At 61.5% G+C, this 57553-nt stretch carries 53 protein-coding genes and 2 pseudogenes (1 of these 55 cut by a window edge); 19 read left to right on the forward strand and 36 right to left on the reverse strand.

Annotated elements, in window-relative coordinates:
* On the reverse strand, positions 1-636 hold a 636-nt coding region (locus tag QCE79_RS31025), incomplete at its 3' end, for an SDR family oxidoreductase (RefSeq protein WP_309850708.1).
* 663 nt (positions 637-1299) lie between these two features.
* A complete protein-coding gene (locus QCE79_RS31030) occupies positions 1300-2184 on the reverse strand; it encodes a LysR family transcriptional regulator (protein WP_309850711.1) in 885 nt (294 codons plus the stop codon).
* Positions 2185-2289: 105 nt separating this feature from the next.
* Here QCE79_RS31030 and QCE79_RS31035 point away from each other — a divergent pair, with 105 nt between their 5' ends.
* Both QCE79_RS31035 and QCE79_RS31040 read left to right on the forward strand, forming a co-directional pair.
* Positions 2290-3180, forward strand: a complete 891-nt coding sequence (locus QCE79_RS31035; RefSeq protein WP_309850714.1) for an NmrA family NAD(P)-binding protein — start codon at positions 2290-2292, stop codon at positions 3178-3180.
* A complete protein-coding gene (locus QCE79_RS31040; RefSeq protein ID WP_309850716.1) occupies positions 3177-4319 on the forward strand; it encodes an alkene reductase in 1143 nt (380 codons plus the stop codon). The genes QCE79_RS31035 and QCE79_RS31040 overlap by 4 nt, the downstream gene beginning before the upstream one ends.
* Positions 4320-4370: 51 nt before the next feature.
* Here QCE79_RS31040 and QCE79_RS31045 read toward each other — a convergent pair whose 3' ends face one another.
* Both QCE79_RS31045 and QCE79_RS31050 read right to left on the reverse strand, forming a co-directional pair.
* Positions 4371-5279 carry an MBL fold metallo-hydrolase gene (locus QCE79_RS31045; protein WP_309850719.1) on the reverse strand — a complete coding sequence of 303 codons (909 nt, stop codon included), beginning with the start codon at positions 5277-5279 and terminating at the stop codon, positions 4371-4373.
* On the reverse strand, positions 5272-5589 hold the full coding sequence (locus QCE79_RS31050; protein WP_309850721.1) for a hypothetical protein: 318 nt from the start codon (positions 5587-5589) through the stop codon (positions 5272-5274). The genes QCE79_RS31045 and QCE79_RS31050 overlap by 8 nt, the downstream gene beginning before the upstream one ends.
* Before the next feature lie 90 nt (positions 5590-5679).
* Here QCE79_RS31050 and QCE79_RS31055 point away from each other — a divergent pair, with 90 nt between their 5' ends.
* The gene (locus QCE79_RS31055; RefSeq protein ID WP_309850724.1) at positions 5680-6618 is read left to right on the forward strand and encodes a LysR family transcriptional regulator; all 939 of its coding nucleotides are present in this window, start codon (positions 5680-5682) and stop codon (positions 6616-6618) included.
* Positions 6619-6714: 96 nt separating this feature from the next.
* On the opposite strand, the gene QCE79_RS31060 is transcribed toward QCE79_RS31055, so the two are convergent.
* Positions 6715-7269, reverse strand: a complete 555-nt coding sequence (locus QCE79_RS31060; RefSeq protein ID WP_309850727.1) for a LysR substrate-binding domain-containing protein — start codon at positions 7267-7269, stop codon at positions 6715-6717.
* Between the two features lie 277 nt (positions 7270-7546).
* Between QCE79_RS31060 and QCE79_RS31065 the strand changes: the two genes are divergently transcribed.
* The 3 genes from QCE79_RS31065 (at position 7547) to gcvA (ending at position 10357) form a co-directional block, all read left to right on the forward strand.
* Positions 7547-8293 (forward strand): SDR family oxidoreductase, encoded by a 747-nt coding sequence (locus tag QCE79_RS31065; RefSeq protein ID WP_309851247.1) that lies wholly within the window; start codon positions 7547-7549, stop codon positions 8291-8293.
* Positions 8294-8349: 56 nt separating this feature from the next.
* A complete protein-coding gene (locus tag QCE79_RS31070) occupies positions 8350-9360 on the forward strand; it encodes a D-cysteine desulfhydrase family protein (protein ID WP_309850729.1) in 1011 nt (336 codons plus the stop codon).
* A 79-nt stretch (positions 9361-9439) separates the two neighbouring features.
* The gene (gene gcvA / locus QCE79_RS31075) at positions 9440-10357 is read left to right on the forward strand and encodes a transcriptional regulator GcvA (protein ID WP_309850733.1); all 918 of its coding nucleotides are present in this window, start codon (positions 9440-9442) and stop codon (positions 10355-10357) included.
* A gap of 669 nt (positions 10358-11026) precedes the next feature.
* Here gcvA and andAa (QCE79_RS31080) read toward each other — a convergent pair.
* From andAa (QCE79_RS31080) to QCE79_RS31115, 8 genes are all read right to left on the reverse strand, one after another.
* Positions 11027-12244: an anthranilate 1,2-dioxygenase system ferredoxin--NAD(+) reductase gene (gene andAa / locus QCE79_RS31080; RefSeq protein WP_309850736.1), complete on the reverse strand. Its 1218-nt coding sequence runs from the start codon at positions 12242-12244 to the stop codon at positions 11027-11029.
* Entirely contained in the window at positions 12234-12557 is a 324-nt protein-coding gene (gene andAb / locus QCE79_RS31085; RefSeq protein ID WP_309850738.1) for an anthranilate 1,2-dioxygenase ferredoxin subunit AndAb, read from the reverse strand. Before andAb (QCE79_RS31085) ends, andAa (QCE79_RS31080) begins: the two co-directional genes overlap by 11 nt.
* 10 nt (positions 12558-12567) lie before the next feature.
* Positions 12568-13041: an anthranilate 1,2-dioxygenase small subunit AndAd gene (gene andAd / locus QCE79_RS31090; protein ID WP_309850740.1), complete on the reverse strand. Its 474-nt coding sequence runs from the start codon at positions 13039-13041 to the stop codon at positions 12568-12570.
* Between the two features lie 15 nt (positions 13042-13056).
* Positions 13057-14325: an anthranilate 1,2-dioxygenase large subunit AndAc gene (gene andAc, locus QCE79_RS31095; protein WP_309850742.1), complete on the reverse strand. Its 1269-nt coding sequence runs from the start codon at positions 14323-14325 to the stop codon at positions 13057-13059.
* 96 nt (positions 14326-14421) lie between these two features.
* Positions 14422-15534 (reverse strand): M14 family metallopeptidase, encoded by a 1113-nt coding sequence (locus QCE79_RS31100; protein WP_309850745.1) that lies wholly within the window; start codon positions 15532-15534, stop codon positions 14422-14424.
* A 15-nt stretch (positions 15535-15549) separates the two neighbouring features.
* Entirely contained in the window at positions 15550-16842 is a 1293-nt protein-coding gene (locus QCE79_RS31105; RefSeq protein ID WP_309850748.1) for an MFS transporter, read from the reverse strand.
* A 175-nt stretch (positions 16843-17017) separates the two neighbouring features.
* Complete coding sequence (locus QCE79_RS31110; protein WP_309850751.1) at positions 17018-18328, reverse strand: FAD-binding oxidoreductase; 1311 nt, start codon at positions 18326-18328, stop codon at positions 17018-17020.
* Complete coding sequence (locus tag QCE79_RS31115; RefSeq protein ID WP_250467730.1) at positions 18328-18810, reverse strand: DUF3830 family protein; 483 nt, start codon at positions 18808-18810, stop codon at positions 18328-18330. Before QCE79_RS31115 ends, QCE79_RS31110 begins: the two co-directional genes overlap by 1 nt.
* A gap of 212 nt (positions 18811-19022) precedes the next feature.
* Between QCE79_RS31115 and QCE79_RS31120 the strand changes: the two genes are divergently transcribed.
* The 5 genes from QCE79_RS31120 to QCE79_RS31140 all read left to right on the forward strand — a co-directional run bounded on the left by QCE79_RS31120 (position 19023) and on the right by QCE79_RS31140 (position 24878).
* A complete protein-coding gene (locus tag QCE79_RS31120) occupies positions 19023-19649 on the forward strand; it encodes a redoxin domain-containing protein (RefSeq protein WP_309850754.1) in 627 nt (208 codons plus the stop codon).
* Positions 19650-19672: 23 nt separating this feature from the next.
* Positions 19673-21646, forward strand: coding sequence for an alpha/beta hydrolase domain-containing protein (locus QCE79_RS31125; RefSeq protein WP_309850756.1), 1974 nt, complete (start codon positions 19673-19675; stop codon positions 21644-21646).
* A gap of 5 nt (positions 21647-21651) precedes the next feature.
* Complete coding sequence (locus tag QCE79_RS31130) at positions 21652-22386, forward strand: SDR family NAD(P)-dependent oxidoreductase (RefSeq protein WP_309850757.1); 735 nt, start codon at positions 21652-21654, stop codon at positions 22384-22386.
* A gap of 11 nt (positions 22387-22397) precedes the next feature.
* The gene (locus QCE79_RS31135; RefSeq protein WP_404989450.1) at positions 22398-23633 is read left to right on the forward strand and encodes a dienelactone hydrolase family protein; all 1236 of its coding nucleotides are present in this window, start codon (positions 22398-22400) and stop codon (positions 23631-23633) included.
* A gap of 81 nt (positions 23634-23714) precedes the next feature.
* A complete protein-coding gene (locus QCE79_RS31140) occupies positions 23715-24878 on the forward strand; it encodes an aminotransferase class I/II-fold pyridoxal phosphate-dependent enzyme (protein ID WP_309850763.1) in 1164 nt (387 codons plus the stop codon).
* Positions 24879-24952: 74 nt separating this feature from the next.
* On the opposite strand, the gene QCE79_RS31145 is transcribed toward QCE79_RS31140, so the two are convergent.
* Positions 24953-26056 carry a porin gene (locus tag QCE79_RS31145; protein ID WP_309850766.1) on the reverse strand — a complete coding sequence of 368 codons (1104 nt, stop codon included), beginning with the start codon at positions 26054-26056 and terminating at the stop codon, positions 24953-24955.
* A 284-nt stretch (positions 26057-26340) separates the two neighbouring features.
* Here QCE79_RS31145 and QCE79_RS31150 point away from each other — a divergent pair, with 284 nt between their 5' ends.
* From QCE79_RS31150 to QCE79_RS31160, 3 genes are all read left to right on the forward strand, one after another.
* A complete protein-coding gene (locus QCE79_RS31150; protein WP_309850767.1) occupies positions 26341-27045 on the forward strand; it encodes a GntR family transcriptional regulator in 705 nt (234 codons plus the stop codon).
* Between the two features lie 860 nt (positions 27046-27905).
* Positions 27906-28175 carry a type II toxin-antitoxin system ParD family antitoxin gene (locus QCE79_RS31155; RefSeq protein WP_309850769.1) on the forward strand — a complete coding sequence of 90 codons (270 nt, stop codon included), beginning with the start codon at positions 27906-27908 and terminating at the stop codon, positions 28173-28175.
* Complete coding sequence (locus QCE79_RS31160; protein WP_309850771.1) at positions 28172-28483, forward strand: type II toxin-antitoxin system RelE/ParE family toxin; 312 nt, start codon at positions 28172-28174, stop codon at positions 28481-28483. The genes QCE79_RS31155 and QCE79_RS31160 overlap by 4 nt, the downstream gene beginning before the upstream one ends.
* A 358-nt stretch (positions 28484-28841) precedes the next feature.
* Here the strand turns inward: QCE79_RS31160 and catA are convergent, their stop codons facing one another.
* The 7 genes from catA to andAc (QCE79_RS31195) are packed head-to-tail and all read right to left on the reverse strand — an operon-like array spanning position 28842 to position 34562.
* Positions 28842-29777, reverse strand: a complete 936-nt coding sequence (catA, locus tag QCE79_RS31165; protein WP_309850775.1) for a catechol 1,2-dioxygenase — start codon at positions 29775-29777, stop codon at positions 28842-28844.
* Between the two features lie 47 nt (positions 29778-29824).
* Entirely contained in the window at positions 29825-30115 is a 291-nt protein-coding gene (gene catC / locus QCE79_RS31170) for a muconolactone Delta-isomerase (RefSeq protein WP_309850777.1), read from the reverse strand.
* Positions 30116-30133: 18 nt separating this feature from the next.
* Complete coding sequence (locus QCE79_RS31175) at positions 30134-31270, reverse strand: muconate/chloromuconate family cycloisomerase (protein WP_309850780.1); 1137 nt, start codon at positions 31268-31270, stop codon at positions 30134-30136.
* On the reverse strand, positions 31267-32484 hold the full coding sequence (andAa, locus tag QCE79_RS31180; RefSeq protein ID WP_309850783.1) for an anthranilate 1,2-dioxygenase system ferredoxin--NAD(+) reductase: 1218 nt from the start codon (positions 32482-32484) through the stop codon (positions 31267-31269). Before andAa (QCE79_RS31180) ends, QCE79_RS31175 begins: the two co-directional genes overlap by 4 nt.
* Entirely contained in the window at positions 32474-32797 is a 324-nt protein-coding gene (gene andAb / locus QCE79_RS31185; RefSeq protein WP_309850786.1) for an anthranilate 1,2-dioxygenase ferredoxin subunit AndAb, read from the reverse strand. Before andAb (QCE79_RS31185) ends, andAa (QCE79_RS31180) begins: the two co-directional genes overlap by 11 nt.
* A gap of 9 nt (positions 32798-32806) precedes the next feature.
* Complete coding sequence (andAd, locus tag QCE79_RS31190) at positions 32807-33280, reverse strand: anthranilate 1,2-dioxygenase small subunit AndAd (protein ID WP_309850789.1); 474 nt, start codon at positions 33278-33280, stop codon at positions 32807-32809.
* Positions 33281-33296: 16 nt separating this feature from the next.
* Positions 33297-34562, reverse strand: coding sequence for an anthranilate 1,2-dioxygenase large subunit AndAc (gene andAc, locus QCE79_RS31195; RefSeq protein WP_309851250.1), 1266 nt, complete (start codon positions 34560-34562; stop codon positions 33297-33299).
* Positions 34563-34768: 206 nt separating this feature from the next.
* Between andAc (QCE79_RS31195) and andR the strand changes: the two genes are divergently transcribed.
* On the forward strand, positions 34769-35719 hold the full coding sequence (gene andR, locus QCE79_RS31200) for an anthranilate 1,2-dioxygenase regulatory protein AndR (RefSeq protein WP_309850791.1): 951 nt from the start codon (positions 34769-34771) through the stop codon (positions 35717-35719).
* 19 nt (positions 35720-35738) lie between these two features.
* Here the strand turns inward: andR and QCE79_RS31205 are convergent, their stop codons facing one another.
* The 6 genes from QCE79_RS31205 to QCE79_RS31230 all read right to left on the reverse strand — a co-directional run bounded on the left by QCE79_RS31205 (position 35739) and on the right by QCE79_RS31230 (position 44684).
* Positions 35739-36788, reverse strand: a complete 1050-nt coding sequence (locus tag QCE79_RS31205; RefSeq protein WP_309850795.1) for an ABC transporter substrate-binding protein — start codon at positions 36786-36788, stop codon at positions 35739-35741.
* A 102-nt stretch (positions 36789-36890) separates the two neighbouring features.
* Positions 36891-37970 carry an AraC family transcriptional regulator gene (locus tag QCE79_RS31210; protein WP_309850798.1) on the reverse strand — a complete coding sequence of 360 codons (1080 nt, stop codon included), beginning with the start codon at positions 37968-37970 and terminating at the stop codon, positions 36891-36893.
* A 61-nt stretch (positions 37971-38031) separates the two neighbouring features.
* Complete coding sequence (locus QCE79_RS31215) at positions 38032-39726, reverse strand: hydantoinase B/oxoprolinase family protein (protein WP_309850801.1); 1695 nt, start codon at positions 39724-39726, stop codon at positions 38032-38034.
* Between the two features lie 5 nt (positions 39727-39731).
* Positions 39732-41861 (reverse strand): hydantoinase/oxoprolinase family protein, encoded by a 2130-nt coding sequence (locus tag QCE79_RS31220; RefSeq protein WP_309850805.1) that lies wholly within the window; start codon positions 41859-41861, stop codon positions 39732-39734.
* A gap of 150 nt (positions 41862-42011) precedes the next feature.
* Positions 42012-43433: an aldehyde dehydrogenase family protein gene (locus QCE79_RS31225; RefSeq protein ID WP_309850807.1), complete on the reverse strand. Its 1422-nt coding sequence runs from the start codon at positions 43431-43433 to the stop codon at positions 42012-42014.
* A gap of 138 nt (positions 43434-43571) precedes the next feature.
* The gene (locus QCE79_RS31230) at positions 43572-44684 is read right to left on the reverse strand and encodes an AraC family transcriptional regulator (protein ID WP_309850811.1); all 1113 of its coding nucleotides are present in this window, start codon (positions 44682-44684) and stop codon (positions 43572-43574) included.
* A gap of 275 nt (positions 44685-44959) precedes the next feature.
* Here QCE79_RS31230 and QCE79_RS31235 point away from each other — a divergent pair, with 275 nt between their 5' ends.
* Together QCE79_RS31235 and QCE79_RS31240 are read left to right on the forward strand one after the other, a co-directional pair.
* Positions 44960-46294 (forward strand): UbiD family decarboxylase, encoded by a 1335-nt coding sequence (locus QCE79_RS31235; RefSeq protein ID WP_309850813.1) that lies wholly within the window; start codon positions 44960-44962, stop codon positions 46292-46294.
* Positions 46291-46878: a UbiX family flavin prenyltransferase gene (locus QCE79_RS31240; RefSeq protein WP_309850816.1), complete on the forward strand. Its 588-nt coding sequence runs from the start codon at positions 46291-46293 to the stop codon at positions 46876-46878. The genes QCE79_RS31235 and QCE79_RS31240 overlap by 4 nt, the downstream gene beginning before the upstream one ends.
* Before the next feature lie 60 nt (positions 46879-46938).
* Here the strand turns inward: QCE79_RS31240 and QCE79_RS31245 are convergent, their stop codons facing one another.
* From QCE79_RS31245 to QCE79_RS31270, 6 genes are all read right to left on the reverse strand, one after another.
* Complete coding sequence (locus QCE79_RS31245) at positions 46939-47856, reverse strand: ABC transporter permease subunit (protein ID WP_309850819.1); 918 nt, start codon at positions 47854-47856, stop codon at positions 46939-46941.
* Positions 47853-48635, reverse strand: a complete 783-nt coding sequence (locus QCE79_RS31250) for an ABC transporter ATP-binding protein (protein WP_404989452.1) — start codon at positions 48633-48635, stop codon at positions 47853-47855. The genes QCE79_RS31245 and QCE79_RS31250 overlap by 4 nt, the downstream gene beginning before the upstream one ends.
* 50 nt (positions 48636-48685) lie before the next feature.
* Positions 48686-49696 carry an ABC transporter substrate-binding protein gene (locus QCE79_RS31255; protein WP_309850825.1) on the reverse strand — a complete coding sequence of 337 codons (1011 nt, stop codon included), beginning with the start codon at positions 49694-49696 and terminating at the stop codon, positions 48686-48688.
* A gap of 136 nt (positions 49697-49832) precedes the next feature.
* Positions 49833-51206, reverse strand: coding sequence for an NAD(P)/FAD-dependent oxidoreductase (locus tag QCE79_RS31260; protein ID WP_309850828.1), 1374 nt, complete (start codon positions 51204-51206; stop codon positions 49833-49835).
* A 16-nt stretch (positions 51207-51222) separates the two neighbouring features.
* Positions 51223-52887: a thiamine pyrophosphate-dependent enzyme gene (locus QCE79_RS31265; protein ID WP_309850831.1), complete on the reverse strand. Its 1665-nt coding sequence runs from the start codon at positions 52885-52887 to the stop codon at positions 51223-51225.
* A 57-nt stretch (positions 52888-52944) separates the two neighbouring features.
* On the reverse strand, positions 52945-54102 hold the full coding sequence (locus QCE79_RS31270) for a porin (RefSeq protein WP_309850833.1): 1158 nt from the start codon (positions 54100-54102) through the stop codon (positions 52945-52947).
* A gap of 355 nt (positions 54103-54457) precedes the next feature.
* Between QCE79_RS31270 and QCE79_RS31275 the strand changes: the two genes are divergently transcribed.
* On the forward strand, positions 54458-55213 hold the full coding sequence (locus QCE79_RS31275) for an aspartate/glutamate racemase family protein (protein WP_309850835.1): 756 nt from the start codon (positions 54458-54460) through the stop codon (positions 55211-55213).
* 163 nt (positions 55214-55376) lie between these two features.
* Positions 55377-55685, forward strand: a pseudogene (locus tag QCE79_RS31280) (AraC family transcriptional regulator); the annotation flags it as partial.
* 546 nt (positions 55686-56231) lie between these two features.
* Here QCE79_RS31280 and QCE79_RS31285 read toward each other — a convergent pair.
* The 3 genes and pseudogenes from QCE79_RS31285 to QCE79_RS31295 form a co-directional block, all read right to left on the reverse strand.
* A complete protein-coding gene (locus tag QCE79_RS31285; protein WP_309850837.1) occupies positions 56232-56480 on the reverse strand; it encodes an aromatic-ring-hydroxylating dioxygenase subunit beta in 249 nt (82 codons plus the stop codon).
* Between the two features lie 145 nt (positions 56481-56625).
* Positions 56626-56991 carry a 2Fe-2S iron-sulfur cluster-binding protein gene (locus tag QCE79_RS31290; protein ID WP_309851253.1) on the reverse strand — a complete coding sequence of 122 codons (366 nt, stop codon included), beginning with the start codon at positions 56989-56991 and terminating at the stop codon, positions 56626-56628.
* Positions 56907-57553 (reverse strand): annotated as a pseudogene (locus QCE79_RS31295) (IS3 family transposase); it runs 473 nt beyond the window's last position. The gene QCE79_RS31290 and the pseudogene QCE79_RS31295 overlap by 85 nt, the downstream one beginning before the upstream one ends.

Below are 57553 nucleotides of genomic sequence, written 5' to 3' on the forward strand. Positions count from 1 at the left end.
CAGCTTCGGCTCTTCGTCAAGGTAATTCTTCGCATGCTCTACGAACAACGTGTCGATGCCCGCCGGTTTGATAAGCGTCACCGAAACGGGCACCTTTTCGTTCTTCAGTTCGATGCGCAGCGAGTTTGTGAAGCCCTTCACCGCGTGCTTCGACGCGACATAAGGACCTTGCAGCGGTACCGCGACGTCCGACAGTTCGCTGCCCAGATTGATGAGCGCACCGCCGCGTTCACGCAAATGCTTTAGGGCCACGCGCGAGCCGTTCACGACGCCCCAGTAGTTTGTCTCGAAGAGCTTGCGCTGGTCTTCGAGCGATACATCGGCGATGCGGCCATAGACCGAGACGCCCGCGTTGTTGATCCAGGTGTCGAAGCCGCCGAATCGCTCGATGGCGCCATCGGCGGCGGCTTTAAGCTGGCTTTCGTCGGCGACGTCCGCGGGCGTGTACGCAACGGCAGGCGCACCGTCGCGTGTAAGTTCGTCGGCAAGCACGGCGAGCGCTGTCTCGTCGCGGGCGATCAACATAAGGCGCACGCCTGCCTTCGCGGCGCGCCGCGCCGTGGCTAGACCAATCCCGCTCGTCGCGCCGGTGAGGACGATCGTTTGTTGATCGAGATGCTTCAGTTGGATTTTCATGGCCGGTCCGGAAGTTGGAAGAAACAAGTGCTCGCAGCATCCCTTGTTCCTTGGCTGCGCGGCTGACGGTTTGCGCGTCAGCTTGCGGACTGCGTTGACATGGCCTCTCGACCGTGACCGGCCAGGACGGGTCGTGCTGGCCTTTCGACGCTTCCGTACCGGCGATTCCGCGTCGCGACCCGGAGCGGCGGGCCTTCGCAGACGACGTGAAAACACGGATATTTGGATAACTACCCATCTCCTAACGGATCGATTTTCCGCCGCAACTCGACGAACGCGACAGCGATCACCCTCTTCCGCGTAATCGATCCTGTTCGGCGTTTCGTCGATGTTCGGCGGCCGCGTTGTCGGCCGTCGACGAACGGTGATCGGCCACTACTAAAACGTACTAAGTAAAGAGTATCAGGCCGCGATCAACGCTTCAGCATCGATGATAAAAAGCTCGCTTGTCGGCCTTTGCGGACGTTCCGCGTTAAGCAGCCCTGCGGCGGCTGCTCGCCGCATCGCTGTCATTCACGACGCGGCGCCGGGAAACGTCGGCTCCTCGCCTGGCAAATGAGTCTTGACGACCCAATGCCGTCGTTCGTTTAGCCGCACGATCAACGTCTGCTATGTGACAGATAGCAGACGATTAAACGATCACGCGGCACGCGACTGGCCGGGTTAGGTTGTGGGTCCTAGATGGGATACCAGACTGTCGATAAAGACTCTGACTTTCGCGGAAAGGCTCCGGTGACTGGGGTATAGAGCGTGTGCATCAACGGACATCTTGCTCGAATCAGAAAAAAGCCGGATCAATCGGCCGTCCGTAACGGCGTCGGATGCATGGAAATCTGGCAGCAACCCGATCCCAGCGCCTCCGATCAACACGGTCTTCATAACGAACGGTTCCGTAATCACCATGGCCGATTTTACCTCGATTGCCGACGCCCCCAAAGCGTCCCGAAAGCGCCAGACTTCCGGATGGTCCGCGTGCGCAATGAGCTTATGCTGCAACAGTTGCTCAGGTCGGTCGATCGCGGAGTGATCGCTCAGATAAGCAGGACTGGCACACGGCCATAGCGCGATGCTGGCAAGCCGGCGCGAGATCAGACTTGAATCTTCGAGCGGTCCAATTCTGATTGCTAAATCTATCTTTTCCATCTGAAGGTCCGTCAGCCTGTTCTCTACCGTCAGGACGACGCGCACCTCGGGATATTTTTCCAGGAATCCAGGCAGCATCGCAGCCAGTGGTCCACCGGCAAACGTGAACGGGGCGTTGATCTGAAGGTCACCGCTGGGTTTTCCAATCAGTCCGCCGATTGCGTTTTCCGCCTCGCCCACATCATCAAGGATTCGCTTCGCATGGCGCTTAAGGAGGAGCCCGGCATCCGTCAGGCGCAGATGCCGCGTTGATCGCTCGACCAGAACTGTACCGACTGCATCCTCAAGCCGAAGCAACGCGCGGCTGACCGACGACTTTGGCATGTTCAGCGCTCGGGCAGTCGCGGAGATGCTACCGAGGTCGGCAATGTACGAAAAAACAGTGAGATTCGCAAAATTGAGCATAGATGTCGTTCCCAGTCTGGAACGTGCTGTCCAGTCGTGAGTGACTAATCAAACTATCTGGAACGACATACGATACCAGCGTATACAACTCATGGAGTGAATCTCATGGCACAGACGGTACTGGTAGTCGGCGCAACCGGCATGCTCGGCGGGCGCATAGCCCATCATCTGCTTCAGGATCACGTAAGCAGCGTGCGCGTCCTCGTGCGACGTAGCACCGATGGAAATAAGCGCAGTGCAGTTGACGCGCTGTCGCGTGCGGGCGCAGAAGTCGTTGAAGGGGACCTGGCGATCCCCGCGTCGCTCGAACGCGCGACACAAGGCGTTGACGTTGTGGTCTCCGCAGTACAGGGTGGTCCGGCCACCATCGTTGATGGCCAGCTGGCACTGGCCGAGGCCGCGAAGCGCAATGGCGTGCGCCGCATCCTGCCTTCGGACTTCGGGCTTGATCTCTTTAAAGCTACGCCGGGCGAACATGCCGCATTCAACTGGCGCGCAAGCGTGGACGAGAAGATCAGTTCGCTTGGTCTGGAGCATATCCACATGCTTCAGGGCGGGTTCATGGACCTTTTCGGTCCTGTTTCCCCGCTTGTCAACTATGAGAAGCATACGGTCCACTTTTGGGGCGATGGCAAACGACCCATTGAAGTTACGAGTGTCGAGGACACGGCCAGGATGACGGCACGGGTTGCACTGGACCGGACCGTGCCGAGCGGAAAATTTGCTTTCTCCGGCGATCGAATTTCTTTTCAGGAAGTTGCTGACGAGGCGGAGCGACAAACGGGGCATGCATTCACGCGTCATTCGCTTGGCACGGAGAGTGAGCTTCGGGCGGCAATGGCCAAGGCCGACCCCGGTGAGGCCATCATGCTGGCCTACCAGCTATACATGCTGAACGGACAGACATCGCTGGAAGACCTTAAGAACGATCACTACCCCGACCTGCGGATGCTGTCCTTCGCGGAGTTCCTTCGTCAACGTCTCGGCGGGCGATGACCGTCAGCAAAAGCGTTCACGATCTTCCTACGAACACACTATCCAATGCAACGATGAAAATACTAGAGCCATTCGCGCTCGGCCCGGTAGCCATGAGAAATCGCGTCGTCATGGCGCCGATGACGCGCAGCAGGGCAGATTCTCATGGCCTCGCGGGCCCCTTGATGCGGGAGTACTACAAGCAACGTGCGTCGATGGGTCTGATCATCTCCGAGGGATTGAATACTTCCCCACAAGCGATCGGAGTTCCATCGACCCCCGGCATCTACACTGACGCGCAAATCGCTTCCTGGCGCAAGATCACTGACGCCGTCCACGATTCGGGTGGAGCAATCTTCGCACAACTTTGGCACACGGGTCGGGTTGGGCATTCATCGTGGAGAAATGGCTCGCTCCCTGTCGGTCCGTCTGCGATCCGGATCGAAGGACAAAAGCCATTCACGGCAGGTGGCATTGCTGACTTTGAGACCCCGCACGAACTGTCGGTTCAGGAAATCGTTGCCGTGGTCGCAGACTATCGGCGAGCTGCGGAGAATGCGCGCAGCGCCGGCTTTGACGGCGTCGAACTGCATGCTGCGTTCGGTTATCTGCCTAACCAATTTCTTGATGACAATTCTAACAAACGGGCGGACCTGTATGGCGGTAGCATTGCCAATCGGTGCAGATTTACACTTGAGGTGATGGATGCCCTGCTCGATGTGTGTGGCGTGGATCGGGTTGGTATCAAGCTGTCCCCCGCCATTGCCTACAACGGAATGGCAGACAGCGACCCGCGTGCCTTATACAGTCATCTGATTACCGAGCTAAGCACCTGGCGCCTTGCCTATTTGCACCTAATGCGACCGATGTTCCCGCTGGACCACGTTCCTCACTGGCCGAAGGACGTACTCGGGACATACGCACAACTTTTCGACGGTCCAATCGTTGCCAATGCAGGCTACACGCCCGATGAAGCTGAGGAAGCCTTGCTGAGGGGCGACGCGGATTTGATCTCATTCGGCACGCTGGCACTTGCCAATCCCGATCTCCCCGCAAGGATTGCGTCGCTCGGTCCTTTCAACGAGGCGGATCGGAACACGCTCTATGCTGGTGGCTCAGAGCGGGGATATACCGATTATCCTGCGTTACCGAATCGGTGATCGAGGATCAATCTGTTCGGCTAAAAACACGGTTCCGCCCCATCGCAGTCACTATGCGTTGGGGCGGATATCCGATCTACCGTCAACTGAGTCTCGTCGAGCTCTGGTCAGTGCTTCGGTCCCTGACGCGAAAAAGTTGTAGCCGTGGCCGTCGCGCTTCAGATAACCACTCCCTCCAAGGTGCATCCCCAACACTTTCAGATCGTCTTCAGCCACTGTTTTGAAGAGGGCCGAACGGGTTGCTGCTGCTTGATCAGGGTCTACGTCGAAGGCAATGGGCCATTCCGGTTGCGCTAGCTGGAGTGTCGCGCAGTGGATTATGTCTCCCCAAATCAGTAGCTTTTCATGCTGGTCTTCGAGCATTACCCCGATGTGGCCTGGCGTGTGCCCCGGCAGCGAAACGGCCATCATTCCGTTGGTGATTGGCCCTGCGACATCGAGATAACGCACGCGACTGCCGTAGGCCTCCAGCACCTTGGCGGCTGCGTCGAAAAATACGCCGAAAGCCGGTGGCGAGGCTTCGCGCGAGCGGGCGTCGAGCCAGTATTTCACTTCTTCTTCAGTCACTACCAGCTCCGCATTGGCGAAGCGCGGTTTGCCGTTTTCGAGCACCAGACCACCAATATGGTCAGGGTGCATGTGCGTCAAAACGATTGTGTCGACCCGCGACGCCGTCACGCCGGCCGCTTCAAGTTTGTCAGGAACGTTGCCGAGCGCGGGACCGAAGAGCCGGCCGCAGCCGGAGTCGATCAGGATTCTCCGACCCTCCCGCTCAACGAGAAACGCGTACACAGGCTCGATCGAAGGGCCGGTACTAGGTTGGCCCGCAATCTCCAGCAGTTGTCGTCCACGCTCGCAATCCGCTTGCGGCATGACGTCGAAACCGATTGGAAACATGCCGTCAAGTAGAGGCGTGATTGCGAAGCTGCCCACTGTCAAAGGTTCGAACTGCTCATTCATGTTCGTTGTCCTTCAACAGATTCTTATCAAAGAGCTTTTCAAGCGGAAGCCACGGGCCCATCGTGACGATGCGAGCCTGAAGTAGTTCGTGCCCGATGAGAGGCAACTTTGCAAGTTCGGACCGCACAGCTTCCGTGTCCGCTGCCTCCAACACGAGCGACACAACGAGGGGGTCTTTCTGAAAATACATCTCGCGCAATGCGCCTCTGCGGTAAGCATCCCAAACAGCTATCTCTTCGCAAAGAAGATGCGGTCCCAGAGCCGAGATCTGTTGGTCCGGGCCCAGTTCGAGTAGAGCGAGGTATTTCATTTCCTTCATCCGGTTAATGACGATGCGGGCAGTATCCCCGTGGACGTAGTGCTGCGGTACACTCCTCCGAGTCAGGTCACTGGTGACAAAATGTCCGCACAAAACGAGATTCCCGGCCTTATGAGCCTTTTTTCCTTCGTGCGTGTCGTCGAAGCAGGCTCCTTTGCCGAAGCAGCGCGTCGGGCTGGAACCACCAGCTCCGCCATGTCTAAGTCAATTGCCCGATTTGAGCAGCGGCATGGCGTTCGGTTGCTTCACCGCACCACCCACTCGCTCTCACTCACGCACGAAGGCGAACGGCTGCTGGAAGGTGCCCGCCGTCTGCTCCTGGATGCGGAGCGTCTGGGCGCTTCACTGACGGAGGGCGGTGAACCGATTGCGCGAGGGCGAGTAAGGATTAGCCTGCCAGGCTCCTTTGCGCATGCCTGCGTGCTCCCCTACCTATCGGAATTCCGGGCATTGAACCCCGAGATTGAACTCGATCTGAGCCTGGAAGACTCATTAATCGACCTTGGCGCTGAGGGCGTTGACATAGCGGTTCGGGCGGGCGAACTTGACCGCCAGCCGGGGCACGTGGCCACCAGGCTTCTTTCCTATCCCTACGTGCTTTGTGCAGCGTCTGAGTATCTGGACGCGCACCCTGCTCCCAGCGAGCCATCGGATCTGGCGACGCATCGACATATTGTTTTCCGCAACAAAGGGAACGGGCAATTACTAAACTGGCAATTTCGCTCGCCCGCTGCGGATCAGCGTCAGGTCCGGATTCAACCAAACACTCACATGATCGTTGATGACGGTGCCGCCGCATGGACGCTGGTACGGCAAGGATTCGGCCTAACATGGGCGCCGGCCTGGCTTGGGTTGGATGATCTCCGATCTGGCCGTGTCGTCGAAGTCATGAGCGACTGGCGGATACCTGATTTCCACCTGTTCGCAGTGCGGCTACAAAGAAAAAACACGCCCGCGAGAACCCGCGTAGTGCTGGATTTCCTCAGGATGCTGGTTCCCCGCTGGCAGCACGTTCAATAAAAATATAGAAGCCGCGCGAATGACCGGCTATTTTCGGCTTTTCCGACGTCAAAAGTAGCACGGCGAATACGGCAAGCAGCTGGAACCGCTCATTGCTTACGTCGAAGGAGGAAAACGTAAGTGAGCTTTGAGATATCGCAGAAACCCTCGCAATTTTGGCGAAGGCGCGCGCGCTCCTGGAGATAGCGCATGCAGGTGCTGCGGTGGGCCACTCCAATCAGGCAGCACCTTGCACAGCCTTCCCGTCGCGACTTCCGGCGCCATAATCCATTGCAAGCAAAATTCCATTGCCAGCGAGAGCAGCGTCCAGAAGCAAAACCGGATCGCTCGCCACGATGGCGGGCGTAAGGCGAAGCTCCTTGCCTTGCGTCCCTTACTGCTCAACGTCCATATTAACCCGCTTTCGGTGCGTGCCTGATGGAGCACGAGCGTTGGGCGAAGACACAAATCGTCCGGACTTTCAGGCGCACCATGCGTGCCGATGTACGCGGGGCTGGCATACGTCGTTGTCGAGAAGCTGCCGAGTTTTTGGGCCATCAAACTGGAATCGGGCAATGCGCCGAAGCGCAGAGCAACATCCATGTTTTCGCTGTACAGGTCGAGCGGAACGTGTGTCGCCGGTATCTCGATGCGAATATCAGCGTACTGCAAGCAGAATCCGGCTATTGACGGCGCAATCCACGTTGCGCCAGAGAAAACGGCAGTGTCACACGTAGCCAGCCCGCCGGCGCGCCACGGATCATCTGAACGGCGTTCTCCGCATCATCGACCTGCCTGAGGATCCCGCTGCAACGGTCGAAATACCAGACTAGATTTCCTACTTTGGGTGGCTAGTTCTTCTCATTTGTCGCGGGTTGGTCGCTCGACCAGAATGGTTTCCATCGAGGACGCCAACGGTTCTCGCCAACCCACCTCAAGGAGAATTGCCATGAAGCTGCAAAACAAGGTTGCACTCGTTACCGGCGGTACATCCGGTATCGGTCTGGAAGCTGCGAAGCTTTTCCGTGCGGAAGGAGCCAAGGTTGCCGTCATCGGCTCCAATCCCGGTCGACTGGAAGCAGCTGCAGAAGAACTGGGAGGCGATGCGTTGGTGCTTTCGGCTGACCTGCGCAGTCCCGCGGACATCGACCGTGCCATCGGTGACGTCGCTGCAACTTTCGGCCGAATCGACATCGTTTTCGCCAACGCTGGCGCTGGCACGGCGGCCCCGCTCGAAGCCGTCACGCCGGAAATGATCCACGAGCAGTTCGCCCTGAATTTCACCGGGCTGTTCCTTACCATCCAGAAGGCTGCTCCTCTCATCCCGAATGGCGGTAGCATCGTGGCCACTACATCGTTCCTGAACGCGGTGGGAACGCCGGGGCTGTCCATCTTATCGGCAACCAAGGCAGCCACGCGCTCGCTGGTCCGCTCTCTTGGCGCGGAGCTCGCGCCGCGAGGCATTCGCGTCAACGCCGTCAGCCCGGGGCCGATTGCCACGCCGTTCCACACCAAGCTCGGACTGTCGGAAGGGCAACTGTCGGATACGGCTGCCGCAATCCAGGCTGCCGTGCCGCTCAAGCGATTCGGTGAAGCCGCCGAAATTGCGAAGGCCGCGTTGTTCCTCGCCAGTGCCGATTCGTCGTTCACGACCGGCACGGAGCTCGTCGTCGATGGTGGTCTGTCGCAAATCTGATGCGGTGCTGGGGGTGTACTTGCGGCACCCCCACCTGGACACACGGAGAAATCGGCATGCAACTCGTGAATACGGGCCTCACGGCCTACCCTCGCTTTGACCTGCTGGATGGCGTAACGCCCATCCAGCGACTCACCCGGCTGGAACGTGAAGTCGGCGACGTGGGCATCTTCGTCAAGCGTGACGACCTTATGGGCCTTGGCGGGGGCGGCAACAAGCTCAGAAAGCTGGAGTTCCTGATAGGGGAAGCGCTGGCGCAGCGTGCCGATACGGTCATCACGGTCGGCGCGCGTCAGTCGAATCACGCGCGGCTCACTGCCGCGGCCGCTTCCCGCGCCGGCATGCATTGCGAGCTGGTCTTGACGCGCTCGGTTCCGCGGACCGACGCGGCGTATACGGAGAACGGCAATGTTTTGCTGGACGAGCTGCTAGGGGCGACCATTCACGACCTGTCCAGTTCGGAAGACCCCATGACGCTTGCGACGCGACGGGCAGCCGAACTGTCGAAGAATGGTCGGCGAGTCTACGTCGCCCCGTTGGGCGGCTCGAGCCCTGTCGGCTGCCTGGGTTACGCGGCATGCGCGCTCGAAATTGAGACGCAGGCCGCCGGGATGAACCTGCAGTTCGACGAGGTTGTCGTGCCTCACGGAAGTGGCGGAACGCACGCCGGCCTGGTTGCAGGTTTCATCGCTTCAGGAAAAGACCCAGGCTACGTTCGCACGCATGCCGTTCTCGCCAATGAAGGAAAAGCTCGCGCGGTTTCGTTCGAAAAGACGACAGCAACCCTGCGACTGCTGGGACGCGAACCGGTCCATGTAGCCGATGACCTCAACGTCGACGATTCACACCTCGGCGATGGGTATGGTATGCCTACCGACAGCATGCGCGACGCGCTACGCACGCTCGCTCGCGCAGAGGGGCTTCTCCTCGACCCGGTCTATAGCGGCAAGGCATTCGCAGGGATGTTGCACGACATACAGAATGGTCGTTATCGCGCTGGGCAAAATGTCTTGTTCGTGATGACCGGCGGTCTGCCAGGGTTGTTTGCGTATCGCAGCGCGTTCTGACACTGCTAAAAGGGCTCGTGCTGCGACCGAAGAAACGAGCAGGCCGATAGCGTTGCCTTCACTCAAGCGACTTATTCCAATGCGAGCACCCAACAATCTAAACGCACTCCGGGCATTCGAAGCGGTCTCCCGTCACCTGAGCTATTCCGCCGCCGCCGAGGAGCTCAACGTCACGCCGGCTGCTGTCGGACATCTGGTACGTGGTCTGGAGGACGCCCTCGACGTCGAGCTGTTTCATAGAACTACGTCGGGGGCCACGCGCCTTTTCCTGACTGATGCGGCGAGGTCGGTATTGCCCGCTCTGCAGTCGGGTTTCGATCTGCTGTCCGAGACTGTTGAGCAACTCAAGGCAAGCAAATCCCGTACGGCGTTCACGGTCACGGTTCCCGCCGCGTTCGCCGACAAGTGGCTGTTGCGACGTGTGGACCGCTTCCAGCAGCGGCACCCGTATTACGACCTGCGCATCGATACGAGCAACCGGCTCGTCGACTTCGCTGCTGACCGGGTCGATGTTGGCATTCGCTACGGTGCCGGCACATGGTCCGGGCTTACCTCCACGTTTCTGCTGAGAGACGAGTTTTTCCCAGTGTGCAGTCCATCCCTGTTACGCGGCAAACAAAGATTGAAGACGCCGGCGGACCTTCAGCACCATCTGCTGATTCATGACGTCTCGATGCAATCATCTGGAGCGTTTCCAACGTGGCGCTCGTGGCTTCATAAAGCAGGTTGCCGGAATGTCGTCGACTGCAATCGCGGCATTCAGATAAATGACTCGGCAGCTGCGTATCAGACGGCCATTTCAGGAAATGGCGTTGCGCTGGGACGAACGACACTCGTCGAGCATGACCTGAAAGAGGAGAAGTTGGTGAAGCCGTTCGATGTTGTGCAGACGTGCGAACTCGCCTACTACCTTGTGCATAAAAAAGGCAGTGAAAGCGCCGCCCCTATTGTCGCCTTTAAGGAGTGGCTAATATCCGAGGCCGGAAGTCGCACATAGCGTCTCAGACATCGAAGAAGGGATGGGCAAACGTCGACGTCATCATCTGGATGTCGCTTCGGAAGAGTTTCCGGCATGAAGCGCTAAGCGCCTTTCTGCTTGCGGCATACGGACCGTGGTGGCTACCCGGTTTTTGGCTCTCTTAACTGAGAACTATCCGGCTGCGTTTCATACGTCAAAAAAAGCACAATCTGGCCGTCATCGACCCCTGCAGTCCGTTGATCCCACGCGGCAGCAAAGGCGGTTGTGAGCGACATCGGTCATTCGTGCGGCGTGTCGGCCGGCGTTTATCCGCGCTGCGGACATTATTGGGATAACAGGGCGAGACAGCGATATGGCCGATGGCCGACATTGGCGGCATCTCGAAATATCCGCTTGGTCTTGTGTTGAAAAACTTACGTCAACGCAAACGTCAGCGATTGATATATCGCATAGGAAGAGTCAGCTATAAACGTGTTCTCGCAACGAAAGTCGGGTCGACCTATGATAGAAAGTGCAAGGCGTCAATCCGGAACGCCTGCATGCTGGTTCGATTGGCAGAATCGCGTGCATTTTCAGGCTGGGGTGCCGACCGAGACGAGTAAAGCAAGTAAGGCGCTTGCCATTCCAAACTCGCCGGCGTCTCCGGCTTCGGTCAGGAGCGCGTACGGCGCAGATAACGCGGAGCTTTCATAACAAGGTTCTGAGCGAACGAGAAGCGTCGCCGAGCGCCACGTTATCCAACGGCTTGCCCGATGAGATTAATCGCTTGCAAGCACCGATGTCACGTCCTGCATTGACGGCTGCAACCGCGGCAAGCGCATCGGAATCACTTACCGACAACATGACGAACGCCCCGCTCGCAGGATCGCCGCGCAAAACGCGCGCATGCCCTTCTTCGAATACCCCGAGCGTTTGCACGTTGCATTCGTACTGGTCCGACCAGAGCCACGGTGTTTCCGCATAACGCTCGCTCGCGCCGAGCATGTTCGCGGCCGCGATGGCGGGCTGATTCTGCGCCACTTGCCACGACTCGACACGCACATGCCGCTTCAGCAAGGGATTGAAATGCGCCGTGACTTCACCGGCCGCGAAGATCGCCGAATCAACGGTCCTGCATTGTTCATCGACGACGATGCCTCCATTCACATTGAGGCCCGCTGCTTCGGCAAGCTCGACATTTGGCACCACACCTATTCCTGCCACGACGACATCCGCTTCTATCGAGCCGCGATCCGTTTCGACCACTGTGCCGTCAATGCCACGACGAACCGCAAGCGGTTTCGTGTTCATGCGCACATCGACTCCCTTCACGCGATGCAAGGCGACGATGAACTCCGCGACTTCGCGCGGCATCGACCGCATGAGAAGCCGTGGCGCTGACTCGATCAGCGTCACCTGACAGCCCGCATAAACCGCCGACGCAGCAACCTCCAGTCCGATGAACCCACCGCCCAGAACCACCACACGCTTGCCCCGCGCAAGCGCGGCACGCAGCGAGCGCGCATCCGCGACGGTGCGTACGTAATGCAGCGTCACGCCGTCATCGAGCGGGCCGGGGAAACGGCGCACGCGCGAGCCGGTCGCAAGCAGTAGCCGCTTGTATTCGATGCGCGTTCCATCGCTCACTATCACACGCGACGATGCACGATCGATCGATTCGACCCGCTGACCGAGCCGCAACTCGATACGCTGGGCGTCATACCACGCGGCGTCTCGTATAAACGCGCGCTGCTCGCCCTTTTCCGACAGCAGCGCGCCCTTTGACAGTTCGGGGCGGTCGTAAGGCAACGCGTCCTCGTCGCCGATCATGACGATATGCGCTTGAGCATCCCGTTCGCGCAGCGTTTCGGCAGCGCGACGCGCGGCATGCCCCGCACCGACGATCACATACGACTCACTCGACATGGATTTCGACCTGCCCGTCCACGATGCGAATCGGATAACTGCGCACCGCTTCCGTCACGGGCGCACATTGCGGCGCGCCGGTGCGGATATCGAAAAGCCCTTGGTGCAGGGGACATTCCACGCAACCGTCCTCGACGAAGCCTTCCGACAGACGCGCGTGGCCATGCGTGCAAAGATCGTGCAGCGCGAAGACTTCATCGCCCATGCGGAACACGGCGATGGGTTTGTCGCACGCGACCACCGCCGACGGCTCGCCTTCGGTGAAGTCCTCAAGCGTGCCGATGACCTGCCATTCGTTCGTCAATTGATCCATGTGTGTCTCCTCAGATCGGCGTCGCGAGCAAGGTCTGCACGCGCGAGGTATCGTAGATCACGCGCTTGGACCGATAACGCAGACCGTCCGGCGTGCGCACCACGCGGTCGAAATACTTGCCCGCCTGATACACGTTCGACTCGCCGTTCGTGCGCGTCTGGATCACCACGTAATTGCTTTCCGTTTCGATCACGCCATCTTTTTCATCGATCACGGTCAGGCCGGATGTCATGTGACGGTAGCTGTGTTCTTCGTAGATATTCGCGTGACGCAGCGATACGACGCGATCGCGCAGCATCTTCTGGTTCGTGCAATAGATGATGCCGATGGGCAACCCCATGTCGGCGTTTTCCTTGGGCACGATCTCGTAGATGCAGTCTTCCGTGAAGAGCGCGGGCCACGCTTCGAGCTTGTCGTTATCGAGCGTGTTGATGTACTGATCCTGCAACATGTGCAGTTCGAACCACAATGTCATTCGTTCCATGGTGCCGGCCTCGATTCAATAGCCCATCAGCTTCTGATAGCCCACCCAGAACTTGCGGATCAGGCTCTCGGTGATGACGGTGTCCTGCTGGTCCGGATTGCCGCGCGACATTTCGATCACCGAGGTTGCATCCGCATCGCGCACGGTGCCGCGCTGGACGAGCTCGGTCGCCTCGGTGTCTTCCATCGAGATATAGCCGGCCGGTCCCACCAGATTCGCCTGCTTGATGCGAAGCTCGCGCAACTCGGGCGTGTCGTCCGTGTAGCCGAAGAAGTGGAAAATCAGTTCGAAGCTGTTTGGCCCCTTCGGCAGAAGCTGGCGGGCGACGAGCGTGTTGTGAATCTGCTGGATGACGAGTTGCGGGAAGATCGGCTGAATATGGTTCGTCGTGTCTTCTTCGTATTCGGAGACGAGGCCGAGAATCGAATCGTCTTCGAGCGCGAAACCTTCATCGAACGAGCGGATGTTCTGCTGCTTGTACGCCGACGAGGTATCTTCGCCCGTCTTCGTCACGGTGATGATGCTGTGCAGCCCATGCGTGGCGTCGGGAATCGAGCGCGCCTTCATGCCGACGCGAAAGATATTGAACGTCGTATGGAACAGATGCAGCATGCTCGCGTGATACGGGTCCTTCACGTTCTCGAAATACAGCTTCCAGTTCGACTTCGAGAACTGGCGCGTGCAGCCGAGATATTCGATCGGCTTGTGAAAAATGCGATCGATCCACGGGCGCATTTCCGCCCCGAGATAGTCGGGCAGCGGCGCGACTTCGTCGCTGAAGCTGGCGAATACCAGACCTTTGTAGCTATCCACGCGCAACTGGCGCAGGCTGTGGTTCTTCGGATTGAAATCGGCAGGCATGCCGGTCATGCCCTTCTGGCCGCGCCGGAACGGCACGCCGAGCAGGTTGCCGCTGTTGTCGAAGCTCCACTGGTGATACACGCACGTATGCGATGTCGCATTGCCGCGCGACTTGCGGCACACCGACGCGCCTCGATGCGCGCAGCGGTTCACCCAGGCCGCGAGGCCGCCGTCTTCCAGTCGCGTGACCACCACGGGCGTATCGCCCACGAAGGTGCTCTTGTAGTCGCCCGCGTTCGGGACTTCCGCTTCGAGCGCGACGAAATTCCAGGTCGGGCCGCGATAGATACGCTCCTGCTCGCGGTCGTACACGGCCTGCGAACTGAAGACTTTATAGGGCACGCGCGAGCCGTCGTCATGGGGAAAACGAACGTCGGCATCATTCGCGTCTTTCGGACGGTAGTGTAGTTCAACCGTTTCCACGGGCGCTTCTCCTGCTTTAAGAATAGGTATCCTGATGATTCGTCAAAGCATGTCTCTCGGGAAGACATGCCAAAGGGCATTGCGTGAATCTGCGGCTCAGTCGCGCGCGAAGTCGTTGGCGGCGATCTTGATCACGATGTCGTTGGGCCGCACCAATCGGTTCGACACCGCGGCGTACAACCTGCCTGGCCGTTTCGCGCGAATCTGTGTGCGCGCCTGCGCGGGGTCGTCCGCGTTGGGATCGACGATCTCGGCGATGACATCACCCGCTTGCACGTCCGTGCCAAGGGGATACGGGTACACGATCACCCCGCCGACGGGCGTGCGCATCATCGAGATGGCTTCGTGCGGGGTTTTTTCTCCGGACCACGTTGCGCGCGGATCGAACTCCCCTTCCACGACACCGATGCGCGCAAGGTGACGGAAGATGGCGTTCGCGTCGCCGCTTGCGAGTTCGTCGGAGACATCGGCAGCGCCGCGCATTTCGATCGTCACGCTCACGTTGCCTTGCGGAATCGGATAGCGATCCCCGAGCGTTTGCCGCAGGTCATGCCACGGTTTGCTGCACGTACCGTCGAAAAGCGTGGGCGTATCGGTCACATGCACCAGCCCCGGATCGATCTCGGCGACGAACGGATCGAGCATCGCCTCGCACCAGGGCGCGACCACCATGCCGGCAATCGCGACGAGTTCGGTGTGCGAATCCACGACGAAATCGGCGTCGATGGCGAGCTTGAGCAGTTCGGTCTGCATCGACTGCACTTCGGTCGGCGGACGCAAGGCGTCGAGCGTGTCACGCAGCGCCTGGCGAATGGCATCGATATTGGCGTCGCCGTTTGCGCCGAGCTTGCCTTCCAGACGCGCGTCGAGACCCTTCGACAGATCGGGCCAGCCACGGTTGTAGTTGCCGCCGCCATCGAGCGCCTCGCGGCCGATCTGATTGCCGAGCACGTTGTCCGACAGACCGATTGGATTGGCGAACGGCACGATCACGAGTTCACCCTTAAATTCGCCCGCGCGGTCCGCTGCAAGCGCGAGACTCAGCAAATGATGAGCGATGAGCAAACCCGGCGTTTCATTGGCATGCAGCGACGCCTGAAAATACGCCTTGGGCCGCGCGCCGATATTGCCGATGCGATGAACCTTCAGCGTTCGTTGCGTACCCGGACTGGACGACAGAACAGATACGGTTTCGATCACATGTGCCATGAGAATTCCTCGTTCTTACTTCAGGTCGCCGGAGGCGTTCGCAGGCATGCCGCGACCGGACGACGATTTCGCCACGTCGTCGTTACCCGCTGCGCGCGGATAAGCGCCGAGAAACAGCAACACACCGGCACCGACCACGACAATGGCAGCGTTGATGATCAGCACGGCGTCGTAGCCATCGAGCATCGAAAGCAGCTTGCTGAAGGAGAACGGCCCCAGCCCTGCGCCCACCGCGAAGCCGATGAACACACCGCCATAGATGGCCGAATAGGCGCGCATGCCGAAGTAACGCGAGACCAGATAGGCAAGCGCATCGTACTCCACGCCCGAAGATGTGCCGACGATCAACACCAGCAGCGACGCCACCCAGAAACTATTCACGCCGTGCGCGAGCAACAGGAACGCGGCCGCGCAGGGCAACAGCATCGTGAAGACGACGAGCGGTGCCCAGATGCGATCCAAGAACCATCCCGTGATCAGTCGTCCCAGAACGATGCCGATGCCATACCACGACGCGATACTCACCGCATCCGACATGCTGAAGCCGGACTTGGTCCAGAAGCGCTCCAGATTCGGCGCGATGCCTGCCAGCGACAGCGACAACAGAAAGAAGCTCGCGCTCAGAATCCAGAAGGCCGGCGTGCGCAGGGCCTGCTTCATCGTGAGTCCGGGCAACGCCGTGGAGGCATCGCTCGCGGTGGTTGCATGGGCCATGTCATCGACGGCCGGCTCGCGAAAAAAGAAGAACGCAATCGGCAAAGTGATGACGAGCAGAAATGCGCCGAGGCTCACATACGCCATGCGCCAGCCGAACAGGTTGAGCATGTGAAACGCGTACTGCTTGATGAGCGCGCCGAAGATGCCCGTTCCAACCAGACAGATACCGAGCGCGATGCCGCGTTTCTCCTTGAAATGCACGACCACGCTCTTGGTCCACGTCACGGGCAGCGTGCCCGCACCGAGCAAGGTGATAATCGCGAAGATCGCATAAAAGGAGATGATCGAACTCGTGGTGAACGCCAGCAGCATCCAGCCGATGGCGAGCCCCACCACCGAACACAGCACGATCTTGCGCGGCCCGATGCGATCCGCCAGCGTGCCGATGGTCGGCCCGAGCAGGCTGGAGCCAAAGAACAGGATCATGAAGGTGATCATGACCTGCGAGTCCGCCCAGCCGAACGTTTTGGTCAGCGACGGCAGGAACACGCCCGCGCTGTATGACGCCATCGTGGTCAGGCTGGTCCCGATCCCAATCGTTGCGGCGAGGATGATGCCCCAACCCGTCTTGAATTCCCTTGCACCCGACACATCGTTCCCCTTGATCCAATTTGGCGTTAGCAACTACGGAGCGGCTCGAACCTTGTGGAGCCGTTTCGCATCGCGTTGATATTTGATCAAATAATCAAATGATCTGGATGGATTCTTTTGCGGCAATAAAACGGTGTCAAGAAAAAGTCCTTCGTGTTGCAGATAATTTTGCGTCTCAGCGACGCATCGTGTCCTGGATCATGCCGAGCGGCAACAGCAATTGCGGCGCGTAGCGTGCGACCGCGTGCGCCTTGATTGGCGCTGCGGACATCAGCGGAACCGGCAGGCGCGAGGCATCGCGGTCGACGGCGTAATCGGCCATGCGCTGGCCCAGTGTGGTCGTCATTGCGATGCCGCGTCCGTTGCAGCCGATGGGCGCATACCAGTTCGGTCCGACCTCGAACAAGCGTGGCAGAAAATCAGGCGTGAGCGCAGCGCCACCGCGCCAGATGAAGTCGAAACGCACGTCGCCCAGTTGCGGAAAAATCCGCTCCATGCGGCGCGCAAGCGAGTGCAACAAACGCGGCTCGGCCATCCACTGCGTGAGCGGCGCCATGCCGCCGGTGACGATGCGGCCATCGACCGTAAACCGGAGTGCGAACAAATTATTGCGGGTGTCCGAGAGCGCTTCGTTGCCCTTGAGCATGGCGCGGCGCGCGGCCTGCGGCACGATCGAGGTGGCGAGTTGAAACACCGTCAGCGGCACGACACTGCGCGCGACCGCCGGCGCCAGCGAGCGCGGACCGGATGGCGCGGCGTTCGTGCATTGCAGGATGGTGGTGGCGCGTACCGTGCCGGTCGGCGTGCGCAGAAGGTAACGGCCGCTCGCTGCATCGATGCGCAGCACCGGGGAATCGATATGGATTCGCGCGCCCTTCATACTCGCCGTGCGCGCGAGTTCCTGCGTGTAGGCAAACGGATTGAGATGCCCGCCGCTTTCATCGTAGAGCGCGCCGTGGAACGACGCGCTGCCGATGCGCTCGCACGCTTCGGCGCGATCCATCCAGCGCGCACGCGACCCGGCGCGGCTCCAGGCATCCACGCGCGCCTTGAGCCCGTCCACCAGTTCGCCCGCATGCGCGGGATTGATCCAGCCGCCCTGAACGGCATCGCATTTCATGTCGTGACGGGCGATGAGATCGAACACCGCCTGCGCGCCACCCGCGACGAGACTCACGAGACGCGGGCCGTAATCGTCGCCGAGGAGGCGCATCACATCGGCTGGGCCGACGCGCGGCAGGCTCGGCACCACCAGTCCGCCGTTGCGTCCGGATGCCGCCGTCGCGGGATGCTCCGCTTCCAGCACCGTCACGCTGGCCCCGCGTTCGCGCAACGCCAGCGCGCTGTTCAGACCCATGATGCCCGCGCCGATCACCGCGTAATCGCAGTCGATGTCCGCGTCCAGCCGATGAAACGCGGCCGCCGCGCCGGCCGTGGTCGGCCAGTAGTTCTGCCTGAGCGCGTCGGGTGGAGTGTCCGTGCTCATCAGGCCCTCGCGAGACTGAGCGTGCAAGCGCCATTCTTGCGGATGGCGGCACAGCCCGAAGCCAGCGCCTGAAGATCCTGCGAATCGACGCGCGCGACGACATTGCCTGCGAGCCAGCCGATCGGAAACAGCATGCGTCCGCCCGGACCGTAGAAGAAGCCGAGATCGAAGACCGGCTGCGGATTGCCGCCCCACATGTGCGCCGGCACATAGGCCAGCACCAGATCGCCAGCCTGTGGCGTGATGGTGGCGTTTTCCGGCGGCAGCGCGCGGGCGTTGCGCGCCGGGTCGATCATCGCGGTCGGCACCGGGCAGGAAATCTCCGGCCCGGTCCACATCGCGTGAATGGCGGGAATATCGCGCGGCGTGGCGAGCAAGTCCCACACGAACTCCGCACTTTCGGGCGCTTGCTGGTCGAGCAAGGTGAAACGGGCTTGCAGGCCGCTGTTTGCTTCAGTCACGACAATACTTCGGGTAGTCATCTTTTCTCCGTGGTGAGGCATGCGGGGCTGGTTCACTCAAGCCGCCGCATTCGCATGACGATCATTTGATCAAATAATAAAACGTTAGGCAAGTGAATGTCATAACCGGGCTTGGTTTTCGACGATGCCGGTCAAATGCGCTTGACAGTGGGTTTTGTAGCCCCGACACTGTGCGCAGATATCATTTGATCAAATTATTTCGGATGAACCGCATGACACTGACCGTCGGAAGCGCGCTGCCTGATTTCGAGGCGATCTCATCGCACGGCCCGATGCGCCTGCACGACTGGCTCGGCGGCGAGTGGGCGCTGATCTTCGCGTTCAAGGCGATGTCCCCCACGTGCAGCACCGAATTCGCCGCGCTCGAAACGCTGCGCGAAGCTTATGAGGCGTGCGGCGCGCGCGTGCTCGGCGTATCCGTCGACACGGAAGAAACGGTCGCCGCGTGGCTCGGCGATTTGCGCGACGCGCTCGATTGCACACCGTCGTTCGCGCTCGTCAACGACCCGAGCGGTGCGGTGCCGCGCGCGCTCGGTTTCGTCGACGAATCGGCTTTGCAGGCCAGCTTGTATCGCACCGCCTTGCTCGTCGCGCCGGATCGCCGTGTTGCCATGACGCTGACTTATCCGGTGACGAACGGCCGCAGCTTCACCGAAATCCTGCGCACCCTGCAGGCGGTGCAACTCACCGCGAAGCGCAAAGTCGCCACATCGTCGACATGGTTGGACGGACAGCCCGTGATGCTGCCGCCATCGCTCGCGCAGGAGCAGGCCGAAGCGATGTATCCGCAAGGCGTGAAGGTTCTGCGTCCGTATTTGCGCGTCGTCGCGCAGCCGTAAAAAGCGCAGTCCAGGAGAATTCAATGTCAGGTGTAACGAGATTCGAAGTGCTGTCGCGGCAGCCCGTGTTCGACGGCATGGTGTTCGGCAAGGACGGCCGGGTCGGTGCGTACGAATTGTTGTCGGGCCGCGCGCATTGCGAGATCGACCCGGATGCGCCGCTCAATCGCGGCATCGTCAACCTGGCGCGTGCGCCGAGCGCGGCAAACGGACGCGTGCAGTACAGCGTGGACTTTCATGTCTACAAGCCCGTCGATCTGTCGCGCGGCAATGGCTGGCTGTTCTACGAGTACCTCAATCGCGGCACGCAACGCGGCATCGTGCGAATCAACAATGCGCCCGTGGTGGCGCTGCCATCGACGCCCGATGACATCGGCAATGGCTTTTTGATGCACGAAGGCTACGCGATCGTCTGGACCGCATGGCAAGGCAATGTCGAGCCGGGCGGCGGACGCATGCTAGCGCAGTTTCCGGTGGCGAGCGAAAACGGCCAGCCGATCACCGGCACGGGCTGGGAAGAGTTCGTGCTCGATGCGCCCGATTCCATTCGCGGCGCAATCGTGCAGGAGATGGACGGCGAGCGCACCGTGCTGACGCTGTCCTACCCCGCGGCAAGCACGGAACCCGCCCGCGCGACGCTCACCGCGCGCCAGCACGAAATCGACGCGCGCACGCCCGCGCCCGGCATCGAATGGCGCTTTCTGGATCGAAACACCATCGAGGTCCGGCGTCTGCCGCATTGCACGCTGGATCGCGGCGCGATCTTCGAGTTCATCTACGAAGCGCAAGATCCGGTCGTGATGGGTCTCGGCTATGCGAGCGTGCGCGACGTGATGGCCTTCCTGAAGTACGAATCGCACGACAGCGAAGGCACGCCCAATCCGCTTTGGCCGGAGGACGCTGCGCCTCGTTCGCGCGCGCTCGGCTTCGGTCTTTCGCAAAGCGGGCGCGTGCTGCGCGACTTCATCCATCAAGGCTTCAACGAGACGCTCGATTCACGCATCGTCTTCGATGCCGCCGTGCCGATCATTTCCGGCTCGCGGCGCGCGTGGGTCAACGCGGCGTTCTCGCAGCCGGGCCGCTACTCGCGTCAGCACGAAGACCACAGCTATCCGGGCGACCAGTTTCCCTTCGCCTATCAAACGCTCACGGACCCGATCAGCGGAAACACCGACGGCATTCTCGCGCGCGCGGAGGCATCGAACACGGTGCCGAAGATCATGCAGATGGATACCGATTCCGAAGCATGGTCGGCGCGCGCATCGCTGGTCGCGACCGACTGCGAAGGCCGCGATCTGCCCGGGCATCCGGATGTGCGCCTGTATCTGACGACCGGTATCGCGCATGGCGACTATCCGTTGCCGAAGTCGAAGGTCACGCGCCATGCCACCAATCCGCTCACGTATGGCGCCATCCTGCGCGCGCTGTTCGTGGCCATGCGTGAATGGGTCGATGAAGACATCGCGCCTCCTCCGAGCGCGTTTCCGTCGCATGCGGACGGCACATGGTGGACGCTGGATCGATTCGACGAACGCTTCGAAGCGACGACCGGCATCGACAGTCCGCGTGTCATCAACGAATTGCATTTGCTCGATCATTCGCAGGTTCCGCCGCGGCCGGGACCGCGTTATCCCGTGTTCGTCCCCGCCGTCGATAGCGATGGAAACGGCAGCGCGGGCGTGCGTCATCCGTTCGTCCAGGCGCCGCTCGGCACGCATGCGGGCTGGGCGCCACGCGCCGAAGGCTTCGCGCCGGGCGGCCTATATAGCGTCTACGGTTCGTACATTCCCTTTGCGCGCGATGGCCTGCGCCCGGCCGGGATCGAAAACGACCGACGTCCCGCGTTCGAGGCCCGCTACGCGAACGCCGATGCGTGGCGCAGCGCGTTGCTCGACGCTGCTGCATCGCTGGTAGAACAACGCTTCATGCTCGCCGATGACGCCGCGCGACTTGCCGCCGAAGTCGATTGCGCCGACGATATTTTCCACATCATCTGACTCTTATGATCGATCACAACACTGTCGCGCTCGTCACTGGCGCCGATCGCGGACTGGGCGCGATGTTCGTCGAAACGCTCGTCGCACGCGGTGCGGGCAAAGTGTACGCAGCCACGCATCGTGCTGCCGATGCTGACGCTTTTCAGAACCCGCGCGTCGTGCCCGTCACGCTCGATGTCACGAATCCGGAAGATGTGAAACGCGTGGCGGCGATGGCATCCGACGTGAGCTTGCTGATCAATAACGCGGGCGTGAACACGCAAACGGGCGCGCTGCACGCAGGCCAGCCCGAGCGCGCACGCCTCGAAATGGAAGTGAATTTCTTCGCGATGCTCGCTATGGCCAATGCCTTCGCGACGCATCTGATCGCATCGCGCGGCGCAATGGTCAACATCCTCTCGGTGCTCGCACGCGTGAGCCTGCCTTCGATGACGTCGTTATGCGCATCGAAGGCGGCGGGTTTGCGGCTCACCGAAGGACTCGACGCCGAACTCGCGCCGCAAGGCGTGCGCGTCTACGCGGTGATGCCCGGCGCCATCGACACGGACATGAGCCGCGATTACATCGGCGAGAAACTCACGACGCGTGAAGTCGTCGATGCCACGCTCGATGCAATCGGCGGTGCACCGCGCGAAATCTATATCGGTGCAATGGCGCAAGGCGTGGCCGGGATGCTGGCCGCGGATCGCACCACACTGCACGCGCAAATTCTCGGTGGCGCGCAAGCGCAGCCTCAATGAGCGGGGAACGCATGAGTCAAATGATTGAAATCAAGAGCCACGATAGTCGGAGTTTCGCGGCATACAAAGCCGTTCCCGCGCAAGGCTCCGGACCGGGACTCGTCTTGCTGCAAGAGATTTTCGGCATCAACGCGTACATGAAAAGCATGGCGGATCGCTATGCGGAAGAAGGCTATGTCGTGCTCGTGCCCGATCTCTTCTGGCGCATGGAACCGGGCGTAGTGCTCGGCTATGAACAGGAAGACTTCGCGAAGGCGCTGGGCTTCAACGAGCGCGTGGATATCGACCTCGCGGTGCGCGATATCGAATCCACGGTCGATGCCATGCGCATGCAGCCGGAACATGCGGGCAAGATCGGCGCGCTCGGCTATTGTCTCGGCGGCAAGCTCGCGATGCTCGCCGCTGCGCGCACGCAGATCGACTGTGCGGTGAGTTACTACGGCGTCGGCCTCGATGCCTATCTCGACGAAGTGCCGGCCATTCAGTGTCCGATGGTCTTTCACTTCGCTGGTGACGATGCCTTCTGTCCGCTCGACGCACGTGAAGCGATCATGCGTGCGCTGGCGACGAATCAGGGCATCGAACAATACGTGTATCCGGGATGCGATCACGCCTTTGCATCGCCGGGGCGCCCGCACTTTGACAAGCCCGCGACCACGATGGCCTACTCGCGCTCGCTCGCGTTGTTACGCAAGGTCATGGGTCCGGTCCACGATCTGAACGCGCTGTGGGAGCGCCACTGCTATTACGAATTCGCCACGCGCGATGTCGATGCCGTCATGCCCACCATGGTCGCCGAACCCTACGTCAATCATGTTCCCACGATGACCGGCGGTGTCGGACACGACCAGCTCAAGCGCTTCTACAAGTACCACTTCGTCGATGCGAACCCGGCGGACACGCAACTCATTCCGGTGTCGCGGACGATCGGCTCGGATCGGATCGTTGATGAATTCGTGTTCTGCGCCACGCACGACCGCGAGATCGACTGGCTGCTACCGGGACTCGCGCCCACCGGAAAGTACTTCGAGATTCCGATGCTGGCGGTGGTCTGCTTTCGCGGCGACAAGCTCTATAACGAACACATCTACTGGGATCAGGCCTCCGTGCTCGTTCAGATCGGCGTGCTGGACCCGAAGGGCCTGCCCGTCGCCGGAATCGAAACGGCAAAGAAGATGATCGACGAAGGTCTGCCAAGCAACACGCTCATGCGCAACTGGGCATCGAGCGAAGACAAGCCCGTCTGATTCGCACGCCGCATTCACCATCGCTATCGAACGGCCCGCGTTGATCGCGACACGGGCCATGACACTGTTATCGCCAACGCCATGAAACTCGCCAAACGCATCACCGAAACATCGAAGAAATCGTACGGCATGTACGAGAAAGCCCGCAATCTGCCCGGCGACACATCCGATGTGATTCACCTCGAACTCGGCTGCCCGCACGCGGACACGCCGATGCCCATCAAGCAGGCCACCATCGACGCCCTGCTGCGCGGCGACGTTCACTACAGCGACATGCGCGGCCTGCCCGCGCTGCGCCAGGCACTGGCCGACAAACTGCGCACGCGCAATAAGCTCGACGTGACCGAGAACGATATTCTCGTGACCAACGGCCTCACGCATGCTTCATTTGCAGCCTTTTTCGCGCTTATCGATCAGGGTGACGAAGTCATTTTGCTGGCGCCGTACTATCCGCAGCACATCGGCAAGATCGAAATGGCGGGCGGCAAACCGGTGGTCGTCGATCTGGATCGAAAGAACTTTTCCATCGATGCCGGCGCGATCGAGCGCGCCATCACGCCGAGAACGCGCGCTATCGTGATCGTCAATCCGGCCAATCCGACTGGGCGCGTCTATACCCGCGACGAACTGAGCGCGCTCGCGGATATCGCGATTCGCCATGATCTCGCGGTGCTTTCCGATGAAGTGTACGAAGAGATCGTCTACGACGGTGCGCGTCATGTCAGCATCGGTTCCTTGCCGGGCATGAAAGAGCGCACGCTCTCCATGTTCGCGTTCACCAAGTCGCACGCGATGGATGGCTGGCGCGTCGGCTTCATGACCGCCCCCGCCGATGTGATGCCCGCCCTGCTCAAAATCACTGCCAACGATGTCACGCACGTCAACACGTTCATTCAGGCGGGCGCGCTGGCGGCCGTGAGCGGCGACCGCGCGATGCTCGAACGACTCGTCAACGAGGATGCGCAGAAGCGCGCGATCGTCGTGGAAAGCCTCAACGCCATGCGCAACGTGCAGTGTGCGTCGCCGGAAGGCACGATTTACGCGTTTCCAGACATCAGCGCGACAGGTCTGTCGGCTCAGGAATGTGCGGACCGAATCCTCATTGAAGCGCGGGTCGTCGTGGAAGCAGGCAGCTTCTATGGCGCGGCGGGCGAAGGCCATCTGCGCGTGTGCTTTGGGTCGGAATCGAAAGAGCGAATCGTCGAAGCGATGCAGCGCCTGCACACTTTTTTCGATAAGCTCTGATATATTAAATGTAGTACTAAATAAAAAGGCCGATAATCAATCGGCCTGTTTTTCCGTACATAGATTGCGTTTACTCAGAAACGGTGACGAATGCCGACATCCCCGACGATCTGATTCGGGCTGGACGATGTGCCGATTCCGATGATCGACGCGCGAGCGTCATGTCCCTGCATGTGCTCGGCAAGCACCATTGCGTACACGTCGGTACGCTTGGACAACGCGTAGTCGAGCGTCGTGCTCAACTGATTGAATCGCGTGGAGCCGAGCGTCGTGAGCGTGTAGCCGGTGGCTGCGGTCAGTGACGGCGTGAAGGAATACGTCATGCCGAGTTGTCCGTTGCGGAACAGCGCATTCTCTACGCCCACGCCACGAATGCCCGCGTAGAGCGACTGTGTGTACATCGCATAGACGAAGGTCTTCTGGAAACGGTAGCTCGTCGCCACACCCATCGTTCGCAAGTAGCTTCCGCCCAGCACGGTGCGGCCCGTCGGCTGCCCGTAGATCGACGATATATCCAGCAGCGAGGACGTGCCGGCCACTTCCGTATAAGCCGCCGCGATGTTCCAGGCGCCCGCCGTGTAGCTCGCCGAATAGCTGTAAGAGCGGCCATTGCCGTTGATGTCGCCCGCGAGATTGGAGAAGCCGTACTGCGCGCCGAACTGAAATCCGCTCCACACCGGCGTCAGATATTGAACGGAATTCGGCACGCGCTGGGCGTTCGCACGGTCGTTGGCGAACGGGTGATCCGAGAACTGACCGAGGAACCACGTCGACGTTTCATACATGCCGAGCGTCAGACCCATGAAGTCATACTGATTACCGAAGGTCAGTGTGCCCCAGCGCTTGTCGGTCAGCCCGACGTAAGCCTGACGTCCGAACAGCTTGCCGCCCTGCCCCAATGCGCCGGTGGTCGTGCTGTAGCCGTTTTCCAACACGAAGACGGCGCTCGTGCCGCCGCCCAGATCCTCGACCCCGCGAAAGCCGAGCCGATTGGCCTGCATCACCGAGTTGGTCGCCATCCAGTCCGTCTTCCCGCCGACATTGCTGACATAGGCTACGCCGGCATCGACGATTCCGTACAGCGTGACCGAGCTTTGCGCGCGCGCCTGCATCGGCACGCCGAGCGCGGCGCAGGCGCCGAAGACCGCGAGCGCCGCGCGCCATGGGGGACGGGGCAATGGAGTTCTTGAAGTGGTGGTTCTGATCATGTGCCAGGAGTATGAGCGATGGGTTGTGGGTCAGACGCGCACCATCACAACTAGGCTTTGGCGGCGCTCCATCATTTGATCAAATTATCAAATGATGGAGCGGATTTTTCTGGGACCAAAATTTCTTGTCAAGCAATGACGTACAGCTTCACAACAGGGGCGGGAAATGCGTATTGCTGCATTTTGTGGAGCGTGGAGAACTGGTAACATAGCCGCGCCAACCAACAGAAATGATCGATTGATCACACAACACCATGACCGAGCAATTCACGCGCGTCGTGAAACGATCCACCATGCAGGAGTCGATCTATGCGCAACTGCGCGCATCGCTGATGCAGGGTCGCTTCGAGCCGGGCCGGCAGCTAACGGTCGCAACGCTGGCCGAAGCGTTCGGTTCGAGCGCCATGCCCGTGCGTGAGGCGTTGCGTCAGTTGGTGGTGGAGAATGGATTGGTTGCCCTGCCGAACGGAACCATTCAGGTTCCCGAAATCAGCAAGAAGCATCTGCGCGATCTGTGCGATGCCCGCATCGCGCTGGAAGGTCTGGCCACCGAAATGGCCGCGAAGCATATCGATGAACCCGCGGTGCGCCGCCTGCGTCGTCTGATTTCGGAACACGAACTCGCCATCAAGCACGATGGCATTCATGAAAGTCTCGTAAAAAATCAGGATTTCCATTTCCTGATTTATCGCGCATCCGGCTCGACGGTTCTTCCTCCCCTAATCGAAACCGTGTGGCTACAATGCGGGCCCTATATGCGCGTGATCACCGAAGAGGTAGAGCGTGACGAAAAGGTGCCCTACAACACGGCGGGCACGGACTTGCATGATGTCGTTGTGGATGCGCTGGAAGCACACAACGCATCGGCCGCGCGCAAGGCCATGGAGAAGGACATCCGCATGTCGTTCGACTTTCTGATCAGAACCATTGAGAAACGAGAGGTTTTGGCGGCCGGATAGGGACGCAACCTAGCTCACGTTGATCGGACCAACGCGACGTGACGACGTTATTTGAAGCGTTACGAGTTGCAACGGGTCTGATGGGCAACGCCGTGGTAAGCAACGTGTTTATGCTTGCAGTTCGCTTGGCAGCAAGCCGTTGCTCCCTCCCCTGGTGAGCTAAGTGACGCGTGCAGTCGAACCAAAAGCAGCAACGGTGCAAATGACTGGGGCCGCACGCGAGTCGGGCTGGCACAGCGGCTGTCGCCCCGTCTATCTTGCTTGTTGCCGCGTGGATCGACGAGGCAGTCCATGCCGTCACACGGCCCGGAAGATCCATCTCGATGGCTATCATCGCGGACCACAGCAAAGACTCTTCGGGCCGACGCGCTTGCTTCCTTTCGCTGCTCTAGCGGTCTTTGTCTGCAGCGTAGGTTCAACTTCTGGTAGACAAGGTCGCGGATGGCGAGGTCTTGCCCTTATTTCTCGTGACTTCGCCGTTAAGAATTCGCCGAACGCCTGCCGTTGCATGTGAATGACTTCGAGGTCGGCGATAACCAATGAAGAAGCGTTCTTCTCAGGCAATCGGATGGCCGGTTCGGGGGGCGAAGCCGACGCCTGACCGTCCGACCAACGACGTCTACGACCGGCGGCTTGTGGCCGGCAGCGGGCTTGGCAGGTCCGCCCGATTTCAAGCCTCACAATCGACCTAGCCGACACGCAGCCTGGTCGAGACCGCATCTATTCGCTGATTGTGTATAAAAGCATTGCCACTTTTTTTATTACGGCGGTTGGAGGTTAGGCAAAAAGGCATCCCACGTAGGACCGTTGCAGACGCGCTCAGAAACGAGTAGGATTGAATCCTACTGAAGGAGGCGGCAATGAGAACGACGCAGCAGATGAGCATCACTTTGCCTAATGAGATGGCCGAGTTCGTCCGCACAAAAGTTGCAAGCGGCGATTACGCCTCAGACAGCGAAGTGCTGAGAGACGCGCTTCGCGCGCTGCGTGAGCGTGACCGTGCCGTCGAGGTGTGGTTACGAAACGAAGTGGTTCCTGCAGCGCAAGCGCTTCAAGATGATCCGAGCCGTGCACTATCAGCCGATCAGGTACGTGCCGAGCTGAAAAAATCTCGCACGCGCCACGAATGAATTGGCGCGTACAGTTTGCGCCCGAAGCGCTTAATCAACTGCGGAGACTTGAAAAGCGCATCGCAAACTCGGGCGCTCCGATAGCGGCGGCACGATATGTTGATTCGATCGTCGATTTCTGCATGAAGCTCGATACGTTTGCAGCGCGAGGTGTCGCCCGTGACGACTTACTGCCTGGACTTCGGATCACTCATTTCCGCAAGCGCGCGATCATCGCCTACACGTTAGAAACAGATGCCGTCTCGATCTTGGGCATCTTCTACGGCGGTCAAGATTATGAGGCAGCGCTTGCGCCTGAAGACGGGTAGAACGTTGACAGATGGAGAGTACAGATCGTCTCAAAGCATTGAGCAAATTAATCGATTCAACATAAGTAACATTAACGTAGTTAGTTTGCAGTCCTTATGGAATGCATGTTCAGTCGGCTTTTCCGAGCTGTCGATGTTTAGATTGCAATTACTGAAATTCGCGATGGTGGTCATCGCGGGGGCGCCTGAATGTGCGCTTCCGACCCGTTTACATCCTTAGTCTCTCAAGCTGCCGACAGCGGCTCCTGACTAACCGGGTACCCGCCCGTTTGCGCCAAACCGTGCCTGATTCTGAAGTCGTCCGTCCGCACACGAACTGCGCGTGGCGCGGTGCCCCGCACAGTTGAATGCCGAAATTTCAAACAGCCACAGTTGCCCGCAGACGATTGACAAGCTGATTATCCTTGCCCTGCACCGTCGCCGTCAGCACGAAATTGAACTCGATCTCCCTGTACGCATCTTCCTTCAGCCCGAGCGCCTGGCCGCCGGTCTTGTCGATCACGGGCGGAATGAGGTCTTCACGCGTGGCATAAGCGAAGTCGTCCCAGATGAGCGGATCGCCTTCGATATTGATCTGCGTCGTCAGCTTGCGAAGGCCGTCGCCGGTGACGAAGAAGTGCACGTGCGCCGGACGGTTGCCGTGCCGCGCCAGCACATCGAGCAACTGTTGCGTCGCACCGTGTGGCGGGCAGCCGTACCCCACGGGCATCAGCGTGCGGAACTCATAGGTTCCGTCGCCGCCCGTACGCACCGAGCCGCGCAGATTGAACGGGCTTTGCGCGCCGGTCGGGTCGAAGTGCGAGTAAAAGCCGTTCGAATTGGCGTGCCAGCATTCGACCACTGCGCCCGCGACCGGGTTGCCGTCCGGATCCGTGACGGTGCCGCGGATAACGAGCGGACCCGCGTTGGCATCGGCGTCGAGATCGATTTTCGACATGCCATCTCGTACCGGCGCACCGGCCACATACAGCGGACCTTCGATGGTGCGGGGCGTGCCGCCATCGATTTCGGCCTGCTTGTCGGCCGCGTCCATGCGGATGTCCAGAAACTTTTCCAGTCCGAGTCCCGCAGCGAGCAAGGCGGCTTCGCCATCCTGCCCGAGTTTGTTGATGTAGTTCACCCCAGCCCAGATTTCATCGGGCGTCATGTCGAGATCGTCGATGGCCTTGAAAAGGTCGCCCAGCAAACGATGCGTGATCTGCTTCGCCCGCGCATTGCCGCTTTCGCTCTCGAGATTCGTGGCGGCCTTGAGCAGGTCCTGCACTTCCTGACTGACAAATACCTTGACGTTCATGATTTCTGTCTCCACTGATATTGGGGGTCTTTTTCTAAGGCTCGCACTCATGCATCGCCGTCGCGGATGGACGACGGGTGCCGGCACAACGGCGTCACCGAAATCTTCATGTACGGAAAAAGCGGCAAGGCGATTAGGATGTCGTGCAGTTCCGCATTGCTCTCGACATCGAACACGCTGTAGTTCGCATACTCGCCCGCAATGCGCCAGATATGACGCCACTTGCCGCTTCGCTGAAGCTCCAGCGAATAGGCCTTTTCGCGCGACTTGATTGAATCTGCGATATCGACGGGCATGTCGGGCGGAAGGTGTACGTCCATTCGTACGTGGAAAAGCATTGTCGGTCTCCTGATGATTTATTTTCTGACTTTCTTCAGCCCGTCCCGTGTGAAGCGTTTGAGCTTGTCTTCGTCCAGTTCGATACCAAGGCCCGGACCGCTCGGCACCGTCAGTTCGAAATCGCTGTAATCGAGCGGCTGGGTGAGGATGTCTTCGGTGATGAGCAACGGCCCAAACAACTCGGTGCCCCATTGCAGATTGGCGAAACTCGCGAAGAGATGCGCCGACGCCACCGTGCTGAATGCGCCTTCCAGCATCGTGCCGCCGTACAGTTCGATGCCCGCCGCATCCGCAATGGCCGCCACGCGCTGCGCCGCGAACAGGCCACCGGTTTGCTCGATCTTGATCGCGAACACATCCGCGCCCGCGTGCTTCGCTATCTCGAAGGCGCTGTCCGGACCTTGCAGGATTTCATCGGCCATGAGCGCGACGGGAAAGCGGCGCATCAGACGTGCGAGCGCGGCGGCGGACGCCACGGGTTGCTCGACGAGTTCGCAGCCTGCATCGGCCAGCGCGGGAATGGCCCACGCCGCCTGCGTTTCGCTCCACGCCATGTTGACGTCGACGCGCACCGCGCCGCGATCCCCAAGTTCGCGTTTGATCTGCGCAACGTGGGCGATGTCGGTCCTCAGTTCCTTCGCGCCGATCTTGAGCTTGAACACCTTGTGGCGGCGCGCGTCGAGCATGCGCTCCGCTTCCGCGATGTCCTTCGCGGTGTCGCCCGAAGCGAGCGTCCACGCCACGGGCAGACGCTCGCGCCTGCGGCCGCCGAGCAGTTCGCTCACGGGCACGTTCAGACGCTTGCCGTGCGCATCGAGCAAGGCGGTTTCGAGCGCGCTTTTGGCAAAGTGACTGACCTTCACGAGTTTGCCTATGTATGCCATCGTGTCCTGAACACGCGTGGCATCGCGGCCGATTGCGGCGGGCGCGAGATAGGCATCGATTGCGAGCTTCATGGACTCGGGGCTTTCGGGGCCGTACGCCATACCCGCGATGGTCGTGCCCTCCCCGATTCCGATGACGCCATCGCTGCAAAATACTTTCACGAGCATCAGTGTCTGACCGTGCATGGTCGCGACCGAAAGCTTGTGAGGGCGGATGGTCGGCAGATCGACCAGAAAGGTTTCTATACGCTTGATCGTTGCGTGACTCATAGCAAACCTCGCAATGGTATGGCCGTATTGCGGAGCGTCTCGGGATCGAGCGGATTGCCCGCAGCGATAAGTCGCTTGCACGCGCCGATGTCCCGGCCCGCGTTGACGCCGGCCACCGCTTCGAGCTGACGCGCCTCATTCAGGCCCAGCACGCAGAACGACCCGCTCGACGGATCGCCACGGGTGATCAGCGCATGTGCGGCATGGAAAAGTCCGAGCGTCTGCAGGTTGCAGTCGTACTGATCAGACCAGAGCCATGGGATTTCCGCATAGTGCCCGGCGCCACCCAGCATGTTCTCCGCAGCGACCACGGGCTGATTCTCCGCGACTTGCCAGGACTCCACCCGCACATGCCGCCCGAGCCGGGAGTTGAAGTGCGACGTGACCTCGCCTGCGGCAAAGATGGACGGATCGCCGGTCCGGCATTGCGCGTCCACGACAATGCCGTTCTCTACTGCGAGTCCTGCTTGCAAAGCGAGTTCGGTATTGGGAACCACGCCGATCCCGACTACCACGATATCCGCGTCGATCGCTCCATGGTCGGTTTCGACAATGGTACTGGCCGCACCCTGACGCACCGCGAGCGGTGTCGTGCCCGTTCGCACGTCCACACCTTTCGACCGATGCAAATCGTGAATGAACTCCGCAACCGCACGCGGCATCGAACGCATGAGCAGCCGCTCGGCCGGTTCGACCAGCGTGACCGCGCAACCGGCCTTCGTCGCCGATGCCGCCACCTCCAGCCCGATGAAACCGCCGCCGATCACCGCGACGCGCCGGCCTGGCATCAACGCACGACGAAGCGCCCGCGTGTCTTCCACGGTACGGATGTAATGCAGCTTCACGCCCTCGTCCACATGACCGGGGAACGGACGCACGCGCGAACCCGTCGCAAGCAGCAGACTTTCATATTCGATGCGTGCGCCGCCATTCAGCACGACGCAGTTTTCCGCGCGATCGATGGCGTCGACCCGCACGCCGAGCCGCACGTCGATACGCGCTGTGTCGTACCACGCGGCATCGCGAATAAAGATGCGCTTTTCGCCGTCCTCGGACAGCAGCGCGGCTTTGGACAGTTCGGGGCGATCGTACGGCAACGCGCGTTCGTCGCCGATCATGACAATCGCTGCGTGCGCATCCTGTTCGCGCAAGGACTCGGCAGCGCGGCGCGCGGCATGCCCCGCTCCGACGATCACGAGATGCTTAGTCGACATGGATCTCGACCTGTCCGTCGACGATGCGGATGGGATACGCGCGCACGGCTTCCGTCACCGGCGCGCAACGCGGCGCACCCGTGCGGATATCGAAAAGTCCTTGATGCAGGGGACACTCCACGCAGCCGTCTTCAACGAAGCCTTCCGACAAACGCGCATGTCCGTGTGTACACAGGTCGTGCAGCGCGAACACTTCATCGCCCATGCGGAAGACCGCGACGGGTTTATCGCCCGCAACGACTGCGGCGGGCTCGCCTTCCGTGAAATCGTCGACATGGCCGATGACCTGCCACACATTCGAGAGCTGTTCCATATGCGCTCCTCAGATCGGCGTGGCGAGCAGTGTCTGCACGCGCGACGTATCGTAGATCACGCGCTTGGACTGATAGCGCAAGCCCTCTTCCGTGCGTACGACGCGATCGAAGTACTTGCCCGCCTGATACACATTCGACTCGCCGTTCGTGCGCGTCTGGATCACCACATAGTTGCTTTCCGTTTCGATCACGCCGTCTGTCTCGCCAGTCACCGTGAGCCCCGACGTCATGTGCCGGTAGCTATGCTCTTCGTAGATATTCGCATGACGCAGCGACACCACGCGATCGCGCAGCATCTTCTGGTTCGTGCAATGGATGATGCCCACCGGTAAGCCCAGGTCCGCGTTTTCTTTCGGCACGATCTCGTAGAGACAGTCCTCCGTGAAGAGCGCGGGCCACGCTTCGAGCTTGTCGTTATCGAGCGCGTTGATGTATTGATCCTGCAGGATATGCAATTCGAACCACTGCTTCATCTGTTCCATTTCTTGCCTCGCCGCCTCAATAGCCCATCAGCTTCTGATAACCGACCCAGAACTTGCGGATCAGGCTTTCGGTAATGACCGTGTCCTGCTGGTCCGGGTTGCCGCGCGACATTTCGATGACGGAGGTCGCATCCGCATCGCGCACGGTGCCGCGCTGGACGAGTTCGGTCGCCTCGGTGTCTTCCATCGAGATATAGCCTGCCGGGCCGACGAGATTCGCCTGCTTGATGCGCAATGCGCGAAGCTCGGGCGTGTCGTCCGCATAGCCGAAGAAGTGGAAAACCAGCTCGAAGTTGTTCGGCCCTTTCGGCAGCAACTGACGCGCGACGAGCGTGTTGTGGATCTGCTGGATGACGAGTTGCGGGAAGATCGGCTGAATATGGTTTGTCGTGTCTTCTTCATATTCGGAGACGAGACCGAGGATGGAATCGTCTTCGAGCGCGAAGCCTTCATTGAACGAGCGGATGTTCTGTTGCTTGTACGCGGACGACGTGTCCTCGCCCGTCTTCGTCACCGTGATGATGCTGTGCAGGCCATGCGACGCATCCGGAATGGAACGCGCCTTCATGCCGACGCGGAAGATGTTGAAGGTCGTATGGAACAGATGCAGCATGCTCGCGTGGTACGGGTCCTTCACGTTCTCGAAGTACAGCTTCCAGTTCGACTTCGAATACTGGCGCGTGCAGCCGAGATATTCGATCGGCTTGTGAAAGATGCGGTCGATCCACGGACGCATTTCCGCGCCGAGGTAGTCGGGCAGCGGCGCGACTTCATCGCTGAAGCTGGCGAATACGAGGCCCTTGTAGCTTTCCACGCGCAGCTTGCGCAGACTGTGATTTTTCGGGTCGAAATCGGCGGGCATGCCGGTCATGCCCTTCTGTCCGCGCCGGAACGGCACGCCGAGCAGAATGCCGCTGTTGTCGAAACTCCACTGGTGGTACACGCACGTATGCGACGTGGCATTGCCGCGCGATTTTCGGCACACGGATGCACCGCGATGCGCGCAGCGGTTCACCCACGCGGCGAGACCGCCGTCTTCCAGACGCGTGACGACGACGGGCGTGTCGCCCACGAAGGTGCTCTTGTAGTCGCCTGCGTTGAGAATTTCCGCTTCCAGCGCAACGAAGTTCCAAGTGGCCCCGCGAAAGATGCGCTCCTGTTCGCGGTCATAGACGGCCTGCGAACTGAAGACTTTGTAGGGCACGCGCGAGCCGTCGTCGTGCGGAAAGTGGACATGAGCCGAATCGGGCGAATCGGGCGGATTCTGAGGGCGAAATACCAGTTCTGCCGTTTCCACGGAAGTTCTCCTGTTGCGGGTCGGCGTGATCGGAACGTCACGGTGTCATCGCATTTTTGGAGAGAGACAATGACGGGTCTATCCACCAAAAACATCCGGTATCCCGTACTATCCATAAACGGCGGTTTTATTTGCCCGGCTTGCCTGCAACGTCTTTTGCACTGCAACGAAAGGGCTTTCCGCGCATAACCATGTCCCCGAATTTCTTTGCGCCACTGGCGCTTCGCGACTATCGGCTGTTCGAATCGAACGATCTCGACGAGACGCGCGATCTGATTTCGCGCGTCATGCAGCCGCATGTGCTGGAGCCTGCGGGACGGGCGTGCGGGCGGTCGTACATGGACTTCGTGAAGGTCGGACGGCTCGGGCTGGGCGCGATTTCATTCGGCACCTCCATGCATGTCGATGTCGAATCCGTCGATGGCTACTACCTCCTGATGTTCTGCCTCTCGGGTCATGCCCGGGTCCGCACGCTCGATGCCACGCTCGACGTCGATCGCAACAACGCCGTGCTGTGCGCGCCCGGTCAGCCGTTCGATGCGTGGTTGTCGTCGGATTGCGAGCAGTTCGTCCTGCGCATCGACGCGGATGCGTTCAGAAAGGCGGGAGGGTCGCATGAACCGGGCGTGTCCATCGACAGTCCGGCCTTGCAGGGATGGATGCAGCAATTGCGCGCGCTGACGAGTTCAGCGGCGCTGCTGGAAAGCGCGCGGTCGAATATGCAGATTGCCGGGCATATGGAACGGCTGCTGATCGATCTGCTCGCCGGTGCATTGCCGGGCGCACCGGGCGCGCTCCCGTCGGTGGCGCCGGCTTTCGTGAAGCGCGCGGAAGAGTTCATCCGCACACATGCGGGCGATGCATTGCAACTGGAAGATATCGCGAGCGCGGCGGGCGTGTCGGCGCGCACCTTGCGTGAGCGCTTTCAGGCCGTGCGCGGTGTCAGCCCCATGCAGTTCGTGCGCGACGTCCGCATGCAGCAGGCACGCGACGCGCTGCTGGCCGCCGGGCCGCAAGCGCGTGTCGCGGATATCGCGCTGGCTTGCGGCTTCTTTCACCTCGGGCGGTTCTCGATTGCGTATGCGAAGACGTTCGGAGAGATGCCTTCGGAGACGTTGCGCAGACGTGGGCAGGCGTCCTGACGATGGCGGACGATGGCGTTCAGTTCACAAAGCAATCGCAGTTGGCCAGTTCCGCCGGAACCGCCAGACCGAGCGCCTTCATCTTGCGGCGATTGATCAGCGCCTTGTAATCCGCTGGCACCGCGACATAGACCGGCATCGCCGATGGCTTGACGCCCTTGAGCATCTGCAAGGCCATGTCGGCGGCGTGGGCGCCCTGCGATTCGTACGACGGCGCATATGCCACCGCGATAATGTCGCCCTTGCGGATCAGTTCGTGTTCCGCGCTCAGAATGGGCACGTGCCGCTGATCGACCACGGAAGCGACCGCCGGCAGCGACGACTGAATCAGGCTGGAGCCGATCGCATAAAAGAAGTCGATACCCTGCAGCGAGCTGGCGCGTTGCGGCACATCGACGGTCGAATCCGCAGAGGTCGCCATTATCTCCAGACCGGCTTTTGCGGCGGCTGCCTTGAGGCTGGCGATGGCCGCGACATCGTTGACTTCGCCAGAGTTGTACAGCACGCCGAATTTCTTCGCTTTCGGAAAGACCTTTTTGGCAAACGCGAGCACCGCGTCGTAATCCGTCACGCTCGACGTGCCGTTGATGCGGTTGCTGCCATGCTTCCAGTCCGGCACGATGCCCGCCTTCACCGGATCCGTCACCTGCGAGAAGACCAGCGGAATGTTCTGGTTGGCGATGTTGCGCACGGCGGCCTGCGTGACCGGCGTCGTCACCGTCAGGATCACGGACGGATGCTGCGCTTCGATCTGCGCCAGCGTCTGCGGAATCAGGCTGGGTGTGAAGTTCGCGTCGCTGTAGGCGTAGCGCACGTTTTTATTTTCTGTATAGCCATGCGTCTGCATCTCGTCCTTGAAGCCTTGGATCGTGCGCGACAGCGCCGGATGAGGACCGAAATTCGCAATGCCGACCACAATCGGCGCGGGCGTCGGCGCTGCCGCAGCGGCCTGCGCGTGTGCGTCCATCGTGGCCAGCGCGCTCAATCCGAACGTCACCGCCGCCAACAGCACTGCCGGCGCGCGCCGCTGTGCGCTGGATCTTCGAATGCATTCGCCAAACAGTTTCATATCGTGTGGGCCTTGAAAAGAGACAGGGTAGCAACGGACTCATTGTTGGCATGCGAGGGCCCACCGCCCACATCGCCAAAAAAGAAAATTCCGATTACATATCTATTCGGGCCGTTTCGCGCCGCGCAGATGGCGCGCATCCTTGGGCGCGAAGCCGTAGAAGTCGCGAAACGATGTCGTGAAGCTCGTCGGATGCTGGTAGCCGACCGCCGCCGCTACTTCGCCCACGGACTGCCGGTCATCGACGAGCAGACGCAAGGCCTCCTGCATGCGCCGCCGCAAGCTGTAATCGAACACGGTCACGCCATGCAGAAACTTGAAGCCGCGCTTGAGCTTGGACGAATTGGTGCCGACCGCGCGCGCCAGGTCGGGAATGGTCATGGTCTTTTTGAGGTCCGTGTCGATCATCGCGCGGGCGCGTTCCATCAGCATGAGATCGCGCGACGAGAGAATTTCGTCGGGCGCGTCGCTATTCAGGCTGTCGATCCACACGCCGACGCTCGCGTACAGAATCTCCATGCATTTCGCTTCGACGAACAGCAGATCGCGCACACCCCGATGCGGACTCGCAAGCAGCCGCTCGATGGCCTGCACGGCGTCCAGCGTGAGGCGCATCTGGAGGTTGTAGAGTTCGTCGGGCTTCACGGCGGCAAGGCGCGCGCGAATGTCGTCGCCTTCCGGGCCGAGCGCGTCGAGCAGACGCTGAAAAAAGGACGATGACACATACAGCGCCAGCGCGCGGCGCGGGCCTTCGGGACAGGTGATCCGATAGTGCAGCCCCGCGCCCTGATAGCAGATGATGAAGTTCGGCGCTTCCACCTGCACGTCGTCCGCATCGTCGACGCCGACGCTCGCCATGCCGGTCACGAGATAGTGGAATTCGATCAGGCCTTCCGGCGGCACGGGCTCGGTGCGGGCATGCGCGTAGCGGCAATAGGAAACCGCGACGTAGATTTCATCGCGTATCGAGATCATTTTCCACGCGCCTTCGCCGCCGTCGCCAGGCACATCGACAATACGTCCGTACAGCCCCAGCGCCGGTGCAGTTGCAGTTGCACAGCGCGAATCGTCGCGCAGAAGGCGGTACGCTTCGGTCAGCGGCGCGCCCGAATGCGCGAGCGCCGTGCGGAAAAGACCGGCGCGGCGTGCGTCGCCGATGCTTTCTGGTGAAGATCGATCCATGACGGTTCCATCGTCTAGAGGATGACGACGATTCTAGCGATGCAATCCACGCCGCCAAAATTCAACGCAGCGCATAAGCGTGTGCTGCCGATGCCTCGCTCACATAGCCCAGCCGCACGTCGTCCGCCAGCTGCTCGCGGTCACGCTCGCGCGCCGCGCCGATGCCCGCGCCGCCGGGCAAGTCGAGGCAGAGGCGTCGTCCGCGCGGCACGGTTTGCAGGCCCATGGCGGCCATCGGCGTGCCGTCGTCGAGCGTGACGGCACCGGGTGCGCCTTCGCCGCCGCCATCGCGTCCACGCGCGGCATGCACGATGCGGTCGTACATGCCGAAGAACTGGAACGGCGCGCCATCCACGGATGCGATCTCCAGCCGCTGACCCAGCCCGCCACGCCAGCGTCCGGGACCGCCGCTGTCCGGCCGCAGTTCCTTCTTCCAGATCAACACCGGATAAAGCGATTCGACGATCTCGCACGCAATGGCCCGCACGCCGCTCGGGAACGCGGTGCCCGACATGCCGTCGTCGCCGGTGCGCGCGCCCGAACCGCCGCTGTTGAAGAAGAGCGTTTCGAACGCGCGAGGCTGCTGCGCCGCCGATGCATCGGGCAAGGTCTCGCCCGCCGCCATCCACGCCGCCGCGCCGCCGCGCAACTGCGCGCCCCACACGCAGGACGCGCCTTCCGCTGGCACACGGTCCGGCAGCACGCCCGCGAGCGCGCCGAACACCACGTCCGGCAGAAACTGCCCGATGATGTGCCGCGCACACACCGGCCAGGGCCGCTGCACGTTGAGAATGGAGCCTTCGGGTGCACTGATGTCGAGCGGTTCGAGCGAGCCGGCATTGTTCGGCACCTCGGGCGCGACCGCCGCCCGCACGCCGAACGCCGCATAGGCGCGCGTGTAGTTCAGCACGACATTGATGCCGCGATGGCTCGCCGCCGACGTACCCGCGAAATCCACCTTGACGCGCCCGTTCGCTACTTCGAGCGTCGCCACCAGATCGACGGGCGTATCGAAACCGTCGATGCGCATTGCGTACGGGTAACGGCCTTCGGGCAGCGTTGCGATGGCCTGCTGCATGGCGGCGCGCGACCGGTCGATGATCGCATCCGACACGCGCACCATGTCGTGCTCGCCGAACTCGTCGAGCATGGCGACAAGACGTGCGGCACTGGCTTCGTTCGCACCCACGTAGGACAGGATGTCGCCCTCCGCTTCGTCCGGCGTACGCACGTTAGCACGAATGATCTCGATGAGATCGGCATTGATCACGCCCGCGCGCGCGAGCGGCAGACGCGGAATGCACAAGCCTTCTTCGAACACCGAGCGCCCGTCCGGACCTTGCCCGATGCCGCCGATATCCACCTGATGGCACGTACACGCAAAGAACGCGATCACGCGCTCGCCGCGAAACACGGGCGACACCACCGTCACGTCATGCAAATGCCCCGACGCCAGCCACGGATCGTTGGTGATGAAGTGGTCGCCGGCGCGCATGGTCGCGAGGGGAAACACATCGAGAAAATGGCCCACGGCGGCGGCCATCGAGTTGACGTGGCCGGGCGTGCCGGTGACGGCCTGCGCGACGAGACGCGCGCGGGCATCGAATACGCCTGCGGACAGGTCGCCCGCTTCGCGCACGGTCGGGCTGAAGGCGGTGCGCATCAACAGACGCGCCTGTTCCTCCACGACGGCGATGAGGCGATTCCAGATCACTTGCAGGCGGATGGGGTCGAAAGCGGCGGTCGATTCATTCATGGCGTTCAATTCCTGACGATGCGGCGATCGAGCCGCAGATGACCGTCCGCGTCGATGCGGGCATCGAAATCGGGCGGCACGACGACGGTGGTTTCACGATCGACGATGACAGCGGGACCGTCGATCGCCGCGCCGTTGGCGAGCGCATCGCGGCGGAAGAAGCGCGCGGATAAGCGTTCGCGGCGGGACTGATCGAGCACGAGGCGCGTGGTTTCCGCTTTTGCTTCTGGAGGCGCGGCTGATTCCACGGGCTGTGACACGGGCGCGGCAGTGAGCGCTTCGCGCTGCGGCGCGCTCACGCGCACGCTCCAGTCGAGCGTTTCGACCGGCGCACGCGGCACCAGCCGGCCGAAGCGCGCGAGATACACGGCTTCGAAGCGCTCGCGCAGCTTTGCAACGGCGTCGGCATCGAGCCGCGCGGAGGGGAGCGTGACTTGCAGTTCGTGTCCCTGGCCGCGATAGCGCATCGACGCAGTCGCTTCGATGCTGCACGTCTCACGCGGCGCCACGCGTTCGACGATTGCCGCCGCTTCCGCTTCCAGCGTTTCGAGCAGCGCATTCACCGCGCCGGTGTCGAGTTGCGCAAGCGGTTCGAAGCGGCTGCGCACCGCATCGAACGCGACGGGCGCAAGCAGGAAGCCATAAGCGGAACCGACGCCTGCCGCCGTCGGAATCACCACATGATCGATGCCGAGCTTTTCCGCCAGCCGCGCCGCATGCAACGGCGCGGAGCCGCCGAACGCAATCAGCGTGCGTCCCGCCACGGACTTGCCGAGTTCGATGGCATGTTCGCGTGCGGCACAGGCCATGGCTTCGTCCGCGAGTTCGGCGACTGCGTAGGCGGCGGCATCGGTTTCGACGTTCAGCGGCGCGCCGATATCCGTTTCGATGGCCCGGCGCGCCGCGTTTGCATCGAGCGACAACGTGCCGTTCGCAAAGTACGCGGGATCGAGACGGCCGGCGCTCATGTGCGCATCGGTGAGAGTGGCGCGCTCGCCGCCGAGTCCGTAACACGCCGGCCCCGGAACCGAGCCAGCGCTCGCCGGGCCGACCTGCACGCGGCCGAGCGCATCGACACGCGCAATGGAACCGCCGCCCGCGCCGATCTCGCACAGCTCGACCACCGGAATGCGCAACGGAATGCCGCTGCCCGGCTTGAAGCGATACAGCCGCGCCACTTCCAGCGAACGCGACATGTGCGGACGGCCATCGTCGATGAAACAGAGCTTCGCCGTGGTGCCGCCGATATCGAGCGACAGCACGCGCGGCAAAGCGAGCGATTCGCTGATAAGCGCCGCCAGCAGCGCGCCACCCGCCGGGCCGGATTCGAGCAGACGCACCGGCAGGCGGCAGGCGGTATCGACATCACAAAGACTGCCGTCGGAAGTCATCAGCAAGAGCGGTGCATCGATCGACAAGTCGTGCAAGGCGTCGCCGAGACGCGCGAGATAGGACGCCATCAGCGGACGCACGTAAGCGTTCACCGCCGTCGTCGAAAAGCGCTCGAACTCGCGCACTTCAGGCGATACATCGGAGGACAGACTGATCGACAGATGCGGCAGACGCGCGGCGAGCCATCGCGCGGCTTCGGCTTCATGACGCGGATTCCGGTAGCTGTGCATGAAGCCGATGGCGAGACTCTCGATTCCGTGTGCCTCCAACTGAGCGGCAATGCCTGCGAGCGCATCGAGATCGAGCGGCGCCAGTTCGTCGCCTTGGGCGCTCAGGCGGCCTGCAATCGTGAAGCGCAGGTCGCGGGGAATGAGCGGTGCGGGTTGCCGCACACGCAGGTCGTAATGATCGGCGCGCGCTTCGAAGCCGGTTTCGATGACATCGCGAAAGCCTTCGGTCGTCAGCAGCGCCGTGCGTGCGCCGCGCCGTTCGATCACCGCATTGGTGGCGAGCGTGGTGCCGTGGACGATGGCGCCGAGCGTCGCGGCATGAATACCGGTTTCGCGCAGCAGATGCTGCACGCCTTCGAGCACGGCGCGCTCGGGGGCGTCGGGCGTGGTGAGGCGTTTGTGGGTGTGGCGGACAGCACCGGCTTCGAGCACGAAATCGGTGAAGGTGCCGCCGATATCGATGCCGAGTCGCGGTCTGGACTCGCGCTCGCCGGGCGCAACGGTTGGGCTCATGACGTATTCGAAAGTGATCGGCGCGCGTGGATGCGCAGCCTGAAACTCAACGATACAGATTAGCTTTTTTGACCGCGTTCGATATTGGAACTGTGTGCTTCGTTATTGGCTTTTAAGGCGCGCCGAAAGACGCGCCTTGCCCTGTTACGATCAGACTTCGGCCAGCTTGTCGAGCGGCGGCACCGCGCCTTCGTTCGCCAGCAGCGCGCGCTTGCGGACATAACGCATAATGCTCGTCGCACCATAGCGGGATCCGCCCATGCCCGACTTCTTGAACGCGGTCTTCTCGCCCGCGAACATCATCACGCGCGGCAGTTCGGTATCGTTGATGCTGACGCCGCCCGCTTCCATCTTCGTCGCGAAGTCGCCCGCCGTGTGCGTGTCCGGACCGAACACCGCCCCGCTCAGGCCGAACATCGTATCGTTCATCAGGCGTTCGGCTTCTTCGTCGGTCGTAAAGCGCATCACCGGCACGACGGGGCCGAACGTTTCAGCGGTCATCAGCGTCATGTCGTGCGTCACGTCCGTGACGATGGTCGGGTCGATCCACACGGAGCCGTCGACCGTTTCGCTCTTGCCGCCCAGCACGATCTTCGCGCCCTTGGCCACGGCGTCGTCGAGTTGCAAATCGATGATCGATGCCTGTTGCGCAAAGATCATCGGACCATAATGGCCGCCGTCGCCTGCCGCGTGGCTGCGCCTGAGCGTTCGGGCCTGAGCGGAAAGTTCGGCGACGAGTGCATCGTAAAGGGATTCGTGTGCATAGACGCGTTCGATTGCGTAGCACACCTGCCCCGAGTTATAGAGCGCGCTGCGCAGAATGCTGGTGGCCGCACGCTGCACATCCGACCCGGCGAGCACCACGGCCGCGTCTTTGCCGCCGAGTTCGAGGAAGGCCGGAACGAAGGCTTGCGCCGCCGCTGCCGCGATCTTCTGGCCGGTCGGCACGCTGCCGGTGAACACGACCGCATCCGCTTGCGCTACGATCGCCGCGCCCGTTTCCGCGCCGCCCTGCACGAGATTGACGATATTTTTGAGCGCAGGCACGGCATCGATCGAACGCATGAGCGGTTCGACGAAACGCGGCGTGACTTCGCTCGGCTTGATGACGACCGCCGCGCCTGCGACGAGCGCGGGAATGGCATCGATGAAAGACAGCACGAGCGGAAAATTCCACGGGCTGATGACGCCGACTACCGGATACGGCGCATACGTCACCTTGAAGACGATGTCGGGATGCGCGTCGAGCTTGCGGAAGGGCGTGGTGAGCACTTCGGGCGCGGCATCGCAGAAGCCGTGAATGAAGTGGATGACCGCGCCGAGTTCTTCTTCCGAGATGCGATGACGCGCCGTATCGACGGACAGCGCCGCCACGATCTCCTTGCCGTGCGCCTCCAGTTGCGCGGCCCATTCGCCCAGCGTCTTCGTGCGATGTTCGAGACCGCGCGACTGCCATGCGCGCTGCGCGTCGCGCGCCTTCGCCATCATATCGCTTACGTCTTGCGCGGATGCGGCATCGAACTCGTAATCGTGTTCGCCCGTGCGCGGATTGCGTACCTTGATTGCCTTCATCGTCGTTCCGTTCTGTTGTCTGCCCGGTGCGGGCGTGGTCCCAAAGTGAGGACGATGCTAACAACAGAAATTTCGGCACGGCAGGCACGCACACGCGATGTGGCCGAATTCCTATATCTGAATGCCTTGTTCCAACAATCAGGGTTTAGCCGTTTCTTCGGTCTTGCGCACGCGCAGGGTCGCTCGCGCGGCTTCGGGCGTTTCGCGCTGTTGCGTAGCAGGACTCGCGAGACGGCGCGCATCCTTGGGCGCGAAGCCGAAGTAATCGCGGAACGCAGCGGTAAAACTGGTCTGATGCTGATAACTGGTCGCCAGCGCGACTTGCCCGACCGGCATGCGTTCGTCGACGAGCAGATGCAGCGCATGATTCATGCGGCATCGATGACCATATTCGAAGATGGTCATGCCATATAAAAACTTGAAGCCGCGCTTGAGTTTCGACGCATTGGTGCCCACCGCGCGCGCCAGTTCGGGAATGGTCGGCGCAACGCGCAAATCCGCGACGATCATCTTCTGCGCCTGTTCGATCAGCCGCAGATCGCGCGCGGAGAGCGTTTCGCCGGGCGAGTCGTCACGCAGATGTGTCAGCCACATTTCGATGCACGCGCACAGAATCTCCGTACACTTGCCTTCGAGATAGAGCAACTGTCTCGCGCCACTGTACGTCGATGCGAGCAACTGTTCGGCAATGTGCAGCGCATCGACACTGAAGGGCATCTGACGGTTGTAAATCTGATCGCGCTGGATGGCGGCCAATTCCGCGCGAATCTTGTCCGCTTCGCCGCCGAGCGCATGCACGAGACGGTCGAAATAGCGCCGCGTCACATACATGCTGACGGACTGCCACGGCCCCGGCCCGCACGTCACCTGATACTGCACGTCCGCTCCCTGACTGCACACCAGCAGGTTCGGCGCATTCACATGCAGATGTCCGGTATCCGAAAAGTCGACGCTCGCGGGGCCTGCGATCGAGAAATGAAACTCGACGAAGCCTTCGGGAAGAATGCGTTCCGAGCGGCTGTGGGCGTAGTTGCAGTCGGAGACGACCAGAAAGATTTCATCGCGGATGCTGGCCATCTTCCAGGCACCTTCTTCGGCATCGCCGGGTACGGTGATGGTCGCGCCGTAGAGGCCGAACTCCGGCACGCTGATGCAATCCGGGCGTACGCGCAACTGGTAGAACGCCTCGGTAAGCCGCGCCTGCGGTCCAGCAAGCGTGTTCCGGAATAGACCCGTATTCGATTCGCTCATCGTGTCTCCGTGCTGATGGTCGCGCCTGCGGGGAGAAGCGGTCAGGCTTGCCGCTTCGGGCGCGCTCGATGATTTATCTGACTGCATTATCGGTCGCCAAAACTCGGCGATGCGTCTGCACGATGTTTTCGTGCATCGGCATGAAGAAAAACCGCTTTTCCTAGGTTCGCGTCGTGTTTGAGCATCCTCGCCAAAATTGCCACGGTTATAAGAAGGCACGGGCGCATGCCGCGCCCCTTTTATGCCATTTCTGCCTTCTCTGCCCGACACTCACGATGCGACATTACCTATCCCGGCTGCGCGCACGCGGCGATCTTCTGACCGTGACGCGCGAAGTCGATCCGCGCTTCGAAGCCGCCGCCGTCGCGCGGCGTCTTCAGCGCGAAACCACCAAGCCCGTGCTCTTCGAGAACGTGCGCGGCAGCAAACTGCCGGTCCTGCTCAACCTTTACAGCGATCACGAGCGCTTGCGCGAGATCATCCGCTGCGCGCCGGACGAGACGTTCTGCGCGCGGCTGGATCGAGAGATCACGCTGGCATCGACGCTCGACACCGCGACCGAACCGGTGCCGATGCCGTCGGACTGGGTCACGGGCAAGCTCTCCGATCTGCCGATCCTGACGTATCACGAACGCGACGGCGCGCCCTACATCACCTCGGGCATCTTTCTCGCGAAGGACCCGGACAGCGGCGTGCCCAATTTGTCGTTCCATCGTTCGATGGTCGTCTCGGATGACGAACTGCGCATTCGTCTCGGCAGCAGTCATGATCTCGCGCAGTATCAATTGCGCGCGGAAGCACGCGGCGAAGCGCTCGAAGCGGCCATTCTGATCGGCGCGTCGCCGGAACTGTTCATGAGCGCGTGCGTGTCGCTGCCGCCGGAAGGCGACGAACTCGCGCTCGCCGCAGCGATTCGCGGCGGGCCGCTCGGCATGCGCCGCGCGGTCACGCTCGATCTGGACATTCCGGTGGCGGCGGAGATCGTCATCGAAGGGCGCATCCTGCCGAACGAGCGGCGGCCGGAAGGACCGTTCGGCGAGTTCATGGGCTATTACGTCGAAGTGGGCGACAACCATGTGTTCGAAGTCACGCACGTGGGCTGGCGCGAAGGCGCGGTGTTTCATGGCCTGATATGCGGGTCGGACGAAGACTTGCGGCCGCTCGAAGCGGCGACGGCGGCGCGTATCTACAAGGCGGTATCGGCGCAAGTGCGCGGCGTGCTCGACGTCACGTGCAAGCCGACCGTGATGAACACCATCATCAAGATCGATAAACAGTACGACGGCCACGCGCAGCATGCGTTGCTCGCGGCGCTGGGATCGCATCTGGACTACAACAAGCTGTGTATTGTCGTGGACAAGGACATCGATATTTACGACATGAACGAGGTTATCTGGGCGTTTTTGACGCGTGGCCGCGCGGATACGCGGACGATGGTGATCAACGGCGTGCCCGGGTTCTATCGCGATCCGCACAAGGATCATTGGGGACGTCTTGCCATCGATGCCACGAAACCGTGGGGACGTGAAGCCGAATTCGAACGGAAATCGATTCCGGGCGTCGATACGCTGGTGCTCGACGACTATCTGCCGAAGGCTGTGCAGCGATGAGCGGCTCGACACGTCCGCGGCGCATCGTCGTTGCCATCACGGGTGCGACGGGCGCGATCTATAGCGTCCGTCTGCTTAGTACGTTGCGCGAGCGGGAGGTGGAGACGCATCTGGTGGTATCGCGTGCCGGATGGCTGACGCTGCACGACGAACTGGCGATGGACCGGCACGCCATGCGCGGCCTCGCCAGTGTGTGGCACGAGGCGAACGAGGTCGGCGCGACCATCGCGAGCGGGTCGTTTCAGCATGACGGCATGGTCGTCGCCCCCTGTTCGATGAAGACGCTCGGCGCGATTGCGCACGGGCTCGACGACAACCTGGTTACGCGCGCGGCGGATGTGACGTTGAAGGAGCGGCGCAAGCTGGTGTTGCTGGCGCGGGAGACGCCGTTGACGCTGGCGCATCTGAACAACATGACGCTGGTTACGCAAATGGGCGGCGTCATCATGCCGCCGTTGCCGTCGTTTTATGCAAAGCCGGCGACGATCGAGGAACTGGTGGACTACACGGTGCAGCGGGTGATGGATCAATTTGGGTTGAATGACGAGTCGGCTTATGCGCGGTGGAAGGGGTTGGGTGGTTGACGCAAAGAAGAAGGCCGCTCGAATATCCCGAGCGGCCTGTTTTTGTTTCCGGTGCAACGACTAGGCACTTACCCCCACCGCCTCCACCTTTTTCTTCGCCCCCCCGCGCTTCTTCCGCTTCGCCATCGAAAGCAAGGTCAGCAGCACGAACAAAGCCGTGACGAGCTTCAGGTCCGATGGCTGGAAGCCGAGCGCCAGCACCACCGAGATCAACTGAAAGTACACGATCGACCCGAGCACCGGCGCGATCACCTGACGCGTCATCGACCGGTTACCGATGACCGCTTCACCGAGCAGCAACGCGGCGAGACCGTTCACCAGCACGCCGAAGCCCATGTTCACGTCCGCGAAGCCCTGGTTTTGCGCAAGCATCGCGCCGCCCATTGCCGCGAACAGGTTCGCAAGCCCCAGTCCCACGAGCGTGTACACCTTCACGTTGATGCCCTGCGCCTTCGCCATCGACGCACTCGAGCCGATTGCACGCATGGCCAGACCATGTTCGGTGCCGAGGAACCACAGCACGCAAGCCGCAATCGCCACGTCGATCGCGCCCAGCATCAGGATGCGCGGCATATAACCGCCGCCATCGCCCGGCAGCCACGAAAACACGCTGAAGAACGCGAACAGCGCAGCGTTCGGCTGACCCATCACGCGGATATCGACCGAATAAAGCATCGACAGGACGAGAATGCCGCACAGCAGCGTGTTGATTTTCGCCTTCTCGTGGATATATCCCGTCACCAGTCCCGCCAGAAAGCCCGCGAGCGCGCCGCCGAGCAGCGCCATCACCGGATTCAGGCCGAGCATCAGCAGCTTGGCGCACACGCACGCGCCGAACGGGAACGCGCCCTCGCCCGTCATGTCCGCGAAATTCAGGATGCGGAACGGAATCATGATCGCAATGGCGATCAGCGCGTACGTCAGGCCCTGCATCAGGCCGACCGGAACGAGGTCGAAAAAGCCCAGCAAAAGGTTCATGAGTTCACCGTCTTTGCCGTCACCGGCCCTTCGTTGAAATACGCCATGAGTTTTTCGACGGTCATCGCGCGCTTCGCATCGCCCGACAGGTCGCCGACGATCTGGCCGTCGCGCATCATGATTAGCCGGTTGCCGAAGTCGATGGCGTGCTGCATGTTGTGCGTAACCATCATGGTCGTCAGGTTCTGTTCGCGCACGACCTGTTTCGTCACGCGCATCACGATGGCCGCGGTGCGTGGATCGAGCGCGGCCGTGTGTTCGTCGAGCAGCAGCAGTTCGGGCCGCTGCAAGACCGCCATCAGCAGCGACAGCGCCTGACGCTGGCCGCCCGACAACAGCGACGCCTTCGTCTTCAGCCGCTTCTCCAGCCCGAGATCGAACGATGCAATCCGGTCGCGAAACTCCTTCGACAACGCACTCGTCAGACCGAAGCCGAAGGAGCGCTTCAGTCCGCGCCGGTTCGCCACTGCCAGGTTCTCTTCGAGGCTGAGCGCCGCCGCCGTCCCCACCGACGGGTCCTGAAAGACGCGCGCAAAATGTCTTGCGCGCTTGTGCGTGGGCAGCGACGTGACGTCGTGGCCATCGACGAAGATCGCGCCGCTGTCAGGCGTCACTTCGCCCGCGAGCAGGTTCAGAAACGTCGATTTGCCCGCGCCGTTGCCGCCGACCACGACCGCGAAGTCGCCCGCATACAATTTGAGCGATACATCCGACAACGCAACACGCTCATCCACGGTGCCGGGATGAAAGGTCTTGCAGATTTTCTCCGCCGACAACATGGGAATATGGCGCTCGCGCATTGTAGTGACCTTGGCCTTGCTGCGGCCGTTCAGTTGATGAAGCATTTGCAGTCCTCCAACGCGGCAGGGACCATCAGTCCCAGCGCTTGATACTGGCTCTTGCTGATCTGCGTGACGTAATCCGACGGCTCCGGCCGCGCGGGCGGCAGCGTCTGCGTCTTCTCGCCCTTGAGCACGCGGCCCGCGAGCCTCGCGGCATTTGCGCCGACCGATTGCAGCGACACCGCGTACGACGCCGTCGCCATGCCCTTCTTGATAAACTCGGTCTCCGAACTCAGGATCGGAATCCTGAGGCGCTGCATGCTCGCGGCCACGGCGGGAATGGCGGATTGCACGAGGTTCGACCCGGTGATGTAGACGAAGCCCACGCCCTTCAGCAACTGCGTGCGCTGTGCAATGTCGTTGACCGAATCGACGCTGACCGGCTTGAACGTCAATCCGGCGCGCTGCGCCGCTGCTTCGAGCGCCTTGGTCGTCACCACGTCGTTGGCTTCGCCGGGGTTGTAGAGCGTGCCGAATGACTTCGCCTCGGGGAACGCCTTCTTGGCGAACGCCAGCACCGCATCGAAATCCTGCAGGTCCGACGAACCCGTGAAGCGGTCGCCGCCCTGCTTCCAGCTCGGCACGAGGCCGGCCGCGACCGGGTCCGTGACTTCGGTGAAGACGAGCGGCGTTTTCGTATCGACGACGGCGGAGCGCGCCACCTGCGAAACGGACGTCGTCACCGTGAGGATCAGCGCCGGATGCTTCGCGGAAATCTGCGAGAACATCTGCGGCATCAGCGCCTGCGTGAAGTTGGCATCGCTATAGACGTAGCTCACGTTCTTGCCTTCGACGTAGCCTTCCTTCGCCATTTGCTCCTTGAAACCTTCGATGGTCTTCGCAAGCGACGGATGCGGCCCGAGATTGGCGATACCGATCACCGTCTCGTCCGCCACGGCGGGCAGCGCGGTCAGGGCAAGCGCGGCGAAGCACAGCGCGCCGAGCGTCGCCGGCAACTTGCCATTCCTGACGCGTGCAGGCGTGATGCAATTTTTCATATTGGATTCCGGGGAAACGCGGGACGCCGAACCGAATCGACGGACTGGCATTAATTTAATGCCGATGTTTTGCGCAACATTAAAGCGAGCCGCACAACTGCCGTTTCGCTACAACTCGCGCCGTTTTGCCTAAGTTTCAGGCGGCCACGCGAGGCCGCGCGGCGGGCATGCGTCCGGTCAAAATGCCCGCCGCGCGCTCGCCGCTGGAGCAGGCGCCCGTCAGCAAGGCTTGTGAAAGCCAGTCGCCGCAATAGACGACCGGCGATGCGCCGCTCTGCCCGCGCGCTTCCTGCCAGCGCCAGAACGCATTCACGCGCGCGCCGTAGCCCGGCGAAAACACCGGCAGCTTGCGTGCGATCCACTGATTCGTGACCTGCACGACGTGCTCGTCGAAGCCGGGAATGCGGGCGCGCAACTCATCGCGGATCAGCACGTCGAGTTCGTGTTCGAGGCCGCGCCGGACGGCTTCATCGGCGGCTTCGGGCTTGAGCTGGCAGTAGATCTGCGTGAGCGGACGGCCGTTGGCAGGCGCGGCCGGCAATTGCTGATAGGTGGCGATGCGTCCGGGCAGACCGCGCATCGCAAAGTTCATCTTCGGCGGCAAGGGCTGCGCGAAGCCGTAATGCACGACGCCGAGCGAGTTGTAACGCACGGCATCGAACATGCGGCGTTCTTCGGGCGACGGCTCGTCGATCAGCGCGCCCGCCAGCGAGCCTTCGACCGCGCAAACGGCGTAATCGAAATGCTCGGTTTCGCCGCTCGCCAGCAGCAACGCCGCGCCGTCCGCGTGACGCCTGAGCTTGTGCACGGGCATCGCCGTCCGGACATCCAGTTGCGATGCCAGCGCCTGACACACGCGCCCCATGCCGCCCTTGAGGGTATGCACCGTGCTTTCGCCGATCATGTGCGGCACCGTCGATACATAGAACAACGCCGACAGCGTTTCCGGGTTGAAGCTGCGCGTTGCCCGGAACACCGGCTCGATCATGCGTTCCAGCACGTTCGGGCCGAGCGTCTCGCGGATGTACGCGGCGAGCGTCATGTCGTCGAGGCGCGCATCGGCATTCAGGGCGCTCGTCGCCCAGTCCGGATCGACGTGCGGCTTCGCGCGACGCATGGACAGCGCATGCGTGACGAGCCGCATCCGCTCGCCCATGCCGAGACCGGGTGTCGCCAGCGAGCGCGGCGACGGCATCAGTTCGATGGTGTGCTCACCTTCCGGCGACACGCACTGCGCCGTCAGCCGGTGCAGCGGCACCAGCGCATCCTGCATCGACAGATCGGCGACGAGGCGGTTGAACGCCTGGCCGAACGGATAGACGAGCCGTGCGCCGCTGTTGTAGACGAGGTCGCCAGTGCGCCGGTCGCCCATGCGGCCGCCGACGACGCTTTGCGCATCGAACACGGTCACCTGCGCGCCCGCCTGCTTCAGCCGATACGCGGCCGTGAGTCCCGCGATGCCCGCGCCGATCACGGCGACGCGCGGCCCGAAAAGAGATGAATTCGTCATGTGCATAAGTAGCTCGTCAGCCAACCGGCTTGGTCACAGAAGAAGGCACGCGCAGCTCGATCAGCCTGACGCCGCCGGACGCCAGCGCACGATGCAGCGCAGGCGCGAAAGCGTCCGTGGTTTCGACGGTTTCGCCGGGAACGCCGAAGGATTGCGCGAACGCGGCGAAATCGATTGCGCCGAGCGCCGTGCCCGTCGTGCGTCCGAACTGGCGGCGTTGCGCACTGTCGATTGCGCCGTACGCGCTGTTGTTCACCACGATCATCAGCAGATCGACGCCCAGGCGCTGCGCCGTCTCCAGTTCTTCCGCGTGCATCATGAAGCAGCCGTCGCCCGCAATGGCCACGACGCGCCGCGATGCGTCGAGTAAAGCTGCGGCGATCCCCGCCGGCAGGCCGTAGCCCATTGCGCCGCTTTTCGGTCCGAGCTGCGTGTTCGGCCGGCGATGACGCAAGTAACGCTGCGGCCAGGTGGCGTAGGCGCCCGCTCCGGAGGTGACGAGGGTATCGTGGGCAAGGGTTTCATCGAGCAAGGCGTAGACGGCGCGCAGATCGAGCGGGCCGGGACACGTTCCGCTTTCGATATACGCCAGCCGTTCCGCACGGGCTTCGCGGACCCACGCTTCGTCGCTTTCGCGTGTCTGCGAGACCGACACCCACGCTTCGACGAACGCGTTGGCATCCGCTGGAATGGCAAGGTCCGCGCGATACGCCGCGTTCAGTTCCGCCGCCTCGGGATGCACATGGACGAGCGCATTCGCCTGCTTCGGCGGCGTCCATAGCGTGAAGCCCGCGAACGCGCCCGCGCCGACCGTGTTCAGTTCGCCGAGCCGTCCGTTCAGCATCACGACGAGATCGGCCTGCGCGATGCGCGCCGCCAGCGCCCGGTCGATACCCAGACCGATCTCGCCCGCGAAGTTTGCATCGTCATGATCGACGAGATCGCGCCGCCGGTACGTGGTCGCCACCGGCAGGCCGTTCGCGCGCGCCAGCGACGTCAGCGTGCGCAACGACTCGCTGCGCCATCCCGTGCCGCCGACGATGAGAAACGGCTTGCGCGCCTGCGCGAGCATCGACGTGAAGCGCGTCATGTCCTGCGGCGCAGGCGCGGCGGCAGTGGGCAAAGGACGCGGCAGGTCGGCGACATCCGCAGTTTCACGCGACACGTTTTCGGGCAGCACGAGCACGACCGGACCGCGCCGGCCCGACATCGCGATGTGCCACGCGCGCGCAAGCATCTCCGGAATCCGCTGCGCGGATTCGATCAGCCCGACCCACTTCGTCAGCGGCCCGAAGACCTGATGGAAGTGCGAGACGCCGAGCATGGCTTCGCGTTCCGCGCCGTGCATGTCCGCCTGGCCGACGATCATGATCATCGGCGCGCTGTCGGTGTAGGCAGTGTGGATGGCGAGCGTCGTATTGAGCGCACCGGGCGCACGCGCCGCGAGGCACACGCCGGGCTGGCCGCTCAGCTGGCCGATCGCCTGCGCGGCGTAGGCCATGCCCGCTTCGTGCCGGAAACTCGCAAGACGGATAGACGGCGCGCGCGTCGCCAGCGCATCGACGAGTTCGAGAATGCCCTCGCCCGGTATGAACGTGACGACGGGAACGTCGAACCGATGCAGCGCATCGGCGAGAATCGCGGCCCCGTTGCGAGGCGCGGCTGAGGTCTGGTCAGGCAAGGGAACATCCTCGAAAATGCGCGCCCGCGAAGGCGCGCCTGCGAAGCATCGGAACCATCAGAAACGATGGAAGATGCCGGCCGTCACCGCGAGCTGGCGCTTGCTCGTCGATGCCCCGCCGCTGCTCGCATATTCGATGTTCGCGTGCTGTGCATCGCCGGCGGCGAGTTGGAAGATCGCATCGACGTACAGGATGGTGCGCTTCGACAGGAAGTAGTTGTTGAAGAGCGAGAACTCATGATACTGCGGAGAAAAATCCGTGGGCTGGACCTTTCCGAGTGTGTACGTGTAATCGAAGGAAAGCTGATACGCCGGCGTGATGTAGCGGCTCACGTTCGCTTCGACGTTGGTGTAGCCCGCGCGGCCGTTGGCCAGGCCGAGCGCCGCCACGCCGAGGTTTTCATAGCGGCTGTGCGTGACGACGAGGCCGTACGTCGTCTTCCCCGCCGTGTAGGAGCCGCCGCCGCCGTAAATCTCCATGCTCGACGGCGACACCGCTGCTGCAATGGTCGGCGACTGCGCCGAGATCGACGGGAACAGCGCCGTGTTCCAGATGCCTTCGCTTGCCGCAATCGACGGGTGATTCATGCGCATGTAGGCCGCCGAGAGCTTGAGCGGGCCGTTCGCATAGTTGAGGCCGAAGCTCTCCGCGCTCTGGTTGCCGAAGCTGCCCGCGACGCCGCCAAAGCTGTACATCGCGCCGCCCTGAAGGCCGTGATAGTTCGGCGTCACGTACTTCACCGCGTTGTTGGTGCGGAACTGGAAGTTGAAGTTGTTGTTGTCGCCGACGGTCGCCGCGTAGCCGTTCCACATGTAGGCGGCCGAATATTGCGCGAGCCAGTCCTGCGTCAGGTCGTACTGACGGCCGAAGGTGAGCGAGCCGTAGTTGTCGGATTGCAGTCCGACATACGCCTGACGGCCGAACTGACGTCCGCCCTGCGCCGATGAACCCGTGTTGGGATTGAAGCCGCCTTCGAGCTGGAACACGGTACGCAGTCCGCCGCCGAGGTTTTCGACGCCGCGGAAACCCCAGCGGCTCGGACCGTTGGCCGTCGATACGGACGCGCCCTTCAGCGAATTGTTCGTGTAGATGAGACCCGACATCACCACGCCGTACAGCGTGACGCTGCTGTCGGACGGCGCGGTCTGCGCATGAGCGGCGGTGGCGGCGGTGGTGGATGCAAGCAGCAGCATCGTGGAGCAGACTCGTTTCATGTTCTTGTTCCGTTCAGGCGGTCGTGGGCGGCATCGGTGGAAAAGCGCGTATGGGTCAGAGCAGCGCATGGCTTGTATGGCCACGAACCGCAGAGTAAAAACCACCATGAGCATCGACAATCGGGTAAAAAAAGTTAGAACCGATTTCCTTCATTTGAGGATCGGTTCGCTGGTGCCGAGTGTGGGATTTGTCATCGTGCGTGCGTCGGATGCACGGTGCAAACGATTGCACGGACGGGTTGGAAGCCAGCCGTCCAAAGAGATAGGCGATCGGATTTGTTTATTTTGTCGGCCTGCCGGTGCGCGGCGCTTCTTCTCACAATGAGCCAGAGCCAACTCTTCGGGCCTTCGACTCATGCGTTCTTCTTCTTCGTTGCGCACTCGCACGATTCACGGCGTAAGCATCGGCATTCTGATGCTCGATACGGGCTTCATGCGCCTGCCCGGCGATATCGGTCACGGCGACACCTGGCCGTTTCCGGTGCAGTACGCGCTGATGGAAGGCGTCACCGGACCGATGGTCATGGCCGCCGCCGCAGGCGACCGCGAAGCCGCCGCACCGCTGATCGACCGTTTTGTCGATGCGGCGAACCGGCTCGCGCGTCTGGGCGTCGACGGCATTGCGACGAGTTGCGGTTTTCTGGTGGCGTTTCAGCGAGAGATCGCGGCGCGCTGCACCGTGCCGGTTGCGACCTCCAGCCTGCTGCAACTACCGATGGCCGCCAGCGTGCTGAACGGCGGCAAGCGCGTGGGCGTGCTGACGGCGAAGCGTTCCGCGTTGACAGCGGCGCATCTGCTGGCGGCGAATGCATCGCCGGATGTGCCGGTTGCGGGTTTGCCCGAAACCTCGCGCTTCTTTCAGAATCAACTCACGAATGCCGCCCATGTGAGTTTCGACGATCAGGCACACGACATTCTCGACTGCGCCGCGCGCCTGCTGGACGAGCATCCGGATATCGGCGCGATCGTGAGCGAGTGCGCCAATTTTGCGCCTTATTCATCGCTCATTGCGGAGCGATTCGACGTGGCCGTGTATGACGTCGTGAGCCTGATCGAATGGTTCCAGCAGGGGTTGCGGCCCCGGCGCCTGAATGCCTCCTGCCCTGCCTGAACTGCCGCTCGGACCGATAGTGTCTTCTGACTGGACGGGCGGGAGCGAACCGGTCAGCCAAATCAGTTCGACGTTGCGCCGGCACTCCCGTGTTACCGATAGTCAACTACGGCTGCACGCGGTGCTTGTAGTCGTGCACCGTTTCCTTCGCGTAGTTCCAGTATTGCCCGGCGCGACCCTCGCGACCGCGCATCTGGCGCAACTGCTGTTCATCCAAATCTTGCGCGCACACATGGAAACCGACGCGGTGCTGTCCGCAGGCTGGTTTCGCGCGCTGGGCGACCGACGTCTTGCGCCCGCCCTGGCCTTGATGCACGGCGAACCCGCGCGCAACTGGCGTCTCGAAGAACTCGCCGATGCCTGCGCGATGTCGCGCACCACTTTCGCGCTGCGCTTCAGAACGACGGCGGGCGTGCCCGCTCTGACGTATCTCGCCGAGTGGCGCATGCGTCTCGCAGAGCGCGCATTGCGGATGGCGCGACGCCATTCGATGAGGAGTACATACAAAATGTGTTAATGTTAGTTATGTGAAATTTGAGATTTCACTGTGGGGCTTGGGTTTACTTGCGTTTTGCCAGCTCGCGAAAGCTCCACCGACAAAACTGCGCTATCCTGGCTGCCGGGATCGTCGACGGCCGATCGTGGGCTTGACGGCGATCGGCAGGACGTGACCCTGAACGGACGAACGGTTCCTCAGAGGTCCAAGGGCCGCTAAGGGAGACAAGCCATTCATCCAACTCACTTGCGTTCCGGTGCCACATGCTGACTCCGCGCATAGCCACCGAAACATCTATCGCGATCGAAACCTGGGCCCTGCGGGCGAGGGGTTGACTTGTTTTGGATTGAGGTGATCGATCGGCGCTCAGAAGAAAAGTTGAACGGCCTTAAGAGGTCCATCACAGTCAAGCGATTCGGGCTACGTCGTGTTTCGTTATAGATCATAGGCGTGCGAGTCCAATAAGTCCCGTTTTCAGAGGCGATCACTTCGGGTTTTTGCAGGACCTGCATGCTGCGACTTTCAGGCTGCCGTGGATGAGCACGGGGGCTGCTTGAGCCGATCGATACGAAGCTTCAGCATGCCACGGTCTTCATTTATGAGCGTGGCGTGGCTTGCGCTATCGGTTTGGCTCGGACCTGTCGGCATCCAATATACGCCGTCCTCTGTAAAGAGTTTGTGCCATTCGTCGAAACGTCGCTCGTCCAGCAGCCGCGCCTCGCGATAAATGAACTTGATCGCTGAATCGATCGACGAAGCGTTGGCATTCATATGTCATCCTTAACAGTGAAATGCACCATCGATGCGCAGCCAGATAGAATTGGAATGCAAGGGCGAAACTACGAAGTCTCGCTCTTCAGCCATCAAGTGCGAACCACGGGGGTGCCGACCGCTATGCGTCCAGAACCAGTTGACTCTAACAGGCTCTCGACACGCATATCTGCATGACGCGTCCCGATCGCTTCTCTTCTTCACTTAGACAGTAGTCGCGGTGCTCCACCCTGCCCTCGACTACCGTCGTTTGGCAGATGCCGCACTCGCCCCGTCGACAGTCATACAAAGGGTCGAGTCCGGCCTCAAGCATCGCGTCCAGTATCGTCTGGCCGGGCCCGACTAGCAGAGATAACCCCGATTTGCGATGTCGAGGCCAATTTGAAATGTCCGATATCGGGGGTGCGGTGGAATTCTTGGACTGGGTTATGTTGTCAGTCCGAGACTCTCCCGATATTCGATCGGACTGAGTGCGCCAAGCGAGATCTTGATCCGTTTCTCGTTGTACCAGCGAATGTACGAGTCAACGACCTCAATGAACTGGTCGGTGCTGATGGCTTGCCAGTCCCGAGAGTAAAACAGTTCCGTTATTAGCCGTCCAAAGAAGCCTTCGCACGCCGCGTCATCGGGCGAGCAGCCCTTGCGCGACATTGAACGAATCAGATTGGCCTCCCGTATTCGGCAAAGCCAGCCTGGCCAGCGATAATGCGCACCGCGATCTGAATGGACGACAGGTCGGCTGTTGCTACTGCCTAGTGCTTCGATGGCAGCATCGAGCATCGTATTCACAAGCTCGACGTCTGGTCGCGTACCGATCGACCAACTGAGCACAAGCCCATCGAAGCAGTCAATGATCGGCGACAGATAGACTTTGCCGGCAGGAATCTGGAACTCCGTGATGTCCGTGAGCCACTTTTCATTCGGTGCTGCGGCCTGGAAATCCCGGTTGATAAGGTTGCCCGGAGCAGGACCGATTTCTCCAGCGTAGGAGCCATACCGACGTCGACTCGTCGTGGCCGCGCTTAGCTGTTCCTGCTTCATCAAGCGCCGAACGACTTTTTCCGAGATGAAGA

The sequence above is a fragment of the Caballeronia sp. LZ003 genome (assembly GCF_031451465.1).
GTDB lineage: Bacteria > Pseudomonadota > Gammaproteobacteria > Burkholderiales > Burkholderiaceae > Caballeronia.

Excerpts from the sequence above, each read along its gene's own strand:
- QCE79_RS31230 (WP_309850811.1), bottom strand. The coding sequence starts at position 44,684 with ATGAGCGAATCGAATACGGGTCTATTCCGGAACACGCTTGCTGGACCG.
- QCE79_RS31205 (WP_309850795.1), bottom strand. The coding sequence starts at position 36,788 with ATGAAACTGTTTGGCGAATGCATTCGAAGATCCAGCGCACAGCGGCGC.
- QCE79_RS31235 (WP_309850813.1), top strand. The coding sequence starts at position 44,960 with ATGCGACATTACCTATCCCGGCTGCGCGCACGCGGCGATCTTCTGACC.
- QCE79_RS31045 (WP_309850719.1), bottom strand. The coding sequence starts at position 5,279 with ATGAATGAGCAGTTCGAACCTTTGACAGTGGGCAGCTTCGCAATCACG.
- gcvA (WP_309850733.1), top strand. The coding sequence starts at position 9,440 with ATGCGAGCACCCAACAATCTAAACGCACTCCGGGCATTCGAAGCGGTC.
- QCE79_RS31140 (WP_309850763.1), top strand. The coding sequence starts at position 23,715 with ATGAAACTCGCCAAACGCATCACCGAAACATCGAAGAAATCGTACGGC.
- QCE79_RS31160 (WP_309850771.1), top strand. The coding sequence starts at position 28,172 with ATGAATTGGCGCGTACAGTTTGCGCCCGAAGCGCTTAATCAACTGCGG.
- QCE79_RS31245 (WP_309850819.1), bottom strand. The coding sequence starts at position 47,856 with ATGAACCTTTTGCTGGGCTTTTTCGACCTCGTTCCGGTCGGCCTGATG.
- andAa (WP_309850736.1), bottom strand. The coding sequence starts at position 12,244 with ATGTCGAGTGAGTCGTATGTGATCGTCGGTGCGGGGCATGCCGCGCGT.
- QCE79_RS31135 (WP_404989450.1), top strand. The coding sequence starts at position 22,398 with ATGAGTCAAATGATTGAAATCAAGAGCCACGATAGTCGGAGTTTCGCG.
- QCE79_RS31125 (WP_309850756.1), top strand. The coding sequence starts at position 19,673 with ATGTCAGGTGTAACGAGATTCGAAGTGCTGTCGCGGCAGCCCGTGTTC.
- QCE79_RS31065 (WP_309851247.1), top strand. The coding sequence starts at position 7,547 with ATGAAGCTGCAAAACAAGGTTGCACTCGTTACCGGCGGTACATCCGGT.
- QCE79_RS31030 (WP_309850711.1), bottom strand. The coding sequence starts at position 2,184 with ATGCTCAATTTTGCGAATCTCACTGTTTTTTCGTACATTGCCGACCTC.
- andAa (WP_309850783.1), bottom strand. The coding sequence starts at position 32,484 with ATGTCGACTAAGCATCTCGTGATCGTCGGAGCGGGGCATGCCGCGCGC.
- QCE79_RS31100 (WP_309850745.1), bottom strand. The coding sequence starts at position 15,534 with ATGGCACATGTGATCGAAACCGTATCTGTTCTGTCGTCCAGTCCGGGT.
- QCE79_RS31070 (WP_309850729.1), top strand. The coding sequence starts at position 8,350 with ATGCAACTCGTGAATACGGGCCTCACGGCCTACCCTCGCTTTGACCTG.
- catC (WP_309850777.1), bottom strand. The coding sequence starts at position 30,115 with ATGCTTTTCCACGTACGAATGGACGTACACCTTCCGCCCGACATGCCC.
- QCE79_RS31215 (WP_309850801.1), bottom strand. The coding sequence starts at position 39,726 with ATGAATGAATCGACCGCCGCTTTCGACCCCATCCGCCTGCAAGTGATC.
- QCE79_RS31150 (WP_309850767.1), top strand. The coding sequence starts at position 26,341 with ATGACCGAGCAATTCACGCGCGTCGTGAAACGATCCACCATGCAGGAG.
- QCE79_RS31110 (WP_309850751.1), bottom strand. The coding sequence starts at position 18,328 with ATGAGCACGGACACTCCACCCGACGCGCTCAGGCAGAACTACTGGCCG.
- QCE79_RS31210 (WP_309850798.1), bottom strand. The coding sequence starts at position 37,970 with ATGGATCGATCTTCACCAGAAAGCATCGGCGACGCACGCCGCGCCGGT.
- QCE79_RS31050 (WP_309850721.1), bottom strand. The coding sequence starts at position 5,589 with ATGAAATACCTCGCTCTACTCGAACTGGGCCCGGACCAACAGATCTCG.
- QCE79_RS31255 (WP_309850825.1), bottom strand. The coding sequence starts at position 49,696 with ATGAAAAATTGCATCACGCCTGCACGCGTCAGGAATGGCAAGTTGCCG.
- QCE79_RS31130 (WP_309850757.1), top strand. The coding sequence starts at position 21,652 with ATGATCGATCACAACACTGTCGCGCTCGTCACTGGCGCCGATCGCGGA.
- QCE79_RS31115 (WP_250467730.1), bottom strand. The coding sequence starts at position 18,810 with ATGACTACCCGAAGTATTGTCGTGACTGAAGCAAACAGCGGCCTGCAA.
- andR (WP_309850791.1), top strand. The coding sequence starts at position 34,769 with ATGTCCCCGAATTTCTTTGCGCCACTGGCGCTTCGCGACTATCGGCTG.
- andAb (WP_309850738.1), bottom strand. The coding sequence starts at position 12,557 with ATGGATCAATTGACGAACGAATGGCAGGTCATCGGCACGCTTGAGGAC.
- QCE79_RS31120 (WP_309850754.1), top strand. The coding sequence starts at position 19,023 with ATGACACTGACCGTCGGAAGCGCGCTGCCTGATTTCGAGGCGATCTCA.
- andAd (WP_309850789.1), bottom strand. The coding sequence starts at position 33,280 with ATGGAACAGATGAAGCAGTGGTTCGAATTGCATATCCTGCAGGATCAA.
- QCE79_RS31220 (WP_309850805.1), bottom strand. The coding sequence starts at position 41,861 with ATGAGCCCAACCGTTGCGCCCGGCGAGCGCGAGTCCAGACCGCGACTC.
- QCE79_RS31275 (WP_309850835.1), top strand. The coding sequence starts at position 54,458 with ATGCGTTCTTCTTCTTCGTTGCGCACTCGCACGATTCACGGCGTAAGC.
- QCE79_RS31260 (WP_309850828.1), bottom strand. The coding sequence starts at position 51,206 with ATGACGAATTCATCTCTTTTCGGGCCGCGCGTCGCCGTGATCGGCGCG.
- QCE79_RS31035 (WP_309850714.1), top strand. The coding sequence starts at position 2,290 with ATGGCACAGACGGTACTGGTAGTCGGCGCAACCGGCATGCTCGGCGGG.
- catA (WP_309850775.1), bottom strand. The coding sequence starts at position 29,777 with ATGAACGTCAAGGTATTTGTCAGTCAGGAAGTGCAGGACCTGCTCAAG.
- QCE79_RS31055 (WP_309850724.1), top strand. The coding sequence starts at position 5,680 with ATGTCCGCACAAAACGAGATTCCCGGCCTTATGAGCCTTTTTTCCTTC.
- QCE79_RS31240 (WP_309850816.1), top strand. The coding sequence starts at position 46,291 with ATGAGCGGCTCGACACGTCCGCGGCGCATCGTCGTTGCCATCACGGGT.
- QCE79_RS31270 (WP_309850833.1), bottom strand. The coding sequence starts at position 54,102 with ATGAAACGAGTCTGCTCCACGATGCTGCTGCTTGCATCCACCACCGCC.
- QCE79_RS31175 (WP_309850780.1), bottom strand. The coding sequence starts at position 31,270 with ATGAGTCACGCAACGATCAAGCGTATAGAAACCTTTCTGGTCGATCTG.
- QCE79_RS31155 (WP_309850769.1), top strand. The coding sequence starts at position 27,906 with ATGAGAACGACGCAGCAGATGAGCATCACTTTGCCTAATGAGATGGCC.
- andAb (WP_309850786.1), bottom strand. The coding sequence starts at position 32,797 with ATGGAACAGCTCTCGAATGTGTGGCAGGTCATCGGCCATGTCGACGAT.
- QCE79_RS31250 (WP_404989452.1), bottom strand. The coding sequence starts at position 48,635 with ATGTTGTCGGCGGAGAAAATCTGCAAGACCTTTCATCCCGGCACCGTG.
- QCE79_RS31225 (WP_309850807.1), bottom strand. The coding sequence starts at position 43,433 with ATGAAGGCAATCAAGGTACGCAATCCGCGCACGGGCGAACACGATTAC.
- QCE79_RS31040 (WP_309850716.1), top strand. The coding sequence starts at position 3,177 with ATGACCGTCAGCAAAAGCGTTCACGATCTTCCTACGAACACACTATCC.
- andAd (WP_309850740.1), bottom strand. The coding sequence starts at position 13,041 with ATGGAACGAATGACATTGTGGTTCGAACTGCACATGTTGCAGGATCAG.
- QCE79_RS31285 (WP_309850837.1), bottom strand. The coding sequence starts at position 56,480 with ATGAATGCCAACGCTTCGTCGATCGATTCAGCGATCAAGTTCATTTAT.